The organism is Chryseobacterium oryctis (genome assembly GCF_025971925.1).
Classification (GTDB): Bacteria; Bacteroidota; Bacteroidia; order Flavobacteriales; family Weeksellaceae; genus Chryseobacterium; species Chryseobacterium oryctis.
This window is the reverse complement of sequence record NZ_JAPDHV010000001.1, coordinates 115343-173013: the sequence shown is the minus strand read 5'-3', so window position 1 is coordinate 173013 and position 57671 is coordinate 115343. Positions and strand designations below refer to the sequence as shown.

The 57671-nt window shown below is 32.3% G+C and carries 60 protein-coding genes and 1 riboswitch (2 of these 61 running past the window's edge); of the genes, 35 read left to right on the top strand and 25 right to left on the bottom strand.

Annotated elements, in window-relative coordinates; genetic code table 11:
- On the bottom strand, window positions 1-1113 hold the start of the coding sequence (locus OH806_RS00855) for a GH92 family glycosyl hydrolase (protein WP_264741800.1). It extends 1692 nt beyond the left edge of the window; the window shows 1113 of its 2805 coding nt (coding positions 1-1113); it begins with the start codon at window positions 1111-1113; its stop codon lies off the left edge, out of view.
- 128 nt (window positions 1114-1241) lie between these two features.
- Here OH806_RS00855 and OH806_RS00850 point away from each other — a divergent pair, with 128 nt between their 5' ends.
- Together OH806_RS00850 and OH806_RS00845 are read left to right on the top strand one after the other, a co-directional pair.
- Entirely contained in the window at window positions 1242-2348 is a 1107-nt protein-coding gene (locus tag OH806_RS00850; protein ID WP_264741799.1) for an Mrp/NBP35 family ATP-binding protein, read from the top strand.
- A gap of 41 nt (window positions 2349-2389) precedes the next feature.
- Complete coding sequence (locus tag OH806_RS00845; protein WP_264741798.1) at window positions 2390-2638, top strand: NifU family protein; 249 nt, start codon at window positions 2390-2392, stop codon at window positions 2636-2638.
- Window positions 2639-3168: 530 nt separating this feature from the next.
- Here the strand turns inward: OH806_RS00845 and OH806_RS00840 are convergent.
- Window positions 3169-4041 carry a Ppx/GppA phosphatase family protein gene (locus OH806_RS00840; RefSeq protein ID WP_264741797.1) on the bottom strand — a complete coding sequence of 291 codons (873 nt, stop codon included), beginning with the start codon at window positions 4039-4041 and terminating at the stop codon, window positions 3169-3171.
- Window positions 4038-6110: a polyphosphate kinase 1 gene (ppk1, locus tag OH806_RS00835; protein WP_264741796.1), complete on the bottom strand. Its 2073-nt coding sequence runs from the start codon at window positions 6108-6110 to the stop codon at window positions 4038-4040. Before ppk1 ends, OH806_RS00840 begins: the two co-directional genes overlap by 4 nt.
- Window positions 6111-6535: 425 nt before the next feature.
- Here ppk1 and dnaK point away from each other — a divergent pair, with 425 nt between their 5' ends.
- The 3 genes from dnaK (at window position 6536) to OH806_RS00820 (ending at window position 11480) form a co-directional block, all read left to right on the top strand.
- Entirely contained in the window at window positions 6536-8428 is a 1893-nt protein-coding gene (gene dnaK, locus OH806_RS00830; RefSeq protein ID WP_264741795.1) for a molecular chaperone DnaK, read from the top strand.
- 265 nt (window positions 8429-8693) lie between these two features.
- The gene (locus tag OH806_RS00825; RefSeq protein WP_264741794.1) at window positions 8694-9872 is read left to right on the top strand and encodes an OprO/OprP family phosphate-selective porin; all 1179 of its coding nucleotides are present in this window, start codon (window positions 8694-8696) and stop codon (window positions 9870-9872) included.
- Window positions 9873-9896: 24 nt separating this feature from the next.
- A complete protein-coding gene (locus OH806_RS00820; RefSeq protein ID WP_264741793.1) occupies window positions 9897-11480 on the top strand; it encodes an anaerobic C4-dicarboxylate transporter in 1584 nt (527 codons plus the stop codon).
- Between the two features lie 91 nt (window positions 11481-11571).
- On the opposite strand, the gene OH806_RS00815 is transcribed toward OH806_RS00820, so the two are convergent.
- Together OH806_RS00815 and OH806_RS00810 are read right to left on the bottom strand one after the other, a co-directional pair.
- Window positions 11572-11967 carry a DUF7674 family protein gene (locus tag OH806_RS00815; RefSeq protein WP_264741792.1) on the bottom strand — a complete coding sequence of 132 codons (396 nt, stop codon included), beginning with the start codon at window positions 11965-11967 and terminating at the stop codon, window positions 11572-11574.
- A 317-nt stretch (window positions 11968-12284) separates the two neighbouring features.
- Window positions 12285-12461, bottom strand: a complete 177-nt coding sequence (locus tag OH806_RS00810) for a bacteriocin-like protein (RefSeq protein ID WP_264741791.1) — start codon at window positions 12459-12461, stop codon at window positions 12285-12287.
- Window positions 12462-12541: 80 nt separating this feature from the next.
- Between OH806_RS00810 and OH806_RS00805 the strand changes: the two genes are divergently transcribed.
- The 3 genes from OH806_RS00805 to OH806_RS00795 all read left to right on the top strand — a co-directional run bounded on the left by OH806_RS00805 (window position 12542) and on the right by OH806_RS00795 (window position 15723).
- Window positions 12542-13555 (top strand): nucleoid-associated protein, encoded by a 1014-nt coding sequence (locus OH806_RS00805; RefSeq protein ID WP_264741790.1) that lies wholly within the window; start codon window positions 12542-12544, stop codon window positions 13553-13555.
- 275 nt (window positions 13556-13830) lie between these two features.
- Window positions 13831-14577 carry a hypothetical protein gene (locus OH806_RS00800; RefSeq protein ID WP_264741789.1) on the top strand — a complete coding sequence of 249 codons (747 nt, stop codon included), beginning with the start codon at window positions 13831-13833 and terminating at the stop codon, window positions 14575-14577.
- A gap of 219 nt (window positions 14578-14796) precedes the next feature.
- Window positions 14797-15723, top strand: coding sequence for a malate dehydrogenase (locus OH806_RS00795; protein WP_264741788.1), 927 nt, complete (start codon window positions 14797-14799; stop codon window positions 15721-15723).
- A gap of 71 nt (window positions 15724-15794) precedes the next feature.
- Here the strand turns inward: OH806_RS00795 and OH806_RS00790 are convergent, their stop codons facing one another.
- Complete coding sequence (locus OH806_RS00790; protein WP_264741787.1) at window positions 15795-16037, bottom strand: bacteriocin-like protein; 243 nt, start codon at window positions 16035-16037, stop codon at window positions 15795-15797.
- A 251-nt stretch (window positions 16038-16288) separates the two neighbouring features.
- Here OH806_RS00790 and pafA point away from each other — a divergent pair, with 251 nt between their 5' ends.
- Window positions 16289-17935 (top strand): alkaline phosphatase PafA, encoded by a 1647-nt coding sequence (pafA, locus tag OH806_RS00785; RefSeq protein WP_264741786.1) that lies wholly within the window; start codon window positions 16289-16291, stop codon window positions 17933-17935.
- A 121-nt stretch (window positions 17936-18056) separates the two neighbouring features.
- On the opposite strand, the gene OH806_RS00780 is transcribed toward pafA, so the two are convergent.
- Together OH806_RS00780 and OH806_RS00775 are read right to left on the bottom strand one after the other, a co-directional pair.
- A complete protein-coding gene (locus OH806_RS00780) occupies window positions 18057-19187 on the bottom strand; it encodes a tetratricopeptide repeat protein (protein ID WP_264741785.1) in 1131 nt (376 codons plus the stop codon).
- Complete coding sequence (locus tag OH806_RS00775) at window positions 19184-20788, bottom strand: helix-turn-helix domain-containing protein (RefSeq protein WP_264741784.1); 1605 nt, start codon at window positions 20786-20788, stop codon at window positions 19184-19186. Before OH806_RS00775 ends, OH806_RS00780 begins: the two co-directional genes overlap by 4 nt.
- 231 nt (window positions 20789-21019) lie before the next feature.
- On the opposite strand from OH806_RS00775, the gene OH806_RS00770 reads away from it, so the two are divergent.
- Together OH806_RS00770 and OH806_RS00765 are read left to right on the top strand one after the other, a co-directional pair.
- Complete coding sequence (locus tag OH806_RS00770) at window positions 21020-22123, top strand: T9SS type A sorting domain-containing protein (RefSeq protein WP_264741783.1); 1104 nt, start codon at window positions 21020-21022, stop codon at window positions 22121-22123.
- A gap of 194 nt (window positions 22124-22317) precedes the next feature.
- Complete coding sequence (locus OH806_RS00765; RefSeq protein ID WP_264741782.1) at window positions 22318-23631, top strand: T9SS type A sorting domain-containing protein; 1314 nt, start codon at window positions 22318-22320, stop codon at window positions 23629-23631.
- Window positions 23632-23717: 86 nt separating this feature from the next.
- On the opposite strand, the gene OH806_RS00760 is transcribed toward OH806_RS00765, so the two are convergent.
- Genes OH806_RS00760 through OH806_RS00730 form a run of 7 tightly spaced genes read right to left on the bottom strand, consistent with a single transcriptional unit; the run spans window position 23718 to window position 27648 of the window.
- Complete coding sequence (locus OH806_RS00760; protein ID WP_264741781.1) at window positions 23718-24011, bottom strand: barstar family protein; 294 nt, start codon at window positions 24009-24011, stop codon at window positions 23718-23720.
- Complete coding sequence (locus OH806_RS00755) at window positions 24008-24634, bottom strand: matrixin family metalloprotease (protein WP_264741780.1); 627 nt, start codon at window positions 24632-24634, stop codon at window positions 24008-24010. The genes OH806_RS00760 and OH806_RS00755 overlap by 4 nt, the downstream gene beginning before the upstream one ends.
- 6 nt (window positions 24635-24640) lie before the next feature.
- Complete coding sequence (locus tag OH806_RS00750) at window positions 24641-25156, bottom strand: ribonuclease domain-containing protein (RefSeq protein WP_264741779.1); 516 nt, start codon at window positions 25154-25156, stop codon at window positions 24641-24643.
- Window positions 25157-25184: 28 nt separating this feature from the next.
- Entirely contained in the window at window positions 25185-25979 is a 795-nt protein-coding gene (gene nadE / locus OH806_RS00745; protein WP_264741778.1) for an NAD(+) synthase, read from the bottom strand.
- A gap of 26 nt (window positions 25980-26005) precedes the next feature.
- Complete coding sequence (locus tag OH806_RS00740) at window positions 26006-26554, bottom strand: GNAT family N-acetyltransferase (RefSeq protein ID WP_264741777.1); 549 nt, start codon at window positions 26552-26554, stop codon at window positions 26006-26008.
- Window positions 26551-27084 (bottom strand): GNAT family N-acetyltransferase, encoded by a 534-nt coding sequence (locus tag OH806_RS00735; RefSeq protein ID WP_264741776.1) that lies wholly within the window; start codon window positions 27082-27084, stop codon window positions 26551-26553. Before OH806_RS00735 ends, OH806_RS00740 begins: the two co-directional genes overlap by 4 nt.
- A 15-nt stretch (window positions 27085-27099) precedes the next feature.
- Window positions 27100-27648 (bottom strand): leucine-rich repeat domain-containing protein, encoded by a 549-nt coding sequence (locus tag OH806_RS00730; RefSeq protein ID WP_264741775.1) that lies wholly within the window; start codon window positions 27646-27648, stop codon window positions 27100-27102.
- Window positions 27649-27791: 143 nt separating this feature from the next.
- Between OH806_RS00730 and gldB the strand changes: the two genes are divergently transcribed.
- The 8 genes from gldB (at window position 27792) to OH806_RS00690 (ending at window position 34161) form a co-directional block, all read left to right on the top strand.
- Window positions 27792-28778 carry a gliding motility lipoprotein GldB gene (gene gldB, locus OH806_RS00725; protein WP_264741774.1) on the top strand — a complete coding sequence of 329 codons (987 nt, stop codon included), beginning with the start codon at window positions 27792-27794 and terminating at the stop codon, window positions 28776-28778.
- Window positions 28779-28816: 38 nt separating this feature from the next.
- Window positions 28817-29143 carry a gliding motility protein GldC gene (gene gldC, locus OH806_RS00720; protein WP_264741773.1) on the top strand — a complete coding sequence of 109 codons (327 nt, stop codon included), beginning with the start codon at window positions 28817-28819 and terminating at the stop codon, window positions 29141-29143.
- A 179-nt stretch (window positions 29144-29322) separates the two neighbouring features.
- Window positions 29323-29847 (top strand): hypothetical protein, encoded by a 525-nt coding sequence (locus OH806_RS00715; RefSeq protein ID WP_264741772.1) that lies wholly within the window; start codon window positions 29323-29325, stop codon window positions 29845-29847.
- A gap of 24 nt (window positions 29848-29871) precedes the next feature.
- Window positions 29872-31011, top strand: a complete 1140-nt coding sequence (locus OH806_RS00710; protein WP_264741771.1) for a cystathionine gamma-synthase — start codon at window positions 29872-29874, stop codon at window positions 31009-31011.
- Window positions 31012-31027: 16 nt separating this feature from the next.
- Window positions 31028-31507 (top strand): nuclear transport factor 2 family protein, encoded by a 480-nt coding sequence (locus tag OH806_RS00705; RefSeq protein ID WP_264741770.1) that lies wholly within the window; start codon window positions 31028-31030, stop codon window positions 31505-31507.
- A gap of 18 nt (window positions 31508-31525) precedes the next feature.
- Window positions 31526-32029 carry a DinB family protein gene (locus OH806_RS00700; RefSeq protein WP_264741769.1) on the top strand — a complete coding sequence of 168 codons (504 nt, stop codon included), beginning with the start codon at window positions 31526-31528 and terminating at the stop codon, window positions 32027-32029.
- Window positions 32030-32076: 47 nt separating this feature from the next.
- Complete coding sequence (locus OH806_RS00695) at window positions 32077-32625, top strand: L-threonylcarbamoyladenylate synthase (RefSeq protein WP_264741768.1); 549 nt, start codon at window positions 32077-32079, stop codon at window positions 32623-32625.
- Between the two features lie 114 nt (window positions 32626-32739).
- On the top strand, window positions 32740-34161 hold the full coding sequence (locus OH806_RS00690; protein ID WP_264741767.1) for a CCA tRNA nucleotidyltransferase: 1422 nt from the start codon (window positions 32740-32742) through the stop codon (window positions 34159-34161).
- Window positions 34162-34291: 130 nt separating this feature from the next.
- Here the strand turns inward: OH806_RS00690 and OH806_RS00685 are convergent, their stop codons facing one another.
- Window positions 34292-36208 carry a TonB-dependent receptor plug domain-containing protein gene (locus tag OH806_RS00685; RefSeq protein ID WP_264741766.1) on the bottom strand — a complete coding sequence of 639 codons (1917 nt, stop codon included), beginning with the start codon at window positions 36206-36208 and terminating at the stop codon, window positions 34292-34294.
- 96 nt (window positions 36209-36304) lie between these two features.
- A riboswitch (cobalamin riboswitch) is annotated at window positions 36305-36502 on the bottom strand.
- An 11-nt stretch (window positions 36503-36513) separates the two neighbouring features.
- Window positions 36514-36996 (bottom strand): cytidine deaminase, encoded by a 483-nt coding sequence (locus OH806_RS00680; protein ID WP_264741765.1) that lies wholly within the window; start codon window positions 36994-36996, stop codon window positions 36514-36516.
- A gap of 99 nt (window positions 36997-37095) precedes the next feature.
- Here OH806_RS00680 and namA point away from each other — a divergent pair, with 99 nt between their 5' ends.
- From namA to OH806_RS00665, 3 genes are read left to right on the top strand one after another with little or no spacing between them, the layout of a single operon-like run.
- Window positions 37096-38145 carry an NADPH dehydrogenase NamA gene (gene namA / locus OH806_RS00675; RefSeq protein ID WP_264741764.1) on the top strand — a complete coding sequence of 350 codons (1050 nt, stop codon included), beginning with the start codon at window positions 37096-37098 and terminating at the stop codon, window positions 38143-38145.
- Window positions 38146-38180: 35 nt separating this feature from the next.
- Window positions 38181-38474, top strand: a complete 294-nt coding sequence (locus tag OH806_RS00670) for a DUF2752 domain-containing protein (protein WP_264741763.1) — start codon at window positions 38181-38183, stop codon at window positions 38472-38474.
- 11 nt (window positions 38475-38485) lie between these two features.
- Window positions 38486-38818, top strand: coding sequence for a CCC motif membrane protein (locus OH806_RS00665; protein ID WP_264741762.1), 333 nt, complete (start codon window positions 38486-38488; stop codon window positions 38816-38818).
- A 75-nt stretch (window positions 38819-38893) separates the two neighbouring features.
- Here OH806_RS00665 and OH806_RS00660 read toward each other — a convergent pair whose 3' ends face one another.
- The 3 genes from OH806_RS00660 to OH806_RS00650 form a co-directional block, all read right to left on the bottom strand.
- Window positions 38894-40423, bottom strand: coding sequence for an endonuclease (locus OH806_RS00660; RefSeq protein WP_264741761.1), 1530 nt, complete (start codon window positions 40421-40423; stop codon window positions 38894-38896).
- Between the two features lie 148 nt (window positions 40424-40571).
- Entirely contained in the window at window positions 40572-41102 is a 531-nt protein-coding gene (locus OH806_RS00655) for a DUF4136 domain-containing protein (RefSeq protein WP_264741760.1), read from the bottom strand.
- Window positions 41103-41148: 46 nt separating this feature from the next.
- Window positions 41149-41331, bottom strand: a complete 183-nt coding sequence (locus OH806_RS00650) for a DUF5522 domain-containing protein (protein WP_066441318.1) — start codon at window positions 41329-41331, stop codon at window positions 41149-41151.
- Window positions 41332-41372: 41 nt separating this feature from the next.
- Here OH806_RS00650 and OH806_RS00645 point away from each other — a divergent pair, with 41 nt between their 5' ends.
- Complete coding sequence (locus OH806_RS00645) at window positions 41373-41702, top strand: hypothetical protein (RefSeq protein WP_264741759.1); 330 nt, start codon at window positions 41373-41375, stop codon at window positions 41700-41702.
- Window position 41703: 1 nt separating this feature from the next.
- Here the strand turns inward: OH806_RS00645 and OH806_RS00640 are convergent, their stop codons facing one another.
- On the bottom strand, window positions 41704-42312 hold the full coding sequence (locus OH806_RS00640) for a hypothetical protein (protein WP_264741758.1): 609 nt from the start codon (window positions 42310-42312) through the stop codon (window positions 41704-41706).
- 69 nt (window positions 42313-42381) lie between these two features.
- Here OH806_RS00640 and OH806_RS00635 point away from each other — a divergent pair, with 69 nt between their 5' ends.
- From OH806_RS00635 to hemL, 3 genes are all read left to right on the top strand, one after another.
- Entirely contained in the window at window positions 42382-43284 is a 903-nt protein-coding gene (locus OH806_RS00635; RefSeq protein ID WP_264741757.1) for a 1-aminocyclopropane-1-carboxylate deaminase/D-cysteine desulfhydrase, read from the top strand.
- Window positions 43285-43351: 67 nt separating this feature from the next.
- Window positions 43352-44410: a glucosaminidase domain-containing protein gene (locus OH806_RS00630; RefSeq protein ID WP_264741756.1), complete on the top strand. Its 1059-nt coding sequence runs from the start codon at window positions 43352-43354 to the stop codon at window positions 44408-44410.
- A 59-nt stretch (window positions 44411-44469) separates the two neighbouring features.
- Complete coding sequence (gene hemL / locus OH806_RS00625) at window positions 44470-45753, top strand: glutamate-1-semialdehyde 2,1-aminomutase (protein ID WP_264741755.1); 1284 nt, start codon at window positions 44470-44472, stop codon at window positions 45751-45753.
- Window positions 45754-45844: 91 nt separating this feature from the next.
- On the opposite strand, the gene OH806_RS00620 is transcribed toward hemL, so the two are convergent.
- Together OH806_RS00620 and OH806_RS00615 are read right to left on the bottom strand one after the other, a co-directional pair.
- Complete coding sequence (locus tag OH806_RS00620) at window positions 45845-47062, bottom strand: hypothetical protein (protein WP_264741754.1); 1218 nt, start codon at window positions 47060-47062, stop codon at window positions 45845-45847.
- A 30-nt stretch (window positions 47063-47092) separates the two neighbouring features.
- The gene (locus OH806_RS00615) at window positions 47093-49750 is read right to left on the bottom strand and encodes a TonB-dependent receptor plug domain-containing protein (protein ID WP_264741753.1); all 2658 of its coding nucleotides are present in this window, start codon (window positions 49748-49750) and stop codon (window positions 47093-47095) included.
- Between the two features lie 195 nt (window positions 49751-49945).
- Between OH806_RS00615 and OH806_RS00610 the strand changes: the two genes are divergently transcribed.
- The 5 genes from OH806_RS00610 (at window position 49946) to OH806_RS00590 (ending at window position 54454) form a co-directional block, all read left to right on the top strand.
- Window positions 49946-50623, top strand: a complete 678-nt coding sequence (locus OH806_RS00610) for a response regulator transcription factor (protein ID WP_264741752.1) — start codon at window positions 49946-49948, stop codon at window positions 50621-50623.
- Between the two features lie 46 nt (window positions 50624-50669).
- Entirely contained in the window at window positions 50670-51701 is a 1032-nt protein-coding gene (locus OH806_RS00605) for a sensor histidine kinase (protein WP_264741751.1), read from the top strand.
- Between the two features lie 133 nt (window positions 51702-51834).
- Complete coding sequence (locus OH806_RS00600) at window positions 51835-52425, top strand: plasmid pRiA4b ORF-3 family protein (protein WP_264741750.1); 591 nt, start codon at window positions 51835-51837, stop codon at window positions 52423-52425.
- 136 nt (window positions 52426-52561) lie between these two features.
- Window positions 52562-53908, top strand: coding sequence for an alpha-amylase family glycosyl hydrolase (locus OH806_RS00595; protein ID WP_264741749.1), 1347 nt, complete (start codon window positions 52562-52564; stop codon window positions 53906-53908).
- A 105-nt stretch (window positions 53909-54013) separates the two neighbouring features.
- Window positions 54014-54454 (top strand): GreA/GreB family elongation factor, encoded by a 441-nt coding sequence (locus OH806_RS00590; RefSeq protein ID WP_264741748.1) that lies wholly within the window; start codon window positions 54014-54016, stop codon window positions 54452-54454.
- 76 nt (window positions 54455-54530) lie between these two features.
- Here OH806_RS00590 and OH806_RS00585 read toward each other — a convergent pair whose 3' ends face one another.
- Both OH806_RS00585 and OH806_RS00580 read right to left on the bottom strand, forming a co-directional pair.
- Complete coding sequence (locus tag OH806_RS00585; RefSeq protein ID WP_264741747.1) at window positions 54531-55301, bottom strand: GLPGLI family protein; 771 nt, start codon at window positions 55299-55301, stop codon at window positions 54531-54533.
- Window positions 55302-55421: 120 nt separating this feature from the next.
- Window positions 55422-55688 (bottom strand): hypothetical protein, encoded by a 267-nt coding sequence (locus tag OH806_RS00580; protein ID WP_264741746.1) that lies wholly within the window; start codon window positions 55686-55688, stop codon window positions 55422-55424.
- 156 nt (window positions 55689-55844) lie between these two features.
- Here OH806_RS00580 and OH806_RS00575 point away from each other — a divergent pair, with 156 nt between their 5' ends.
- The 4 genes from OH806_RS00575 to OH806_RS00560 all read left to right on the top strand — a co-directional run.
- A complete protein-coding gene (locus OH806_RS00575; RefSeq protein WP_264741745.1) occupies window positions 55845-56249 on the top strand; it encodes a helix-turn-helix domain-containing protein in 405 nt (134 codons plus the stop codon).
- Between the two features lie 12 nt (window positions 56250-56261).
- Window positions 56262-57056 carry a thymidylate synthase gene (locus OH806_RS00570; protein ID WP_264741744.1) on the top strand — a complete coding sequence of 265 codons (795 nt, stop codon included), beginning with the start codon at window positions 56262-56264 and terminating at the stop codon, window positions 57054-57056.
- 81 nt (window positions 57057-57137) lie between these two features.
- The gene (locus OH806_RS00565; protein ID WP_264741743.1) at window positions 57138-57368 is read left to right on the top strand and encodes a hypothetical protein; all 231 of its coding nucleotides are present in this window, start codon (window positions 57138-57140) and stop codon (window positions 57366-57368) included.
- Between the two features lie 2 nt (window positions 57369-57370).
- A protein-coding gene (locus OH806_RS00560; RefSeq protein ID WP_264741742.1) for a M1 family metallopeptidase crosses the window boundary here: on the top strand, window positions 57371-57671 show its 5' end (the start). It continues 2213 nt past the right edge of the window; 301 of the gene's 2514 nt are visible here — the first part of the coding sequence; its start codon is at window positions 57371-57373; the stop codon falls past the right edge of the window.

Below are 57671 nucleotides of genomic sequence, written 5' to 3'. Positions count from 1 at the left end.
TTGTTTAATGAAAGTATTGATGAAGTCTGCGGTTCTTTTCTTATCAATTAAAGTCATTAAAGGATGAGCTGCTCTGAAAGTATCCCAAAGTGAGAAAACTGTATAATAATCAAAATCTGCAGCTGTATAAATTTTATTATCTCTTCCTCTGTATTTCCTGTCAACATCCATGTAAATGTTAGGTTGGGTAAAGACATGGTATAAAGCCGTATAGAAAATAGTCAGTTTATCTTTATCGTCAGATTTTACTTCAATTTTTGATAGTTCTTTATTCCAATCTGCAACGGCTTGTTTTTGAATTTCGTTAAAATCATTAGATTTTCCTTCGGCTAACATATTTTTTGCTGCTCCTTCATAGCCAGTCGGTGAAATAGCAACTTTTACACTAATTTTTTCACCTTTTTTTACTTGTGTGGAAAAAGCTAAAGCCAATTTTGTGCCTGTAAAAAAATTACTTTCTTGTTTCCCATTTACTTCTTTTTTTGAAATTTTCAAAGGTTTTGAAAACTCAATTCTCGCATAAACGTATTGATTGGTTGCCCAAGCTTCACTTCTTCGAAAAACTTCAATAGTTTTATTATCTATAATTTTTACTTCGCCTTCCAGAAGTTTATCTCTATGATTTAAATCCAAAATAATATTGGCGTTTCCTGCTTTATTGAAAGTGTATTCATGATAACCAACTCTTTTTGTTGTGGTTAATTGAACATCAATATTGTGTTTATCTAGTTTTACTGAATAAAATCCAGCAGATGCTTTTTCGTTTTTATGAGAAAATTTTGATGAATAATCTTTGTTATCCAAATTAGGTTCTCCCATTGTTGGCATCAACATGATGTCTCCATAATCAGAAACTCCTGTTCCGTTGAGGTGGGTGTGAGAAAAACCATAAATTACAGAATCTGAATAATGATAGCCGCTGCAACCATCCCAACTTCCGTCGATTCTTGTATCCGGTGAAAGTTGTACCATTCCGAAAGGTACGGTTGCTCCTGGAAATGTATGTCCGTGTCCTCCTGTCCCGATGAACGGATTCACGTATTGTGAATAATTCTGCGCAAATAAGTTGAGTGAAATAATTCCTAAAAGAATTGTAAATATTTTGTTTTTCATTGATGGTTGGTAAAATTCCACCTAAAATACTACAATATTTTATTTCACAAAAGAAAATATCTATCATTGAGTTTACTTATTCTAAATAGCTAAAAATTGCGTAAATTTGTAAACAATTTATTTAGTTTATGTTGACGAAAGAAAAGGTACAAGGTTTCCTTAAAGAGATAGAAGTTGATGATTTGGTGAATAATCTTCAAATCATGGGTAATGACGTGTATATCGATATGACGGCACATTCACCGGCGATGCACGAGAAAAAAAAGCTGGAAGCTGCTATGAAGCAGGCTTTTATTAGTGAGTTTGGAGAAGAAGTTCATCTAAAATTAAAAATAGTTTCTCCGGAACCTAGTGAAATTCAGCAAAGTCAGATTAAAGGAAAACAAATTCCCGGAATTCAAAATATTATTGCCATTGCTTCCGGAAAGGGAGGTGTTGGTAAATCTACTGTTGCTGCAAATATGGCAGTTACATTGGCAAAAATGGGCTTTAAGGTTGGTTTATTAGACGCAGATATTTATGGCCCGTCCGTTCCTACGATGTTTGATACTGAAGGACAAAAACCAATCTCGGTAGAAGTTGATGGGAAAAATTTGATGAGACCTATTGAGAATTATGGAGTAAAAATGCTTTCAATAGGATATTTCTCAGGAGCCAATCAGGCGGTGGTTTGGAGAGGTCCGATGGCTTCAAAAGCGTTGAATCAAATGATTAGAGATGCAGCTTGGGGAGAATTAGACTTTTTATTAATAGATTTACCTCCGGGAACAGGTGATATTCACTTATCAATTATTCAGGAAGTTCCTGTAACAGGAGCGGTGATTGTAAGTACTCCTCAACATGTTGCTTTGGCAGACGTTAGAAAAGGTATTGCGATGTTCCAGATGGAAAGTATTAATATTCCGGTTCTTGGATTAATCGAAAATATGGCGTATTTTACACCAGAAGAATTACCTGAGAATAAATATTATATCTTTGGAAACCAAGGAGCGCAATATTTGGCAGAAGATTTAGGAATTCCTGTGTTGGGTGAAATTCCTTTAATTCAGAGTATAAGAGAAGCGGGAGATGTTGGAAGACCGGCAGCCTTGCAGGAAAATTCTAAAATAGCTGAAATTTATACTGAAACTGCCCGTAAAATGATAGAAAGTCTTGTGGAAAGAAATAAAAACCTTCCTCCGACTGAAGCGGTGAAAATTACAACAATGGCAGGTTGTTCGCCAAAAGCAAAATAATTTTTTCAAATTTTGAAAAAACCGAATTGAACTGAAAAAATATGGAGACAAATATAACACACGAAGATACAGTAACAAGAGTAATGGAAGCTCTTGAAAGCATCAGGCCGTTTTTGAATAAAGACGGCGGTGATATTGAGCTTATTGATGTGAAGGGTAATGTGGTTTATGTAAAACTTTTAGGAAATTGTTCCGGATGTTCACTAAACTTTTCTACATTGAAATTAGGTGTGGAAAATACCATAAAACAACATGCTCCGGAGATTGAAAAAGTGATAAACGTAGAATAAAAAAAATAACAGCATATATTTTTTAAAGACAGGCTTTAGCTTGTCTTTTTTTTGTAATGTTTTTTTTGTTCAAAGAACTTTTTGAATTACTTTTTAGGCTGCGTGAAGTATATCTGGTTTGATGATTTTTCTAATGGATGTTTTTGCATATAGAAAAATGCTGAGATTACCGTTATGAGCAGTAATACAAAAATGACCAGAACAATTCGTCTTAACATTTCTCTCATGTTGCTAGATTTATAATTATTTTCTCGTTTTCGTAAAGTTAATAATTTTTAGGATTAAAAAATATGAAAATAAGGTATTAAAATAATAAAACACTGATGATTTAATAAAATTATACTGTTTTTATACTTATAATTACATATCAATCATTCTTATTTATTCCTGTAAACTATTGTTTATGACGCTTCAGGTTTTATTTTACTTTAAATTTATGAGTAAAAGAATTTGTTGTTTCCAAATAAAAAACCAGCTAATAAAATATAGCTGGTTTTCTAATTTATTGAATGTGAAAATTATTTTTTATCCTATAGTTTACTGTAAATGTTATGAATAAGACCATCTGCAACAGAAATTTTAGGAACAAAAATTTTGTTGATTTCTCCCCAAGACATTACATTGTTAAATATTTTTAATGCATGAACCAATACATCTGCTCTGTCTTCTCTTAAATTATGTTTCGTCATCCTTTCTTCAACGGTAAGATCGTTCAATTCTTTATGAACTTTTTTAAGATGAGAAAGTGACATTGGTTTTCCGTCTTTGGTTTTGCTCATCGAAAAAACTTTGTTGATGTTTCCTCCAGAACCAATAGCTACAATAGGCTTTTTACTGACAATATTTTTTTTGATTTCATCCTTCATTTCCTGCCAGTTGTCGACAATTACCAAGTTGTTTAGTAAACGAATGGTTCCTATATTGAAAGATTTTTCATATTTCATTTTGCCATTTTCATAGAATGTAAGTTCGGTTGAACCTCCTCCAACATCAACATATAAATAAGCAAATTCTTTATCTAAGCCTTCCGCAATATGATTTTCAAAAACTAAAGCCGCTTCTTCATCTCCGGAAATAATTTCAATATTAATGCCTGAAGTTTCCTTTACATTGGCAATAATACTTTTCCCGTTGGTTGCATCTCGCATTGCACTTGTAGCACAGGCTCTGTAATGTTCTACTTTGTAAATTTTCATTAAGTCACTGAAAATTTTCATAGAATCAATAACCATTTTTTCCCTTTCTTCTCCAATTTTACCTAAGGTAAATACATCCATTCCTAATCTTAGAGGTATTCTTAAAAGATTTAGTTTGATGAATTCGGGTTGTTTGTTATTAATCTTTACTTCATTTATTAAAAGTCTGGCTGCATTACTGCCTATATCTATGGCTGCGATTTTCATTCTTTTTTCGTTTTGGCTTTTAAATATTTATAGGTTTCGATTTGAGAGCGACATGCTTCCTTGTCATTCGTGATATATTCGTTGCTTAATTTTTTGTCTAAGATACGAGCTTTTACATTGTCTCTCAACTGAATGTCTAAAATATCTTTTAGTTCTTTTCTTAAATTTTTGTCTGTGATTTTTACGGCGGCTTCAATTCTATAGTCAAGGTTTCTTGTCATCCAGTCTGCAGAAGAGATATACATATCTTCAGCTCCTTTGTTGTAAAAATACATTACTCTCGCGTGTTCAAGATATTCGTCTACAATACTGATTGTTTTAATCTTTTCTTTAAAATTTTTCTGATTAACAGCGCAGTAAATTCCTCTCACAATCATTTTTATCGTTACTCCAGCTGAAGCGGCATCATATAACTTTAAAATCAAAGCTTTGTCACTTAAAGAATTGGCTTTAATAATCATTTCTGCTTTTCTTCCTGCTTTGGCCTCTTCAATTTCTTTGTCTATATGATGAACAATCTTTTCACGCATGAATTGTGGGCAAACTAATAAATTTTTACAGGTTTTCAATACAGGAAGATAATCATCTTTCGGCTTCTTTAATATATTGAAAACTTTATTAATGTCTGCCATTATGCCACGATCCGAGGTCATTACTAAATGATCACCATAAATTCTTGCTGTTTTTTCATTAAAGTTTCCTGTACTTATAAAACCATATTGAATGGTTTTGTTGTGTGCTCTTTTTTTAATGATACAAAGTTTAGCATGAACTTTTTTATTAGGAATTCCTACCAAAACAGTGATTCCTTCAGGTTCCAGCATTTCTTTCCATTTAAGGTTCGATTCTTCATCAAATCTTGCCTGAAGTTCCAACATTACTGTCACTTCTTTGCCGTTTCTTGCTGCATAAATCAAAGCATTGATGATTTTTGAGTTACTCGCTAAACGATAAGCTGTAATCTGAATAGATTTTACATCCGGATCCAGTGCTGATTCTCGGAGTAGGTCAATTACAGGATTGTATTTATGATAAGGAAAGCTTAGAAGTACATCATGTTTTAAAATAACATCGGTGACTCTTTCCCCGTGTTGAAAAGCTGGGTGAGTGAAAGATGTTCTTTCAATTGGTCGTTCATAGTCTTCAAAAACATCCGGAAAATCCATGAAATGTTTGAAATTATGAATTTTTCCACCAGGAATAATACTATCCTTTTTTGTTAGATTTAATTTTCGGATAAGCAATTCTAATAAGGCCTTGTCCATATCTTTATCAAAAACAAAACGAGTAGGTTTTCCTTTTCTTCGGTTCTTTAATCCTTTTTCAATCTTTTCTGCAAAATTGGTTCGGATGTCGTTGTCTAAATCTAATTCTGCATCTTTTGTCACTTTAAAGGCATGGGCAGAGAACTCATCATATCCGAAATAAGAAAAAATATGAGGTAGGTTGAATGTAATCACATCTTCCAATAGCATAACGTTTTTTTCCTCAGGATTTTCTGTAGGAAGCAAAACAAACCTACCTACAAACCTTGAAGGAATCTCAATAATGGCATAATTACTAGAATATTGCCAGTCTTTTTTTCTCATAGCAACTCCAAGATAAAGACTTTTATCCCTCATATAAGGCATTGGGGTGTTTTCGTGGAGAAGAATGGGAATAACATTAGATTCTACAACTTCATCAAAATATGTTCTGACAAATTCTTTTTGTTTAGAAGTTAAATTTTTTGAAGTTTTAATGAAAACTTTGTGTTCAGCCATCTCTCCCTGAATTTTTTTCCAGGTTTTGTCAAAATTTTGCTGCTGTCGGATAACAACGTCATTAATCCTCTGAAGAATCTTTGAGGGTGGCTGATAAAAAGATTCTGCAATTACTTTTTCTTTAAAATCCATTGCACGTTTTAGACCGGCAACGCGTACTCTGAAAAATTCATCTAAATTGTTTGAAAAGATTCCTAAAAATCTGATTCTTAAATGTAAAGGAACTTTTTCGTCCATGGCCTCTTGTAAAACCCTTTCGTTAAAGGCAAGCCAAGTAATATCTCTCGGATTAAAATGTAATGACATTCGTTAGTTTATATTTTATCAAAAATAATGATTCATTGCGTCTCAGAAGGCTTTTTAACGTTAAGGTTTAGTTAAATAACCTTTATTCTAATGGGATTAATTAGATTAAAGTTATTAAAAAATAACAATAAATATAAATGTATAACGGATAATTTTAAAAGACACAATTTAAAAGTTATTTGAATCTAAAATGACAAAATTGATAATGATTGTTAAATGTTTATGACAAAACAACAATCATTAAATAAATGAGCCTTCTTGTATATTAAATTGAGTTTTTGGGGTGATTAATGATTTTTTTAACCTTAAATTCTTCTATGTTTTTGGCTTGAATATGTCAATTTGTCATAAAAAAATGAATGGTATAAATATTGAGAAATTGAGAATGTAAATTGAATTAAAAATTTAGAAAAAATAAAAATATTATGAGTAAAATAATTGGAATCGACTTAGGAACAACCAATTCTTGTGTTGCTGTAATGGAGGGGAAAGACCCTGTTGTTATTCCTAATGCAGAAGGAAAAAGAACAACTCCTTCTATTGTAGCGTTTACAGAAGATGGTGAAAGAAAAGTAGGGGATCCTGCAAAAAGACAGGCTGTAACGAATCCAACGAAAACTGTTTACTCTATCAAAAGATTTATTGGAACTCACTTTAAAGATGATGCTTCTGAAATATCAAGAGTACCATATAAAGTGGTTTCCGGACCAAACGATACTGTAAAAGTAAAAATCGACGATAGAGAATATACTCCACAGGAAATCTCTGCAATGACGCTTCAAAAAATGAAGAAAACTGCTGAAGATTATCTTGGACAAGAAGTAACAAGAGCGGTAATTACTGTTCCTGCATATTTCAATGATGCACAAAGACAAGCTACTAAAGAAGCTGGTGAAATTGCTGGTCTTAAAGTAGAAAGGATTATCAACGAACCTACAGCAGCTGCTTTAGCTTATGGTCTTGATAAAAGCCACAAAGACCAAAAAATCGCTGTATATGATCTTGGTGGTGGTACTTTCGATATTTCTATCCTTGATTTAGGTGACGGGGTGTTTGAAGTATTGTCTACAAACGGAGATACTCACTTAGGGGGTGATGACTTTGATGATGTTATTATCAATTGGATGGCTGATGAATTCAAGTCTGAAGAAGGTGTAGATTTAAAATCTGATGCAATTGCTCTTCAAAGATTGAAAGAAGCTGCTGAAAAAGCTAAAATCGAATTATCTTCTTCTCCGCAAACTGAAATCAACCTTCCGTATATTACAGCTACAGCTACAGGTCCTAAACACTTAGTGAAAACTTTAACTAAAGCTAAATTTGAGCAATTATCTGCTGATTTGGTAAGAAGATCTATGGAGCCTTGTAAAAAAGCGTTGTCTGATGCTGGTCTTTCAGTTTCTGACATCGATGAGGTTATCTTGGTAGGTGGTTCTACAAGAATCCCAATCATTCAGGAAGAAGTAGAAAAGTTCTTCGGTAAAAAACCATCTAAAGGAGTTAACCCAGATGAGGTTGTAGCTATTGGTGCGGCTATCCAAGGAGGAGTATTAACAGGGGATGTAAAAGATGTATTACTTCTTGATGTTACTCCGCTTTCTTTAGGTATCGAAACGATGGGTTCTGTATTTACTAAATTAATTGAAGCTAATACTACAATCCCAACTAAGAAATCCGAAGTATTCTCTACAGCTTCTGACAATCAGCCGGCTGTAAGTATCAGAGTAGGACAGGGGGAAAGACCAATGTTCAACGACAATAAAGAGATTGGTAGATTCGACCTTACAGATATTCCGCCAGCGCCAAGAGGAGTTCCTCAAATCGAAGTTACTTTCGATATCGATGCAAACGGTATTCTAAGTGTTTCTGCTAAAGATAAAGGAACAGGTAAAGAGCAATCTATTAAAATTCAGGCATCTTCAGGTCTTTCTGATGAAGAAATCGAAAGAATGAAGAAAGAGGCTCAGGAAAATTCTGCAGCAGATGCTAAGAGAAAAGAAGAAGTTGAAATATTCAACAAAGCAGACGGATTAATCTTCCAAACTGAAAAACAATTGAAAGAGTTTGGTGATAAATTATCTGCTGACAAAAAAGCTGCGATTGAAACAGCTCATGGAGAATTGAAAACAGCTTTTGAAGCTAAAAATGCAGATGATGTGAAGGCTAAAACAGAAGCATTAGATGCAGCTTGGATGGCAGCTTCAGAAGAGTTATATGCAGCAGGACAGCAAGCTCAAGGTGCAGAAGCTCAAAATGCTGGAGCAAATAATGCAGGAGGTGAAGATGTGCAAGATGCAGACTTCGAAGAAGTTAAGTAATAATTATATATAAGTAATTATAAAACTGCTGTAAACCATGTGTTTACAGCAGTTTTTTTATATAGATTTTTGCGGAAAAAAATGCTCATTACAAAGTATCTGTATTGAGCAAAACAATGATCAGAAGTTTAATAAAATAATTATTGATATAAAAGTTTTTCACCATGTTATGAATCATATGACGACCTGAAATAAGACATGTTTATCCTCTTTTAAAATGAAATGAAAAATCAGACCTTTATATAGAGAAAAGCATGAAATATTTATGAGAAAGAGAAATTTTCGGAACTTAGTATTTGTTCCGTTATTTGTAGGAGTTATTTTGAGTAATGCACAAACTAAAGATTCCGTACGTGCTCCATTAGCAGATTCATTGTCAGTAAAACCGAAAGCCCCAGAGATTAAGTACCCCCAAATTCAATTTAAAGGACTCTTTCAAAGTCGTTATACATTAGGTATGACCAAAGATGTAGATGTAAATGGTTTGCATCATAGCGACCATAGTGGTACTGATAATGGTTTTCTAATTAAATATATGAGAGCTCAGGCACAAGTCCAGATTAGTAAAAGAACTGAAGTGGTTGTACTAGCTAACCTCGCTGATTTTAAAAATGATCCTAAAGGAGGCGTTCTCGAAAATGCCTATATAAAATATACCTTAAATCCTAAAATAGCTGTTACAGTAGGACAATTTCGCCCATGGTTTGGTATTGAAGAAACGTATCCTATTGATATCATCAGGTCATTAGATTGGTCTAATCAATATTCACAATTTGGCAAATTAGGGTGGACAAGTTTCCAAATAGGAGTTTCAGTTGGAGGACAGGTAAAACTGGGGAAACTTCCTTTGCAATATGCCGTGTCTGTGGTAAATGGAAATGGTAAAAATCAAATCAACGATAATGATAATGGTAAGCAATATTCTACACGTTTGGTATTGGGTTTATCTCCGAAATACAATCTAAACCTAGGATTAAATGGGGGAGTTGGGGAAGTTTTCAGTAAAAAAGTTTATGCAGTTGGAGTAGATGTTACAGGAAACGTGAAACTGAACTCTCTTTTGAGTCTAGATATACAATTGGAGGCTAAGCAGGCAACCAATCACGTATTGTACAATTCTTTGGCTGAAAATGTCAGAACATCTAATCCCGATGATTATCTAGTACGAGGTATTTATTTTTTGCCCAATCTGAGATACGAAGTAAACTATCACAATCTTAATGCTATTGATTTATCGGTTCGTTATGAATATTTGGATAGCAATTTTAGATTAAATTCTAACCCTCGACAGACTATTACACCAATGATAGCACTGGAATTCCTGAAAAATTATGGTGCAAGAATACAGTTGGGACTCCAAATGGATCGCTATAAAAAACAGATGGAAAATACTAATCAATACAACAGCAATCTGTTTATAGTCCAGGTACAAGGGAGATTCTAATACAACTTTTATAAAAAATTAATTATGAAATTTTCAATTTTAAGAAAAGCATTAATGGCTTTAGCTGTGCTATTGTGCACACTACAGTTGAACATGCTAAATGCTGCAGAACCGGTCATACCTTTGGCTACTACGTTAAAAGAAGAAATTAAAATTCCATCTCTTGATATCGAAAAAACTATTGTGGCTTCTGAAAATAAAGGCGATAATAAAGTGATTAGCCTAAATAAAATAAAACATGAAGAAGAAATGGGTGAAAAACCTCAAGATCCTAAGGCTTCGATGTTGTTTTGGACTCAATTGGCATTGCTTTTAGTCATTATTTATTTCGGAATTAAATACGGAGGTGTTGCTTTGGGAATGCTTGGTGGGCTTGGAGTAACATTATTAGTTTTTGTTTTTGGGGCAATTCCTGCTAAACCACCAATAGAAGTTATGCTGATTATTCTTGCTGTAGCAACTACTTCAGCAACTCTTGAGGCTACAGGCGCGTTGGGACTTATTGTAAAGTTTGCAGAAAAAATTCTTCGTAAAAATCCATCATTTGTTGTTTTTCTTGCTCCTATGAGTACTTTTTTTCTTACAATGCTTGTAGGAACAGGGCATGCCGTTTATCCTCTTTTGCCTGTAATTTATGATGTTTCTATCAAAAAGGGAATTCGCCCGGAAAGACCAATGGCTGTTGCCGCGATAGCCAGTCAGCTCGGAATTACGGCAAGTCCTATATCTGCCGCCGCCGCAGCACTGGTCGGTATGTTTGCTACAGCGGGATTGGGTGTCAGTTTAATAGATATTCTTAAAATTACAATTCCTTCTTGTTTTATTGGTCTTCTTCTTGCGTCTATTTGGAGTATTAAAAGAGGGAAAGATTTAGAAAATGATTCTGAATTTCAGGCTAAAATTGCAGATCCTGAACAAAGAAAATACATTTTTGGTGAGATGCAAAGCAATGAACTTGAAACTAACACTAAGTCTGGTAGGGCTTTAACATTTTTCTTATTAGGTATTTTAGCCATCGTTATACTTGCTGTTTTTCCTGAAAAACTTCTTCCTCTTGATGGTGAAGGCAAGCCGTTGAGAATGAGTGTTGTATTGCAGTTTGTGATGTTTGCTGTGGGAGCTATTATCTTATTCGTAACAAATATTTCTGCAAAAAAAATATCTGATACTAAAGTTTTCAACGCAGGAATGGTTGCTGTCATTATGATTTTTGGTATTGCCTGGATGAGCGAAAGTGTGATAGAAAATAATAAACCTTATATTCTGTATCTTATTAGTGATATAGTTCGTGAGCATCCCTGGACGTTTGCCATTGCGATGTTTTGTGTATCAGCATTCCTGAAAAGTCAGGCTGCGGTATTATTGGTGATGATACCGTTGGGAATTTCTCTAGGGATTCCTGTACATACTCTTATTGCTTGTATTCCTGCCTCTTATGCTTATTTCTTTTTTTGCTTTTATCCAAGTGATTTAGCTGCAATTAATTTTGATAGGTCAGGAACTACTCATGCAGGGACATACCTTGTTAATCATAGTATGATGATTCCTGGAATGATAGCCGTTTGGGCTGCTACAGGAATAGGCTTTTTACTGGTAAATTTTCTTTAACTTAAAATTAAATACTAAACTGAGTAGAATTTGTAGTGTAAAAGCAAAAACTCCTCAAGCAAAATGCTTGAGGAGTTTTTTATTTCAAGTTTTATTTACCAAAGAATAATTTATCTTTCTTCTGTTGTTCGTTATAAACGATTTGGAAACTTACAGGCATATATTGGTAAAGAAGTCTCCAATGCTGAATTTTAGCGTGTTTCTTGAAACTTTCAAATGATCTTATAAAAAGATTTTCTATGATACTTCTCACATAGCAATTTCCATTTCTGTAAATACAGTCCATTAGTTTAATATGATGGGCTATAATACTAATCTTAGATTCTTGTAAAAGATTTTTTAAATAGTCTATAATGGTTTGGATTACTCCTGCAAAATTATCCTGAATTGATAATTGTGTAATTTCTTTACGAAGTCGAGGATAGAAAAATTTTAAATACTCAATAGCCGTCTTTTGATTGATCGTTTGCATTTGTACACTCATCATAATTAATATTTTTCAGATACTTTTTTGGTGACTAAAACTATACCAAAAATACTAAATATTTTCATTATTTAGAATCGATATAAATAATATTTTTTCAAAATTTACATGATGTGTTTATAATCAGGAGGTTCAAAGAAATGTTAATTATAAAATATTAACATTTGTGTTGTTTCCTGTCATAGTAATAAAACGGACAAAAATTCTTGATATTATTTTATTCTGACTAAATGTTATATTTTGTAGATAATAACTAAAGGAAAGAGTAGTAAAGAAAATAATAAAACCCCGAGCAAAGACTCAGGGTTTTCTGTTTTATTTTAGTCAGGAATGCAAATGAAAATACTTCCTTGATATCCACATGAGCCTGTGCCATATCCACCAGCACTTACCCAGTCGCAAAAAGCACCTTCTTCTTTACCTGTACATTTGGTAATAAATCCATTGCCTTTAATTTCTTTTAAATCGTTTCTAGAGATTTTTTTGAGATTTTTCATTTTAAAATGTGATTTAATTTATTCCTACTCTTTAAGCTTTTCAGAATCCGCTGTATATTTGTAGCTAAATTTAATAAAAAATGTTTTCAAAAATCATAGTACACAGAGTAGGAAATAAAATAAACGGAGAATCTTTGATACTTTCTCAGGAAGAATTGCAGTTGGAAGAGGGAATGGCAGAGTTACTGGAAGATTATTTTTTAGGTTCATTCAAGTCAGAAGAGACATATCATTTTTATAGTGATACTTATCTGGTCAATAATCCGGTTTATAGTTCTGTGTCTGAAATTTTTGATGACAAAGCCAAATTTATTTGGGAATCCGAAAACATTGCAAAACACCTTTTTGAGGCTGCCGAAAATCCAAGAGTTCAAGGTGGAGAACTGTTTATTGTATATTTTGAAGATGAAAGAGAAAATGGAGAGAAAGTTGATAAAATAGGCATTTTTAAAACAGAAAAAAGAGAATCTTTCCTTAAAATTTTCCCTCAAAATGAAACCTTTGATATAGAAAAAGATCAAGGAATTGGCTTATCTAAAATCGATAAAGCAGCTTTGATTTATAATAACGATAAAGAGACTGGTTATGTCCTTTCTGTTGTAGACAACAACAAAAACGGAGACATGTATTACTGGTTTGAAGATTTTTTAAAGGTAAAACAGCGTGATGATGAATATTTTCATACGCAGGAAGCTTTGATGGTGTATAAAGATTATATCACGAAGCAATTGCCACAAGAATTTGAGGTTTCTAAGGCGGATCAGGCAGATTTTTTAAATAAATCAATTAATTTTTTCAAAGAAAAAGAAGAATTTAAATTAGATGATTTTACGAAAGAAGTTTTGGGAGATGAGCATGTAATTGAAAGTTTTGTAAACTTTAAAACAGATTACGAGCAGGATATGCAAATCAATATTGCAGAAGAGTTTCCTATTAACGAAACTGCTGTTAAAAAGACACAGAGACATTTCAAAAGTATTATCAAACTAGATAAAAACTTCCATATTTATATTCATGGTGACCGCCAAAAACTGGCTCAGGGTGAAGATGAAAACGGAAAATATTATATGTTGTATTTCGATAAAGAAGTTTAGGGAATTACTCATTATTGAAATAATTTTTACCTTTAAGACAATCAAAAATATGAAATATGAAATTTTGGTCTGTCTTTTGGGCACTTTACATGTTATTTTTCTGTATCCCATTTCCGATATTTATTTATCTTAAAACTTCAGGTTTGGGTTCAGAACCTAAAAGCTCAGAATTTCTGAGCTATATTTATTTGGGACTATCACTGCTAATCTGGTTATTTGTAGTTGGGTATTTAATAACGAAACTTATTTTTAAAGATTTTATCACAAAATACCGAATGGAAAAAATTTCAAAAAACGGTATTTTTCGTGATGCTGAAGTGGTTAAATATCAATTGCTTCATTTTAATTCTAAGACAAATTACAATTTTATAAAAATTTTATTGTCTTTCCATAATTATAGAAATGTATTGATTGAACATGAAATGTATTTTATTGATACTAAACCAAATGAAAAAAGATATGACGAAGGAAAGTCTGTTAAAATATTACTCAATCCTGATTTCAATCACCCTCCTTATTTCATATTGAAAGACCAAAAAGTATCATGGAATGTTAAAGCAATAATATTTAAAGTTTTAATGATAATTGCATTAATAGCTTATATATTGGGTCTCTATATATACTTCTATAACAAAGAATCATATGATTTCGGATGGCGTTTTTTAACTTTTATGCATCCTATTGTTTTTAGCGGAATTATGATGTTACTGTATATTCTGTTTGACATGATACTCATGCAAGGGTTACTTTTCAAAGTAAATAAAGATGAGAGAATACTTTTTGCAGGAAGAAATGCAGAAGCTGAGATTTTGAATGTAAGCCAAACCGGATTAACTATAAATGATCAACCACAAGTAATGTTTCAGTTGAAGTATTCAGATTATAGAGGGAAGGAACATATTGCTGTGTATAAAGAAATAATCAGCCTCTTAAATATTGTCTCAATACCCAAAGAAGGAAAAATCAATATTTTGTACGATGAAAAGAACCCGGATAAAATTATTATTCCTAAAATATTTTAGACCTAAACTATAATTAATTGCAAATATTGTCGGATTTTAGGTGTTAGAATTAAGATTTTTGAATGAAAATTCACCAATTAGTTCTTTTAAAAGTTGATAAATTTCATTAATTATAATTAAAATTCCTGAAAGATTGCTCAATTTTTCAGGAATTGTTAAATTTGGGCTGTTACAAATTTAGAATTGAACATAAAACAATAATTTAAAAAATAAATAAAAATGAAAGTAACTGTAGTAGGTGCGGGCGCTGTAGGTGCAAGTTGTGCAGAATACATCGCTATGAAAAACTTCTGTTCAGAAGTAGTTTTAGTAGACATTAAAGAAGGATTTGCTGAAGGTAAAGCAATGGATTTGATGCAAACAGCATCTTTAAACGGATTCGATACAAAAATTACCGGAACAACAGGAGATTATAGCAAAACTGCAGGTTCTCATGTAGCTGTTATTACTTCAGGTATTCCTAGAAAACCAGGGATGACGAGAGAAGAGCTAATCGGTATCAATGCAGGAATTGTAAAAGATGTTACTGAAAACCTGGTAAAACATTCTCCTGATGTAATTATCATCGTTGTTTCTAACCCAATGGATACAATGGCTTATTTAGTACACAAAACTTCAGGTCTTCCGAAAAATAAAATTATCGGAATGGGTGGTGCACTAGATTCAGCAAGATTCAAATACAGATTAGCAGAAGCTTTAGAAGCTCCGATTTCTGATGTTGATGGAATGGTAATCGCAGCTCACAGTGATACAGGTATGCTTCCTTTATTGAGTAAAGCTACAAGAAACGGAGTTCCTGTAACTGAATTCTTAGATGAAGAAAAACAAAAATATGTAATTGAAGAAACTAAAGTAGGGGGAGCTACTCTTACGAAATTATTAGGAACTTCAGCTTGGTATGCTCCGGGGGCAGCAGTTTCTGTAATGGTTCAGGCAATTGCTTGTGATCAGAAAAAAATGATTCCTTGTTCTTTAATGCTTGACGGAGAATACGGAGAAAGCGATATCTGCTTAGGTGTTCCTGCAATAATTGGAGCAAATGGAGTAGAAAAAATCGTAAATGTAACTCTTACTGAAGAAGAAAAAGCAAAATTTGCTGAAGCAGCAAAAGCTGTAAGAGAAGTAAATGGAGATTTGAAATTCTAATTTTAGATTTATATAATCATAAAACCTCGTTCTTTAGAGCGAGGTTTTTGTTTTTGAAAGGAAAAGTTACATTAGTAAACACATCCACAACCTGTTTCCCAAGGTTGGCAAAGTCTTTGCGGTTCATTGCATCCGCCTCCGCCAGAACCACCTCCACTGGTTACTCTATAGCAAATTCCGTTACTACAGTAAGTAGAAGCACTACTTGGAAATGTTGGAGGACACACTCCGCTTTCATCACAAAATGCATACGCTGTATCACCTCCACTAATGTTCACAAGCTCTTTTCTTGTAAGTTTTTTTAGATTTTTCATTTGATTAATATTTTGATTTGCATCAACCAATTTAGAAAAAATATTCTAATTTAAATTTAGATACTTTAAATCTTTTTGTTATTGTTTGAGATTAGTTGATGCTTTTAGGTATTTGTTTGTTAATGGATGAAGCTAGTCAATAAAAATATTTGAAATAATTATAATAGCTGAAAGTGCATCAAATTTGAATAAAACTTCATATTCCAAAACCTTCAAAAAGTGTAAATTTGCATCAAATAAAAATTTACTGGATGCTTAGGAAAATTTCGATTGCGGCAGCTACTTTTCTTTCCGTAATTACAATCAATGCTCAGAAAAACAAGAACTCTCAGGTGGAAAGACCAAAACTGGTTGTGGGTTTGGTGGTAGACCAGATGAGATGGGATTATTTGTATCGTTTTTATAATAAATATGGAAATGATGGTTTCAAAAGATTGTTGAATACAGGATATTCTCTGAATAATGTTCATATTAATTATGTTCCTACCGTGACAGCAATAGGTCATACTTCTATTTATACCGGCTCGGTTCCGGCGATTCACGGAATTGCAGGGAATGATTGGACAGATAAGGTAACAGGTAAAAATGTATACTGCACAACTGATGAAAGCGTTCAGCCTGTCGGAACAACAAACGTTAAAACAGGAAGCCATTCTCCAAAAAATCTTTGGTCAACAACAGTAACTGATGAGTTGAGATTAGCAACAAATTTTCAGGGAAAAGTAATTGGAGTTTCTTTAAAAGACAGAGCATCTATTCTTCCTGCAGGTCATACTCCAACTGGAGCTTTCTGGTTTGATGATTCTTCAGGAAACTTTATTACAAGTACTTGGTATATGAATGATTTACCTCAATGGGTAAAATCTTTTAATTCTCAGAATTTGCCTGATAAATTGGTTGCTAACGGATGGAATACACTTCTTCCAATTAATCAATATACAGAAAGTTCACCAGATAATTCGCCTTGGGAAGGCCTCTTAGGAAGTGCAAAAACACCTACTTTTCCATATAATAATTTAGCTAAGGATTATCAGGAAAAAAAGGATAACATTCGTTATACTCCTTTTGGAAATACATTGACTTTGAAAATGGCTGAAGCTTCTGTAGAAGGAGAAAAGTTAGGAAGTGATGATATTACAGACTTTTTAGCAGTTAATTTGGCTTCTACAGATTATGCTGGGCACAAATTTGGTCCAAATTCTATTGAAGTAGAAGATGTTTATTTAAGATTAGACCAGGATTTAGCTCAATTTTTCAATTATTTAGATTCAAAAATCGGAAAAGGGCAGTATACTGTTTTTCTTTCTGCGGATCATGGAGGAGCACATTCTGTAGGTTTTTTACAGGAACATAAAATTACAACAGGATTCTTCGGAGAAGGGATGGAACAAAATATCAATCAAAAATTAAAAGAAAAGTTTGGGGTTGATAAACTGATTAATGCAATTGACAATTATCAGATTTATTTTGATAGAAAATTGATGAAGGAAAATAAACTTGAATTGGATGATGTAAGAGAATTTGCTATTCATGAGGTGGAAAATGATCCTACGGTTTTATATGCTGTTTCTACAGATAAAGTTCAGGAATCAACAATTCCTGAACCAATTAAACAAAGAATTATCAACGGAATCAATAGACAGAGAAGTGGTGATATTCAATTGATTTCTCACGACTCAATGCTTCCTCCTTATGCAAAGAAAGGAACGACACACAGTGTTTGGAATTCTTATGACTCACATATTCCGTTATTATTTATGGGTTGGGGAATACAACATGGGGAAAGTAATAAACCTTATAATATGACAGACATTGCACCAACTGTGTCTGCATTACTGAAAATCCAGTTTCCAAGTGGAAATGTCGGAAACCCGATTACTGAAGTAATAGGTAAATAATTTTAAAATTACCCGATATAAAGAATCCCTGATACAAAATCAGGGATTTTTATTTTATAATATTTTTTAATGATTTCAGATTTATAAATCTAAAATTGATAAAAAATAAATTTAAAATACATTAAGAACGAAGCATTTGCTGAATTTCTTTTTGATATTTATTATTTTGTTTCTTGGTTTTTAATATAAAATATAAAAGAAAGATGATAATGATAGAACCCAAACAAATGACAAAAAACTTGAGCCAATAATAATGGGTTTTAATCTTTTCACTTTTCTTCAAAGTTTCACTATTGTGGTTGTTAATGTCATGATTGATGGATTTTAGCTCATTTTGACCTCTTTTGAAGCGCATTTCAAAAAACTTTCTATTGTATTTTTGATATAAATCTTGTTTGCCCATTGCCAAATAATTGTCAGCCATTTCTTTATAAATACCTTCATTTAAAATAAGGTCTTTAGTCTCTCTACATAGATTTTCCGCTTTTATTAAAAGGTTTAAAGCAGCTTGGTTTTCTCGATTTTGCTTATAAAGTTCAGACATCCCTTTTAGAGCAAATGCTTCTAAACTTTTTGCATTATTCTTTTTGGCATAGTCTATAGATTGTACAAAAGCTTCGTGGGCTTTATCAGTTTGGTTGAGGTAAAGATAGCAATAGCCAATATTATAATATACGACACTTATATTGGCATAAGTATCTTTTTTAGAACCTGCTTTTTCAAAGCTTTCAATAGATTTTAAAAACTTTTTAAGAGCAATTTCAGAATTAGACTGGCTTTTATATATCATTCCACGAATGGCATAGCCTCGTGCTGTTTCAATGTGTTTTTCAGGAATACTATCCGGAAGTTTGGCTAAATATATATCAGCTTCTTCTAATGTCTCAAAACTTTTACTAAAAAGTTCCATTTGTTGATATTGAATTGCAACGGTAGTTAGAACCCTTACTTGGGTTTTGGGATTATTAGATTTTTGAGCTAATTCTTTTGCTTTCAAAATATATTGTAATGATTCATCAAAATTTCTTTTCGCAATGTTTGCAGTTGAAAGAAGCATATATATTTGAATTGTCTGATCAACATTTTTATTTTTTTTCAATAAATTATTGGCAATTGCAATTGAATTGTCCGGATTATTATAGATTTCTGAACGGGCTTTTTTTAATATTGTATCAAACGGGATTTCTTGTGCAGTAACAGTCATTCCATATATTAAAAAAGCAAATACTAAGGCTTTAAAAATTATTCTCATGATACTCTGTTTTTACTGATTTCTTGAATATAAGCATTAGGAGACATGCCTGTAATAGATTTGAAGATAGTTGTGAATGCACTGTGAGAAGAAAATCCTGAAAATTCAGCTAAATAGCTCACTTTGTAATTCAAAAAGGTAGGGTTTGTTTTTAATAAATGAGCAATATGATTAATTCTCAGTTCATTAATATATCCGTTGAAATTTTTTCCTTTATTAGAATTAATTACCTCAGAAAGATATTTTGTATTAACCCCCATGTGTACAGAAAGCGTGGAAAGCGACATACTTTTACTTAAATAAGCATGAGAGAGTTCCCATTCTTCAAGCTTTTGAAGAATTTCATCTTCTTTTTCTTTTGAAATTTTATTTGTATCTCTCTCAGTAAGAATTACTTCTTGGTGTTCTAATTCTTTTTGAGTACTTTCCAGATGGGTGCTTTCCCATTTTTTTTGCTTTACAAAGAACTCTGACTGCTTTTTCAAATCCCTACTTTTGCTATTAAGTGACAAAAAATAAATCAATAGAATAATAGCAGCTAGAGAAAAAAATGTAGTTATAATCCAAAAATTCTTTAATTCATTTTGTTGTTGAAATTCAAGACTTTTGTTGTGGTAGTTTTCAACTAGCTTTACGATGTATCGAATACCTTCTTTAGTGTTTGTGTCTATTTTTACATTGGTTTCAGTGTAAAGTTTGTTGTATTCATGATATTTTTCATCATTATGTAATGCAAAATAATTTTTTGCTAATAACTCATATATTCTGGCTTTTAATGTGTTATAAGGTAGATTTTGAAGATTTGAAAGAGCAGTATCTGAATTTTTGATAGACAGAGTGTAGTTCCCTTGCAGAAAATAGTATCGTGCTAAATTTTCGTAAACAAAAGATTTGAGATAATAATAATGTTTCCCGTTTTGCTCTATAAGTAATAAGGTACCCTCAAGAAGATTTTTTGCTTCTTCCATCTTGTTTTGACGCATAAGATAAACAGAACTGAAAATCCTGTTCTCAATTTTAAGAATAAAATTCTCTTCATTATTATAGTTAAGATAAGAATCACTTTTATTTAGATTTTCTAGGGCTAAATTATATTTTTTGATTCCTAGGTTTAAGGCTTGTAATTGATACAGCTTTCCAACTGTGGCTTTTATTTTTAAATCGTCGCTATTTAATAATTTTTTGTCTGTAAGAAGGGTTGAGATGATTTTTTGAGACTGGTTATAAAGATCTAAATTCTGATATTGATCTGCAAGACTGTAGTTTGCAAATACTTGCATGAAGTAAGATAGCTTTTCTTTTTCAGAAGATTCATCATTCTGGCTAGAGATATTTACAGCCTGTACATAATCTCCTTTCATGGCATAAGCCTGAGAAATAATGTTTCGTAATACAATCCGATGCTCAATGTTTTGGTCACTGATCAGAATGCTTAACGAGTAATTGATACAATCATCAGGATTTTGATATAATTTCTGAAAAGCTTTATCAGCTAAAATATTAAAATCGGGGCTTGATTGTCCATTAACAAATATTGAGAAAAGTAAAAAAATATAAATTTTTATACTTTTTTTCAATATTTCAGTGAAATCTTTATCCAATGTAATTTTTTTTTATGTAATTGATTTTTAGTTGTTTTTAAACTTTAAACTTTAAAATTTCATGAATTATGAAAGCTTAATTCTTTTCAATGGGTAAATATAATATTAATATTGTAATCATTAATTCAAAATGTTAATGATATAGTAATTTTTGAATTTACTTTTTTAGAATAATTTTATAAAATGTCTTTTTTAAAGTTATCTGGAAAATAACAATTAATGTTATTATTTATGAAGAAGAACTACTTTCGTTTTTTTAAGCTTTTAGCTTTTTTTCCTATATTAATTGGTGCACAGGTCAACTTTCCTTACACTGAAAATTTTGGAGGAAGTACAACTCAGAGTCAATGGGACTATTCCAATCCTTCAACTATTGTTGTTGAGAATACCTCAGTAAACTCGCCCAATGGAGGTACTGGCGGAAGTTTAATGTATAATTTTTATAACAGTGCAGGTTTGTCTACCTATAATGTTAAATCCCCAGTTTTTAATAACTCTACTAATGGGCAGGTTGGTGTTTCGTTTCAATTCGCAGCGGCTAACCGATATACAATGCCTGTTGCACTTCAGACTGTTTTTGCAGATGATCATATTTTATTAGAATATTCAACTGATGGAGGTCAAACGTATACATTAGCTCATGATTATGAAATCGGAAAATCGGGAGAGTTAAATACAGGGGGTATAACTTCATCAATTTTTACTCCAAATGCGACTCAGTGGGTTACGAAAAATATACTGCTTCCCGCAGGAACGAATAGAGTAAATTTTAAAGGAATAAAAAACAATGTGAATCAAGCAGGGAATTTTGCTTATTTAGATCATGTAATTTTTGAAATATGTGACGGAAGCACACCTGCTCCTACAGGGAACTCTTCTCAGGTTTTTTGTTCATCACAAACTCTGACCGATTTAATTGTCTCGGGATCTAATATAAAATGGTATACAGATGCAACGGGGGGAACTTTACTTCCTGCTAACACTGTGTTGGTTAGTGGTACTACCTATTATGCCTCTCAAGTGGTTGGAGCGTGTGAAAGTACTACTCGTCTGGCTGTTACAGTAAATTCTTCAGGATGTTTAGCTGTAAACGAAGTAGGAAACAGCAAAGATTTTAGTTTTTATCCAAATCCTGTAGAAGATGTATTGCATATTAATTCTAAAATTAATGTAGTAAAACTAAATGTATATGCTGTTGATGGTAAATTAGTACTTTCTGAGCAAGGTAAAGGAATAAGTTCAATGAGAATGAATAAGTTGATCCGTGGAAATTATTTTGTAGAATTTACTTTTGAAAACGGAAAGACATATCAAACAAAAATTATTAAAAAATAAATTTTAAATATCTCGTATTTGGCTAAATAAAGTAAGTGAGAGAAGGTTTCATGAATTTTATAAAGCATTGTAAATTAATGTTTTGTTTATATATGTTTTATAGAATTCATGAATTATGAAAGTTGATTTCTTTTCAATGAGTAGATGTAATATTAATATTGCTCCCATAATCAGGAAACATTAAATCTAAACATATGAGAAATATTTACAAACTATCAATTAAAATTGCTACAGCTCTTTTCTTGTTTAATTTTTTACAAATTGAAGCTCAATTAACAGTAATGGCAGTTGGTGCCTATACACCAGGAGGTGTTTCTAATAATGGAATTGTAAGTCTTAGTACAAGTGGAGGGGTATTTAAATGGGATGCTGTAAATGGTTTAGTACAGATTGGTACGGTTGCAAATGGCTATCCATTGGCTGGAAATGCTCCTATTTCTGTTGATGGGACTAAAATTGCATCTACAATAACTAATACAGCAACAGGTTTTAACGAAATTTCTACTTATGATATTGCAACTTCAACCTGGACGAATAGAGGAGGGCTTGTTCCTACAGGTTGGGATGGAAGTGTAAGCTCTACTTGGGGAATGACTCCCGATGGAAATACAATTGTTGGTTTGGGATGGCTTACAGGAGCTATGGCACACGCTGTAAAATGGGATGCAACCAATGGAGTAGTAGATTTGGGTAGTATTGTGCCTGAAAGAAGTTCAAGAGCAAATGCGGTAAATGATGACGGAACAGTAGTTGTAGGGTGGCAAGATCAAGCAGATGGAGCGCGAAGAGGTGCAAAATGGGTAAATGGTGTAGAAAGTTTCATTACAGATAATAGTGGTAATAATGTTGGTGAAGCAGGAGGTGTTTCATCAGATGGAAATACAATAATTGGTTCCGCAATTCCGAACCCTTATGTTTGGAATAATACAACGGGACTTATATACATAACACATCCAAATTCCTCAGCCTTCTTCAGAGGTGCAGCAACAGCAATTTCCGCTGATGGTGGAACCGTATTAGGTTATTTCAGGTCTTTTCCTGGACCAGCGGCGGCTGGAGAAGGTTTTATATGGACTGCAGCAGGTGGAAGAGTTAATTTAAATGATTATGCTACAAGCTTAGGGATTAATACTCAGGGTATCATAATGGCTCTTCCGTTAGCAATATCTAAAGATGGTAAAAAAATTGTAGGTGTTGGAAGGGATTCATCTTTTCAGGTAGTAGCTTTTTATCTTGATATTACTTCTTATCTATCTACAAATGAGGGAGTAAAACATAATGAAGATAAAATATCTATTTATCCGAATCCTGCAAAAGATGTTATTAATATAAAAGGAGCAAATAAAATTGATAAAGCACAGCTATACAATATGGTCGGTCAAAAAGTAAGAACCTATGATTCTGTTGGGAACCAGATTGATGTTTCTTCATTATCAAAAGGAACTTACGTATTGGAGTTTTTCGTGAAAGGGGAAGTTTCACAAAGTTTAAAATTCATAAAACAGTAAAAATTTAAAAACAAACAAAAATTAGTAGACAGACCAAAAGACTCGCAGAATTTCTGCGAGTCTTTGTTTTTATTATTTTATTGAAACTATTCATTTTCATCATCTTCATACTGTTCAAGATAATAGGTAAAAGAGAAATCTTCCACTTCATCTTCGGCATCTTCCAGAGTAGTTAGTAAATCCTCAAAAATTTCTAACTGGTCTACACTCATGTTTACAAATTCAATGTGCAAAGGCATTTCCAATTCACCGCTGATAACATCAGACAGTGCATCCAAATTATCCCCGAAATAATCGGGAAGTGTGATTTTTTCCTTTAGCTGAGCATAGAAATCTTCGTAATCTCCAATCTCAGTAAAATCTATATATATTGTTTTCATATTGAACTAAATTTCCAATTTTTAGTTATTAAAATCGATTTACATTTTTTGCAGAAATCTTTTTCTTCATCTGTTGGGTTTTTTCCTTCCGCATCTCTCATGAAACACATTTTTTCAGGACAATGTTTCAAGCCTTGTGTGTGACCCAGCTCATGAATGGCAACTTTGAAAAACTGTTCGTTAGTTTTTTGCTTATTCAATCTGAAAGCTGAAGCTACACATGCTTTTCCTGGTCTGTATCCTAATCCCATTACTCCAAAATCACTTATATTTCCTTTAGAAACACTTATATCTTTTGAAGTCAATCCTATCGTTACAAAACCATTTTGAGTTTTTTCACTTAAAAATTTAATAATTGAATCCGCTCTGTATCTGTTTCTGGGTTTGTAATAAGCATTTTCAGGAAAATCTATTGGGTTGAGGATTTTGACGTGAGGATAAACCTTTTTTATTTCTTTTGTTACAAAATTAACTCTTTCTGAATTCAAATCCTTAAAAGGCTGAACTAATATTGTAATAGCTTTTCCTTCCTCGGTTTTCTGTTGCTTTTCGGAACAGAAAAAGAGAACGAATAATAGAATAATATATAAATAATTAATTTTAAACATTTTAGTCATTGCCATGACAATTTATTGTTTATCAAAACTTCTGTAATGATTTTTAGTAAGATAAACATCTCCGTTTTTTGTAAAAACAATTCTGTCTGCGTTTCTGTTTCCACAATTATAATTTACATCAGCTTCAAAGTATTTTTCGTCTTTAGGCAGTTTTCCTTCTCTGTTACTGAATTTATCACCACCAATTGCGCGACCGGGCAAAACTTCGCATAAGTTTCCTTTTGAAGGATTCCAGCCTTGCCTTTTAGCTTCATTTTTTGTGATATAATAATCAGGTAGTTTATGATTTTGTTTTACGAAATCAATAACTCGTTTTTCTTCGGTTAGATCGTCAATTGATTGGTTTGATGAATAATTTTGTGATGCAGATTTATCATTTCTGCTTTCATTCGATGAATTGTATTCTGCTTTTGAAGATTTTGTATTGTTTTTTCTCTCAATTGTAAAATTATTATAAACATACATCACAGACATCCCGAAAAGAAGGCCTAAACATGCAAAAAATAAGGGTCTCAATTTACTGTTCATAATTTTGAAAATGTTATTTCCGCTGAAACTATCCTTCTCTCCATTCTTCTGGAATATCACAAACCGGGATTGGGTTTATTTTATGTTGAGCCGCTTTATTCATTCTTTCGAAGATAAGGAAAACTTCTTTGTCTCTTCCTTGATAGTCGTCAACAGTTTTTGTACCATATTCTTTCTGAATTTTTTCCAGTTCAGGGTAAGTTGCACCAATTTGGTCTTCATCGGTTCTTTCTGCATCCCAAAGTCCATCTGTAGGAATAGCATTTTGAATACTTTCAATAAGATTCAGGGCTTTTGCTAATTTATAAACTTCAGTTTTGTAAAGATCTGCAATTGGAGATACATCTACACCTCCATCACCATATTTTGTATAAAAACCGATTCCAAAATCTTCTACTTTATTTCCTGTTCCACAGACCAAAAGACCATTAAGCTGACCAAAGTAATATAACGTCAACATTCTGAAACGGGATCTGGTATTGGCAAGAGCTAGATTATTGCTCCATCTTCCTTCAACGTGATCTTCCACGGTATCTTCAAAACTCTCAAAAACCGGAGTTAAATTTATTGTTTTTGCTTGTACATTCGGAAATCTTCTTTTTAAATCTGCAATATGTTCTTGGGCGCGGTTTACCTGATCTTCTTTTTGGCGAATTGGCATTTCTAATAATAAAAGATCAAGTCCGGTCATAGCGCAAAGTGTAGAAACCACTCCTGAGTCTACACCTCCTGAAACCCCAATTACATATCCTTTTACATTAGCTTTTATTGCATAATCTTTTAGCCAGTTTACAATATGGTCTATTACTTTTTGTGTTTGCATTATTTATTTGTGGTATTTTTTATTTTTTACTCTATTTCAAACTCTTTAGGATATTTTACGACTCCTTTCACACTTGTTAGTCCATTTTCTTTTAATTCAAGAGCCATTCCATTCTCTTCGGGAACTTCAAATGGAAAGCTGATTCCAAAATTACTTGCTTTTTTGTAGCCAAATTTCGGGTAATATTTTTCATGACCGATTAAAACAACAGATTGATAACCCATTTCCTCTGCAATGACATGACCGAAAGCGATAAGATGTCCGCCAATTCCTTGATTTTGATATTCTGGTTTTACCGAAACAGGAGCTAAAGCCAATGATACAAAAGATTCTGAGTTATTTTCTATAGTAATCTCTGTAAATAAAATATGTCCCACAAGTTCTGTTTTACTTGTATCATCATCAGTATAGTCTGCAACAATTGATAATTCAGGAATAAAGGAAGATGATTTTCTTAATCTTTCAACTAAAAAATGTTCCTGATGGTCACTTTCCTTTACTGTTTTAAAGGCTTCTTCGATAATTTTAATAACCTTTTCTTGGTCTTTTTCTTCTTCCTGTCTTAGTGTTATCATTTTTTAGAAAAGTATTTTTCACGTTTTAGTTCATACCAGAAGCAAACTCCATCGGGTTCTATAAATTCACTTGTTTTCTCAAAGCCAAGTTTGGTTAAAATATGATTAGAAGCTATATTTTCAGAATGTGCATGAGCATAAATTATTTCGGTTTTCAAATCATTAAAAGCATAATGTAAAGAAGCTTTTGCAGATTCAGAAGCATAACCTTTTCCCCATGTTTCAGGTAAAAAGCGGTAACCTAAATCATAAACATTCTTGTACCCATTGATTTCTTGGGTTAAGAATTTCAAACCACTCCATCCGACTAATAAACCGGTAGACTTTTCAATTACAGCAAGTCTTCCCACCCCGTTTGCTTCATATTGATCCTGAATCATTTTAATAACATTTTTAGATTCATCAATGTCAGTTAACGGAGGCATCCCGATATATTTCATGACTTCAGGGTTAGAATCTAGCAAGAACATGCGCTCTGCATCATCTTCCTGAAGTTTTCGAAGAATAAGTCGTTCGGTTTCTATTTGCATTTTTTCTAGGTTAAATTATTGTTCAGTTCCAAAAATAGTAGGATTGCTTTTTGTTCCTTTTTTTATGTCGGTTTCTTTCATTTTATTTCCTCCTACATTCAAGGTTTGCAAGTCCGGATTTCCTGTAATGTCTAATTTTTGAAGCTGGTTATGCTCAACGTTCAGTTTTCTCAAATTTTTAAGTGAGCTTACGTCAATTGTTTTTAATTTATTTAAAGATATGGTTAATTGGTCAATTCTTGGAGTTAGTTTTACCGAAAAGTTTTCAATACTATTATTATCAAGATATAGAGAAGCTAGACTTTTGAGGTTTTCTGCCTTGAAAGTTGAAATTTTACATCCTGTACAAGAAAATAAAGCAAGATTTTTCAAATCTTTTACTGTTGCAAGGGGAATTGTATTGTCATCCAGAACAATCATTTTTGCGTTTGTGAAAAGATTCAGATCGTCTGTAGAAGTGATGTTCTTTTGAACTAAAAAAAGGTTTGAAATCATTTCGGCTTCAAACTTTTCAAGAGAACCGTTTTTGTTCAAATCAAAATTTTCTAAGACTGCTTTTTCCATGTTTTTGTCCTTGAATTCCAGTTTCTGAGCATGGTAAAAAGTATATGTTAAGAAGATAAACAATACAGTAAATATTTTTTTATTCATCATGATGTTTGTATTTATAATCCGTATTTTTGTGATTCAAAATTTTTGTAAAAATAATGAAGATTTTCAGAACAATTGCACTTTCTCTTGTTTTCATATTGGGTTTGAATTCTTGTAAAAAAGAAAGTCAGAATCAATGGAAGGTAGAGGTGAAGAATCCGGCAGAAAAAGTTGAAATTACTGATATTTCAAAAGAATTTTATGATTCAAATGTTTCTTTGGAGCAATTCAAAGCAAAATTTCCTTGGTTCCAGGGTACTGTTTCTGATGAAGATTTCGGAAGAAGAAGGATAGATGAAGGTGAGGTAAAGCTTTACAAAGAAGCTATTGCTAAAATCGACCTGCAAAAATTGCAAAAAGAGCTTCAGGAATTATTTTCGCATATAAAATATTATTTTCCGCAATTCAAAAGCCCGAAAGTTTATTTGTTTTCTTCGTATTTGCAGATGGTTCAGGATCCAATACTCTATGATCCGAATGAAAACGTTTTATTCATAGATGTTTCAGGGTTTATGGGGGAAAATAATACAAACTATAAAGGTCTGGAAATGTATTTTCAAAAATCAATGAATCCACAGAATATAGTACCTAAAGTTTCGCAGATTTTTGCAGAAAATGCAGTTCCCGATTCACCGGATCATCAAAAATTTATAGATCAGTTGATTCTTAATGGTAAAATAATGATACTTCAGGATGCATTTTTGCCCAATTTCCCGGATTATTTGAAAATAAATTATACCCAAAAACAATATGACTGGGCTGTTGCGAACGAAGCTAATATCTGGAATTATTTTGTAGAAAATAATTTGATTTTTGGTGATGATCACAGATTAGTAGACCGTTTTATTTCTCCTGGTCCTTTTTCAAAGTTTTATACAGAAATTGATAATGAATCTTCTCCTCAAATTGGAATTTTTACAGGGTGGCAGATTTGCAGAAAATATTTTGTGGAAAAATCTGATACTAAATTGGTTGATTTCCTGAAAATGGATGCTACTACGATTTTTAATCAATCAGCTTACAAACCAAAATTAGAAAACTAAAGACTAAATTTTAAAATTATTAGAAATAGATAGAAAGTATGAGAAAAACTCAGATAACGATAGATGTAGAGCTTGATGAAAACCATATTCCTGAAACCCTAACTTGGAATGCTCAGGATGGTGGAGTTGAAAAAGAAGACACAAAAGCAGTAATGATTTCGGTTTGGGATGAAAAAGCAATGGAAGCTTTAAGAATTGATCTTTGGACAAAAGAAATGCCTGTTGATCAAATGAAAATGTTTATTCACCAAATAATAATATCTCTTGGAAATACTTATCAAAGAGCAACAGGAGAGGAAGACGTAGCGCAATGGATGGAGCAGATGGCGGAAGAATTTGCTATTAAATCTGCTATAAAAATGTAAAAATGTTTTCTATTGATGATTTTGAAAAATTAGAGAAAAAGAAAAGTAGGATTAATCTTTTTACTTTCATTATTTCATTTTTCATCAGTGTAATATTATTTGTATTATTAAATCTAGTACGGTACAAAATTTTAATTTTTGTTTTCTTAATTTTAATATATTTATTTCTTAGTTATCTGGTGACGAGAAACTTAAATCGGAGATTTGAAAAAAAGCATTCGGATATTGTTAGTTATATTTTCTATAGAGAATTTTACAAACAAAAGAAATATGATATTAAAAGGAACTTTACACCTTCTGAAATTGTAAATTTTATACAAAACTTAGATTGTAAAAGCTATGCAGAAGCAAATAATATTTCTACAGAATATTATTATGTTCAAAATAATGAGTATCCGATTTTAAAATTTGAAGAAAATTATTTTCAACATTACACCCGAAAAATTTCGTGGAAAGATTTATTTTGGAAATATTCTTTTATAATGAATGATGAGGTTTATGAATTTCTTACTACTAATTATACAAATAATAATAAAGAAATTGAAGAAGAAATCATAACTGATAAAATATCAGCAAAGTCATTTCATATATTTCTTTTATTCATTTTGTATGATTTGAAGTATGGGCAGAAACTTTCACTTTCAAGAGGATATTATACAAAAAAGAAATGTTTTAAATTTTTAGGAATTAAAATTTGGGATTGATTCCCTTAATAAATTATACAAGTTATGAATTTCAATACAAAAGTTATTCACGGAGGACAACACCACGAATCTTCAACTGGTTCTGTAAACGTTCCCGTATTTTTAACATCTACATTCGCACAAAAAAGCCCGGGAGTACATTCCGGTTATGAATACTCAAGAGCTGCAAACCCAACAAGACAGGCTTTGGAAGACTCTTTGGCTAGTATAGAAAACGGGGCAAGAGGTCTCGCATTTGGTTCTGGTTTAGCTGCAATTGATTGTGTTTTGAAGTTATTAAATCCTGGTGATGAGGTAATTGCTGTTGACGATTTGTATGGAGGAACTTACAGAATGTTCACAAGACTTTTTGAAAAATATCAGCTAAAATTTACGTTCGTGAATTTTGATGATGCTTCTAAAATTACAGATGTAATTACTGATAAAACTAAATTAATCTGGGTAGAGACACCTACAAATCCTTTGATGAAATTGGTAGACATTAAAGCAGTTGTAGAAGTAGCTAAAGGAAAAGATATTTTGGTTGCAGTAGATAATACTTTTGCAACTCCGTATCTTCAAAGACCAATTGATTTGGGAGCTGATATCGTGATGCATTCAGCTACGAAATATTTAGGAGGTCACTCAGATGTTATAGCAGGTGCTTTAATTGCAAAAGATGCGGAATTGGGAGAAAAACTTCATTTCATTCAGTTTGCAAGTGGCGGAATTTTAGGACCTCACGATTCTTATTTGGTATTAAGAGGAATTAAAACGTTAGCTTTAAGAGTTCAAAGACATTCTGAAAACGGAATGGCAGTTGCAAAATATTTAGAGTCTCACCCTGCAGTAGATAAAGTTATTTATCCGGGATTAGAATCTCATCCTCAACATGAATTGGCTAAATCTCAAATGAAAGATTTCGGTGGTATGGTTTCTTTTACTTTCAAATCGGGTAAAAAAGAAGATGCTATTAAATTCTTAGAAAAAGTAAGAGTTTTCACATTGGCAGAATCTTTGGGTGGAGTAGAATCTTTGGCAAATCATCCGGCTTTAATGACTCACGCGTCTATTCCTGCTGAAAAACGTGCAGAATTAGGAATTACTGATGATTTAGTTCGCTTAAGTGTTGGAATTGAAGATGCAGAAGATCTTATTGCAGATTTAGAGAAAGCTTTTTCTTAGTTTAATATAAAACATAATGAGAAAGATTCAGCTTTTTTTGACTCTGATATTAAGTCAATTTGCATATTCTCAGGTGAAGATTACCGACGAATTATACAAAACTGCGAAAAAATTAGACAGTTTGATATTCGATATCGGATTTAATAATTGTAATCTTTCTCATTATGATTCTATAGTGAGCGATGATCTTGAATTTTATCACGATAAAGGAGGAATTACTTTAGGAAAAGAAGCTTTTAAAGCTTCCATTGCAAACAATATTTGTGGAAATACAAATAAAGTAAAACGAGAACTTGTATCTGGCAGTATGAAAGTATACCCTTTGTACAATAATAATGTGCTTTATGCTTTTATTCAGGAAGGAGAACATGATTTTGCAGAGCTTTCTAACGGAAAATGGATTAAAGGTAGCAGAGCCAAATTTACCATTCTTTGGATTTTGGATGGAGGCGTTTGGAAAATGAAGCGTGTTCTGAGCTACGATCATCATTTATAAATTCATAATTTTTTTATTATGTCAGATTTTCAAAAATACGTTCAGAGGTATTTAGATAAAATTCCATCAGAAAATTGGTTGGAAGAATTAAATAAGGTAGGAGAAAAGACCATTCAAATTTATTCAAACCTTACAGAAGAGCAATCTTACTTTGCTTATGATGAAGGAAAATGGAGCTTAAAAGAATTGCTTTTGCATTTATCAGATACGGAAAGGGTTTTTCAGTACAGAATTTTGGCTTTCGCAAGAGGTGACAAAAATGAATTACCAGGTTTTGATGAAGAGAATTATGCTAAAAATTCTTTTGCCAATGAAAGAAGTTTAATTTCTTTAATTGATGAATTTAAGTTGGTAAGAAAATCGTCAGAAATTTTGGTAGAAACACTTCATCCGTTAGTTTTAAATAATATAGGAATTGCCAACGGAAATCAAATTTCAGCAGAAACAATTGCCAAATTAATTGTAGGACACAATTATCATCATTTGAATATTATTAAAGAAAGATACTTGTCAAGGTTATAAAATCTTTATTATCATATAGAAATTGGCGTTAATCTGCCTTTAGTTAAATGGAAAATATCGTAGAAATACTAAAATCTGGCGGAACAATTCTTTATCCTACAGATACAATTTGGGGAATTGGTTGTGATGCCACCAATGTAGAAGCTATCAATAAGATTTTCGACATTAAAAAGCGTGAAAAAAACAAATCAATGATTATTCTTGTAGAATCTGAAAAGAGATTACAGGATTTGGTAGATGTTCCGGAAATGGCTTGGGAAATTATTGATTTGAGTGAAAAGCCCGTAACTATCGTTTACGAAAATCCGAGAGGTTTACCTAAAGAATTGTTAGCCGAAGACGGAAGTATCGGAATTCGATTGGTGAAAAACGATTTTTGTAAAAAACTAATTTCAAAATTAAATAAACCTTTAGTTTCAACTTCGGCAAACTTTAGTGGAGATAAAAGTCCATTAAAATTTTCGGATATTTCTCCTGAAATTATTGATTTGGTAGATTATGCTGTAGAGGAAGACAGAGAGAAAGTTTCAAAATATTCCGGTTCTTCAGTGATAAAGATCTGGAGTGATAATAGAATAAAGGTTCTACGAGAATAAAAGAAAAGATTTTAATTATCTTTGCAAAATCATTTTAACCATTAAGACATTAAGAAAAATCAATCTAAAATTTGTTGAACTTAATCTCTTAGTGGTTTTAAATTACATATAATCATGTTCATTAATCTTAATCAAAATAAAAATCTGAAACTTTTCAAAATAATTTCTGATGTAGCAGCAGAAAATAATCAGTCTGTATATATTGTTGGCGGTTATGTTCGGGATTTGTTAATGAAAAGAAAGGCTTCTACGGATATTGATTTCGTGACTGAGCAAAGTGGAATCGAATTAGCACAAAATGTAGCTAAGACTATCGATCCGAAGATGAAAGTTTCTGTTTTTAAGACCTACGGAACGGCGATGATCAAGTATAAAGATCTTGAGCTTGAGTTTGTGGGAGCAAGAAAGGAGAGCTATACAGAAAACAGCAGAAAACCTGATGTAGAAGGCGGAACCATTGAAGATGATCAAAAAAGAAGAGATTTTACCATCAATGCAATGGCAATTTCTTTGAATAAAGATAATTTCGGAGAGTTAATTGATCCTTTTAACGGAATTGATGATTTAGAAAAAGAAATTCTGAGAACACCTTTAGAACCAGCTCAAACGTATTCTGATGATCCGTTGAGAATGATGAGAGCAATTCGTTTTGCATCTACGTTACAATTTCAGATTGAAGAAAATTCTTTGAAAGCAATACAACAGGAAGCTGAGAGAATTAAAATTGTTTCTATGGAAAGAATCATGGTTGAGTTTAACAAAATCATGCTTTCAGAAAAACCTTCTGTTGGGCTGAAATTAATGGAACAAACAGGGCTTTTAAAATTGATAATTCCTGAATTAATTGATTTGAAAGGAGTAGAAGAGGTGGAAGGTCAAACGCATAAAGACAATTTTTATCATACCCTTGAAGTGGTGGATAATATTTCTGTGAATACGGATAATCTTTGGCTTCGTTGGTCGGCTCTGCTGCATGATATAGGTAAAGCTCCGACAAAAAAATTCGTAGAAGGTACAGGATGGACTTTTCATGGGCATGAATTTTTGGGTTCAAAAATGGTGAAAACTCTTTTCCAAAGGCTGAAATTACCTTTAGGACCAGACATGAAGTATGTGCAAAAAATGGTAAAACTGTCGTCTCGTCCTATTGCTTTGATTACGGATGATGCTTCAGATTCTGCTTTAAGAAGGTTGCTTTTTGATGCAGGAGAAAATTTGGAAGACCTGTTTACACTTTGTAAAGCAGATATCACGACAAAAAATTCTAAAAAACAGGAGAAATTCAAGAAAAATTTTGAATATGTCGCGGTAAAAATTAAAGAAGTTGAAGAAAAAGATCAGGTAAGAAATTTTCAGCCTCCAATTTCAGGAGAGGAAATTATGACAATGTTTAATCTGAAACCTGGTCGTGAAATAGGTATTCTGAAAGAAAAAGTAAAAGAAGCAATACTTGAAGGTGAAATAGGAAATGATAGTGAAGAAGCTAGAAAGTTTGTAATTGCAGAAGCAGAAAAAATAGGATTATCATTAGTATAGTTCAAATTTAAAATAAATTTTAAAGCAACAGATTAATCGAAATTTGTTGCTTTTTTATTTTTTCAAATAAAAATCCGGTCGATTTCAAAGAAACCGACCGGAAAAAAAACACAAATGATGAAAAAAAATATTAGAATTTATAACTTACACCTAACGTGTAGTTTCTAGGTTTTGTAGTGTATCCTATTACATCTATATAACTTCTGTTGAATAGATTTCCGATGTTTAGATAGGTGTCTATTTTATGAGTTATTTTCTGATTGATATTCAGATTAAAAATATGGAAGTTTTCAACTTCTACATTTTTGGTAGCAAAGATACTTGAGTCATAGTAAGCATCAGTTCTTTTCCCTACAAATTGATGAGAGAAACTGATTCTCGTAGATTTACAAGGTAGAATTTCCAAATAAGAATTGATTCTTTGCTTAGGCTGACGAAGCATTGTTGCTTCTTTATCTTTTTCTACATAACTGAAATTTCCTCCTATTTTTGCATATCTATTGAAAGTATAATCAAATCCTACTTCAAATCCTTTTACTTTATTTTGGTCTACATTCTGAAACTGACTTACATAATTTACAGGGTCTACAAGCATATAAGCAAAAACATCTTTTTCTTTTCTAAAGAAGAAACTTGCATTAATATTTAGGCTTCTGTCTTTTTTACCGAAACTTAAATCAATTTCGTGAGATCGGTTGGTTTCAGGTTTTAAATCAAAATTAGGTGCTGTCCAAGGCAGAGAACCAAAATTTTGATATAAAGTAGGTGCAATAAACGCAGTAGCATAAGAATATCCAGCTTTCAGGTATAAATCACTGAACTCTTGTAAATAGTAAGGATTGATACTGTATACCCAATTATTCCCAAATTTAGAATGATTCGTAATCCTAGTTCCTGTATCTAAATGAAAAACATTGTATTTGAAATTAGCATTTACATAAGCATCAAAAAGGGTGATGTTGGTTTGGTCAAAATTAAAAACTTCTTCCATGTTTTCACCTCCCCAAGGTTTTTCAAGATATGCCATGGACTGTTTTTCATATTGTAAACCAGCCGTTACATCAATAAATTTATTGATAGTATAGACATTGTAAAGTTCAGCAAAAAAATTGTCTCCTTTATATTGATACTGGTCTTGATAAGATTGGTTGACAATATCTTGTGCAAGTCTGTTGGTATTGGTATATCTTAAATTAAAAACTAAATTTCCTTTGTTGTATTTGAAATTGGCATTTCCTCCTACATAATATTGTTTGTCGTTTCCTCTGTTATTACTGTCGGTGAATGCTCCTCCGTCATATTTATGAAGGTTATGATTCCAGCCTCCGTTTATATTTACATTAAATTTTTCGGTAGAATACCCCAGTTTTGCCGATACATTTTGTTTTTCCCAACCATCTTTGTCAAATGTATCATTGCCTTCTGCAGAAGAAATACCTTCTGACTTTTCGTTGAAACCTGAAATCTGATAATTGAAATTTTTAAATTTTCCTAATATGGAAGCATCCTGAGCAAATGTTGAAAAAGACCCTCCTCTTGCTGAAAGAATTCCTTCAACAACTTTATTGGTATTTTTTTTAGTTTTAATATTGATAACGGAAACCGTAGCATTTGAACCATAAAGAACAGAAGATGCACCGTTTAAAACCTCAATGCTTTCAATGTTTTCAAGTGCAATAAGCCTTAAATCTGAAACATTGTAATCGTTTCCTGTAACGTCTTTTAGCGGAATGCCATCCAATAAAATCATAACGTTTGAGCTTTTTCCTCCTCTGATTTTTATTGATTTTGGTTCCGTAGAGCTATTGAAATTTCCTGTAATTTGAAAACCTGCAACTTGGTCTAAAACATCCGTAAGATTTTGACCTTGGTATTTTTCAAGATCTTTTTCAGATAACAATTTTACGTTTTTTCCGGTTTTGTAGAGCTGTTGAGGTGATTTTGAAGCAATAGTAACTTCTTCAATTGGAGTTTCCTTTTCTTGTTGGGCGAAAATTTTTGTTCCTACGACAAGCATCGCTCCAACTAAAATTAGTTTTCTTTTCATAACATAATTAAAGTTTAGAGGGCTTATCGGAAAATAAAAGGCTAATTTATGAATCTGCAAAAACTCATTAGATCAGGCTTTTCCTCCGAAAGCTTTATATTAATAAACTTTTAGTAAGGTCTCCTGACTTTCACATTTTTGCACCTTCTCGTTTTTAGAACAATGGTTTGTTGCAAAAAATAATATTTTCTAAATGAAAATGTGTGATCTACAGTTGCGGGGACAGTTCAGGATTTTCACCTGATTCCCTTTTCCAAAAGTTGTGCAAAGATAGACAAAATTAAGAAAATTGCCTTTTTTTAATTTTATAAAAATGTAGAATCAAAATAAAATGGTAGTAAATCTTTTATAGCATGTACTTTTACAACCTCTTCATTCATACTTGAAAAATAAAGATCTATATTCTCGTTTTGCTTGGTTTCGTATTCTATTAAGCTTTGTCTGCATGCTCCACATGGTGGAATTGGCGGATTTTTCTCATTAAATTCTTTAGGACCTCCCACTACAAAAATCTTCTTTACTTTCACGTTGGGAAAATTGGCTGAAACCCAAAATAAAGTTGTTCTTTCTGCGCAAAGACCTGAAGGAAATGCAGCATTTTCCTGATTGTTACCCGAATAGATTTCTCCGTTTTCAAGTAATACTGCGCACCCAACCAAAAAGTTTGAATATGGGGCATAAGCATTTTCGCGAGCTTGTTTTGCTCTTTCAAATAATGCATTTTCTATATCGTTCAGTTCGCAGCTATTTTTAAAATATTCGTAACTGATTTGAGTTTCTTTTTTCATATATTGTTGATTGAAAAAGGGGGATAAAAATAATTCTTTTTAGTCAGGTAGGCAATATTTTTATTCCTGATGTTTTAATCGAAAAAATTCTAATCAAAAATGTTGTATAATTCAATAAATTTCAGAAATGTTGAGCTGAAAAACCATTGGGTAATGTCTCCAATGTGTATGTATTCTTGTGAAAATGGTTTGGCAAATGATTTTCATTTGGTACATTATGGAAGTAGAGCTCAAGGCGGAGTTGGTCTAATTATGATGGAAGCAACAGGTGTTGAACCCCGTGGAAGAATTACCAATCGTTGTATGGGAATTTGGAACGATCAACAAGCTGAACAATTACAGAAAATAGTAGATTTTGTACACAAAAACTCTGAAACCAAAATGGGAATTCAATTGGCTCATGCGGGAAGAAAAGGTTCTACTTGGAATAATACCCAGATTCCGATAGAAGAAGGTTGGGAAACAATTGCTCCAAGTGCCATTCCTTATCATCCGTCAGAAAGAATACCTCATGTTTTGTCAGTTGGAGAGATTAAAGAATTGGTTTTAAATTTTAAAAATTCGGCAAGAAGAGCTGTAAAAGCAGGTTTTGATGTAGTTGAAATTCATGCAGCTCATGGGTATTTAATTCATCAGTTTTTGTCACCACTTTCTAATGTAAGAACCGATGAATATGGAGGAAGTTTTGAAAACAGGATCAGGTTTTTAATTGAAATTGTTGATGCTGTAAATGAAGAACTAAATGAAAATGTGGCTTTATTTGTAAGGGTTTCGGGAACTGAATATGCCGAAAACGGATGGGATATTGAGAGTAGTGTAGAATTGGCAAAAGTTTTAAAAAATCATGGTGTTGATTTAGTAGATGTTTCAAGTGGAGGAAATATTCATGGTGCAAAAATTTCTGTTTTTGATGGGTATCAAGTGCCTTTTTCTGCTCAAATAAAAAAAGAGGCTGAGGTGAAAACAGGTGCAGTAGGATTAATTACAACTACTGAACAAGCAGAAAATATTCTTCAGAACAACGAAGCTGATTTGATTTTTGTAGCAAGAGAGATTTTGAGAAACCCATACATTGCAGTTCAGGGGTCGTTTGAAATGAAGCAAGATTGCTTTTTCCCTCGTCAATATACAAGGGCAAAAATTTCTTAATATTTTATTATATTTGGTTATTCAAATCAGAAAAAATGAAAATAGAAGACTTCATGTTGTCATGCCCAAGCAAAAAATTCCTTGGAATAGAATGTTTTGGTTGTGGAACTCAGAGAGCTATTGTCATGGTTTTTGAAGGCAGATTTGCAGAGGCTTTTCATATGTTTCCTGCAGTATATACTCTTTTGCTTTTTTTTGGAACAATCATCTTAAATATTATAGATAAAAAAAGAAACTATGGAAATTTATTAGTTTTTCTGGCTATTATTAATTCGGTGATAATGGTCGTTTCTTATTTTTATAAACACTTTTACTTAAATACACATTAAAAATATAAACTATGAATCAACAAAAATTACCAAACGCAACGGCAGTCTTAGTTTTAGGAATTGTATCTATCGTAGGATGTTGTTGCTACGGACTTCCGGGAATTATCGCAGGAATAATCGCTCTTGTTCTTTATAAAAAGGATAATGAATTGTATAAACTAAATCCTACAGAGTACTCTAATTATAGTAATTTGAGTACAGGTAGAATTTTAGCAATTATCGGAATTATATTAAGTATACTGTATGTTATTTACGTGATTGTAATGATTTCTATGCTTGGATGGGACGCAATGAAAGACCCTCAATTAATGCAAGAGAGAATCAAAGAACTGATGGGACAATAATTAAACAAAGAGAATATAGATAAATACAAAAGACCACAAATTTGTGGTCTTTTTGTATTATTTAAAGTTAGGTTATTACTTTACTATAAATTTAAGGCTGGTTTTATCGAGTTTTAAAATATAAGTTCCTTGCGGAAGATTGTTTACCTTAATAGAATTTCTACTGTTTTTAAAAGGTGTGTGAATACTTTGTACCACTTTTCCCTGAAGATTATAGATTTCAGCTTTTTGAATGTTTTCAGTATTTCCTTTTACAAAAATTTCCTGATTATAAATTGGGTTAGGATATATCTGTAAGTCTTTATTTTCAACAGCCAAATCTGATGAAATAGTATTGCTGATTTTTCCTGAGGCAGAATAGCAAGTCCAGCTTAAATTATCAATGGCAACTCTGTTGCTTGTTGAGGTGTTTTCTAATGTCACAACTACATTTCCTGATATATTAATATTGTTGATAGTGGTAGTTGTAACATTTGTATTATAAGGAATTGTACCTACAGTTGTTCCGTTTACTTTTACATTGAAAGTTCCGTTGCTTCCGGTGAATTTCAACTGAGTGGTTACTGTTAATGAACCAATTCCGTTGGCTACACTTCCTGATGTAAGAGAACCGCTTCTTACTGTAATTGCTTTTGTTGAAATTGTTTGGTCTGTTCTGGCATCAGTTGCAGTCCATGAAACTCCGCTGTTTGTCCATGTTCTTGTAGAGTAGGTAGCAGTATTATCTGTTGGTATATTTTCAAATGTTTCGTTTACACAATTAGTTCCGGAAGGAGTTGTTGTACCCCCATCTGTAGAACCGCTTCCCCAAATCTGGTTTACATAATTAGGATTATCAATAAAAGGATTTCTATTTCCTTGGAAAGTATAAGAGGCATTGTTTCTGTTGATTTCAGCTTGAGAAACAGGGTCTTGATTGTGCCAAGCTAATAGTACATTAAGTTGCCAGGTTTGTAATCCTGGGAAAGTAGAGTTTCCTAACATATTTCCTGAACTGAAACTGGAAAGTTTACTTTGATATCGGGTTACGAAATAAAATATCATTCTTGCCACATCACCTTTGAACTCATCAATCGGTTCAAAAACCGTTCCTGAATAGCCCGAAGAAACCGAATTTCCAAGTTTTGAACCATTTTTGGAAGTGAAAGTTGCGGTACCTACTTTTCCGAAAGGATAATTGGAACGCATTCCGTTTACCTTTCCGTCGGTTGCTCTGATAAAATGAATATCAGAAACCATTGGTGCAGCTTCACTAAATAAACTTTGAGGAATGATATGTTCTCTGTTGTAGCAATTTCCTTCTACAGAATATGTGCCACATTGGTTGGTTACGGGAGTGTATTTGTAAGGATCTGTGCCGGTCGGTTTTTCAGAATAGATATCCAGAATTGAACCGTCGTTTTCATAGTTTTTATCAATGTCGGTTGTCTTGTAGCCGGTCCAAAGTCCACTATATCCTTTGTCTTGGTGTCCGTTGGTAATAATTGTACTTAAAGCTGTTTTTAAAGCTGCCCCCGATAATCCGTTGGCAGAATTGTAGTAACCTGTAGGAGCCTGAGCATGCATTAATCCTGCAAAAGTTACAAATAAGAGTATTTTTTTCATATTGATTTTATTTCACAGTAAGATTACTACATTTTCATGAATTAAAAATTATTTTGTTATTAATTTTTAAAGATTTGCATTCAAAAACATAAAAAAGTCAACACATTTTTATGCATTGACTTTTGTATATACTTGATTAATTTGAAATCTATTTTCTCTGTGGAGGATAATTTTTCATAATCTCCACCATAATTTCAGGAATTTGTCTTTGTTTTGATTTTGGAGAATCTACAGAAATCCCACTTCCTATACCTTGCCAAACCAATTTTTGAGATTTAGCGTCTACTAGATCTACAATAATTGCTCCTTCATTATAATTGCTTGTCCATGTTCTGCTCATTCCGATACCCCATCCGAAAGGGGCACCCCAACCATACATTCCGTAAGGAGAATTATTGGTAATATCAGTGATTTTTTTATGATTTGCTTTTACATTTACGATTAAATCAGGATTTTCTCCCGACTGAAGACCTTTGCTTTGAAGCTGTTTAGACAACTCATTCAAAACTCTGTCTTTATCAATGTCATTCAGTTTTAAATCATCAATTCTTAATTTGTATGTTTTATAAGAAGTGAAGTTTGCTGTTTCAGCATAGTCGGAACGTACCTGAAAAGGACTACAAGACGTCAAACCCAATGTAGCTGAAGCTAATAGAATAAAAATATATTTTTTGCTCATAGCTTTTAAATTTATTTTATGGTAATCGCGAATCAGTGATTTCATTTTACTTATTTTTTTTATCGTTTTTAATGAATGTATCGGTCTTTTTATCATATCCATAAGGACAATGTCTACAGCCACTTTTACAGCAATATCCTCTTTTTAAATGAAATTTTTCTGTAAAAACCTTATACCCCTGTTCATTGTAGTAAAAGTCTTCACCCTCTTTGATGTCAAAAAGTGCCATAGGTTAAATCTCTAAAATTAAAAAATTTTATATTTGTTACCATGATAATTGTATGCCAAAAGCCATTAAAAAAGTTAAAAATTAACGGCATTGCTCTTTTTCCCTTTATCTTCATTAGGAAACCCGAAGATAAGCAAAATAAAGTACTTATCAATCACGAAAAAATTCACCTCAGACAACAATTAGAATTGCTTATCGTTTTTTTCTATATTTTCTACGTTATAGAATATTATTATTGGTTTTTTAAACTGAAAGATAGCTTTCTTGCCTATCGTTATATATCTTTTGAAAGAGAGGCTTATGCAAAAGAAAGGGATTTGCAGTATCTCAAAAAAAGAAAACTTTGGAGTTTCTGGAAATATTTAGGATGATTTATTTTTGATTTTCCCATTCTTTATCAAAATCTTTCTGAGTTTTTTCCGGAGCGAAATAATTGTCTTGATTTTTACTCATGTCATAAGAAATTGCTGATTTTATAAGTGTATTCAGGTCATTAATTATCCAATCCGGAGAGCCTTTTTTCTCTTGCCCGTTGGTGAATACATGTATAGCTTTGCCATTTTCCATTTCCACTTTTAGCAATAAACAAGGAGACATATAGCCTGAACAAGGATGTCCTGTATAGACTTTTTCTGCAACAGTTCCGTCATTAAAAGTTATTTTTAATTCAAGGTAATTTCTGGGTTGTGTAGATTCTACACCATGACGAGCGTAGCTTTCAATAGTTTTAATGGTTTTTAAATAATCAATTGTGTTTTGTCTGCTTTCAGGGATATATCCAGGATGCATAATGTTTTGAGTATGATTTTCGATTTGTCTTTCAATCTGCTCATTCACCATATTGACTACTTTATCGTTAGGTTTATCTATAACATCAAATTCAGAGTGAGAAGGAAGTGCATTTTTGAAAAGTATATAACCAATAACTATTGCAGTGACGAAAACTACCAGTATTACTATCAATGAATTTGACTTTTTCATAATTATTTTAAGTTTTGTTTAACGAATTTAAGAATTATCATTTAAAATAAATTCAGGAAATTTGCAATAATGAATGTTCCTGAAATACATATTCCAATTGTTGAAATTCCTATTGAGAAAAATGTGAAACTCTTTATAAAAAGAGAAGACCTTATTCATCCTCAAATATCCGGAAACAAATATTGGAAGCTATTTTATAATGTCAATTATTATTTAGATAAAAAGCCAGAAAAGCCCTATGTCATTACATTCGGAGGTGCTTTTTCAAATCATATTTCTGCGGTATCGGCACTTGGAAGTTTAACAGGAATTCCAACTTTAGGTATTATACGAGGGGAGGAACTGAAAGATAAATGGCGAGATAATTCTACATTGCTTTTCGCTAAAAGAAACGGAATGAATCTGCGATTTGTAACCCGCGAAGAATACCGTCATAAAGAAAAATTGACGGAGTTTTTACAAAAAGAATTCCCGGAAGCATTAATTGTTCCTGAGGGGGGAACGAACGAAGACGCTGTAGAAGGCGTGAAAATGATGCTAAATAATGAAACAAAAGATTTTGACTATCTTTGCACCGCAGTTGGAACGGGTGGAACGATTGCCGGAATTTCAAAATTTTGTGAAGATAATCAGAAAGTTATAGGAATTAAGGCTGTGGAAGATGATTCGCTTGAAAATAGAATTCTAGAATTAACTTCCAAAAAGAATTTTACTCTAATAGATTCCGGGTTGGGTGGTTATGGTAAAATAAAAGATGAAAATGTTTGTTTCATCAACGATTTTAAAGAAAAGTATGAAGTTCCTTTGGACCCGATTTATACAGGAAAAATGATGCAGAGAGTTTTTAAACTTATTGATGAAGATTATTTTCCTGAAAATTCTAAGATTTTGTGCTTTCATACAGGTGGTTTACAGGGAATTGAGGGAGCCAATTTGCTTTTAGAAAAACAGAATAGAAGTTTAATTATATAAGTAAAAATTGAAAAACATGAAACACTTAGTGTTCCATCTTTCATTTTAAAACAATAAAAATTATAAGATGAAAAGACTTTTCTCAATAATAAGCCTTTTAGTTTTATCAAAATTCTCAGCTCAAGCCTGGGCAACTGAAGACCAATACATCCAAAAATTTGCAAAATATGCTGTAGAAGAAATGGAAAAGTACAAGATTCCGGCTTCTATTACTCTTGCGCAGGGACTTTTGGAAACAGGTGGAGGACAAAGCCGATTAGCAAAAGAGGGTAAAAATCATTTCGGAATAAAATGTAAAGAAGGTTGGAATGGAAAAACGATGAAACATACCGATGATGCTCCGAATGAATGTTTCCGCGTGTATGATGATCCGAAACAATCTTACGAAGATCATTCGATATTTTTGGCTACAAGAAAATATTATACAGGGCTTTTCAAGCTAGATATGAAAGATTATAAAGCTTGGGCTCATGGGTTGAAAAAAGCAGGATATGCTACAAATCCTCGTTATGCACACATACTTATCAGTAAAATTGAAAAGTATAAGTTGTACGAGTTTGATGATACCAATTCTAAAGAAGTTCTGTATGCCGTATTAAAAAAATATCCGGATCTTAAAGATGACAGAACTTTCATGGCTCAGTTAGAACCTGAAAAGTCTGCAAAAAAAGCTAAAGAACCTGTTACGGTAGAAGTTCCTTATAAGCAGACTTCTTATGCTCAACAACAAAAAAGAGTAGAAAGAATTAAGACTAAAGCAGAAATTCTTAATTCTATTCTTATAAAAAGCCATCCGAATGAGGGTTTAAAATATATCATCATTCCTGAAGATACCAACGTTCAGTTTATTGCAAATAAATTTAAAATAAGCGAGAGCAGATTGAAAAAATGGAATGAGCTTGAAAGTGATGTACTAAAGAAAAATGATATTGTTTTTCTTGAATCAAAAAATTCTACAGGAAATGTAGCAACATATAAAGCCGAATCTGGTGAAGATATGTATGCTATTGCTCAGAAATTCGGAATTAAATTAAATAAATTATATGCTAAAAACAGAATGGATGAGGGACAAAAACCTTCTGCCGGACAATTAATTTATTTAATCGATAAAAAACCTAGAAATTAAAAACTAAAATAATAACATAAAATAAAAGTGCGCCGAAAAGGCGCATTTGTTTAAGTGATATGAAATACCAAAGAAGTTCGGCTTTATTCGATGAGGCTTACCAATACATTCCTGGAGGGGTAAATTCTCCGGTTCGTGCATTCAAATCAGTGGGAGGTGTTCCTGTTTTTATGAAATCTGCAAAAGGAGCTTACCTTACAGATGCAGATGACAATACTTATGTCGATTATATTAATTCTTGGGGACCTGCTATTTTAGGGCATACCCATCCTGAAGTTTTGGAAGAATTAAAAATTCAGGCAGAAAAAGGTTTTTCTTTTGGTGCACCAACGGAATTGGAGACTGAAATAGCAAAATTCATCATAGAAAATGTTCCGAATATTGACCAAATCAGAATGGTTTCTTCAGGAACGGAGGCATGTATGAGTGCTATAAGATTGGCAAGAGGTTTTACGGGAAGAGATAAGATAATTAAGTTTGAAGGCTGTTATCACGGTCATTCAGATTCATTTTTGATTAAAGCGGGAAGTGGGGCTGCAACTTTTGGAAACCCGAATTCTCCTGGAGTAACTCAAGGAACGGCAAAAGACACTCTTTTGGCAAGATATAATGATGTTGAGCAGGTACAAGATTTGTTCAGACATAATCAGGGTGAAATTGCAGCGATAATTGTTGAACCTGTTGCAGGAAATATGGGTTGTGTACTCCCTGAAAATAATTATCTTCAAAATTTAAGAAAAATCTGTGACGAAAATGGTGCTTTATTGATTTTTGATGAGGTAATGACAGGCTTCAGACTAGCTTTTGGAGGTGCACAGGAACTTTTCAATGTAAAAGCAGACTTGGTAACTTACGGAAAGGTAATCGGAGGAGGGCTTCCGGTAGGTGCATTTGCTGGTAGAAACGAGATTATGGATCATCTTGCTCCAAAAGGCGGAGTTTATCAGGCGGGTACATTAAGCGGAAATCCTTTGGCGATGAGAGCGGGATTGAAAACTCTTCAAATCATTAAAAATGATTCTGAATTTTTTAACAGACTGAATAAAACTACAGAAACTTTAGATTTTGAAATCGGAAAAATTTTAAATGAAAAAGGAATTGCTCATAAAATTAACAGAAAGGGCTCTATGATGTCTGTTTTCTTCCATATCAACAGGGTTTCTGATTTTGATGAAGCCCAAAATGCGAATCATTCTTTGTTTAATAATTTCTTCCATCAAATGCTTCAAAACGGAATTTATCTTCCGCCAAGCGGATATGAAACCTACTTCATAAGTGATGCAATTAAGGAGAAGGAAATTGATATGACACTGGAAGCAGTAAGAAAATTTGAGTATTCTTAAAACTATTCTTATTTATAAAAGTCAAAATCCCTCAGAAGAATATTCTCCTGAGGGATTTTTTTAATCTGATATGAAGAAAACTAATTACTTCTTATTGTAAAGCTGCTAAAAGATTTACTCCATCTACTGTAGCCCAAGCTCCCGGAGTTAAAGATACTTTTGTAACTGTAGTCGTATTGGTGAATGTTTTACCTCCGTTTGTTTGTGCATAGCCCCAAACTCCAGGTTGATCAGAATTTACATAATTTATAGGTTCTACTTTTATTTTTCCAGTTAAAACCTGATTTGTATTTGTAGCATCATCCTGAATAAGAACTGAATATGCTTTCTGAGAACCAATGTTTTTGTATCCACTGATGTAAACATTAGAGAAAATACCAGTTCCGTGCTTTTTAAACTGAATTGCTGAAATTTCTGATGATCCTGCACTTTCAGGATTGGTACCTGCATTTCTGATAAGAGTTATGTTGGAAATTTTTGGAGCAACATTATCTGCATTTCCTGAAGCTTCAATCTCCATTCCGAAGTTTCCTGTTCCTGTTTGGAAGGCATACCAATTAGAGTTGTTTTGTCCGCTCCAAGCATCTTGCCAGTCGAAAGAATCATCATAGTTTCCGTAAGAAACAATATTGGTAGCACTTACAGTTCCTCCAAAAAATTCGTATCCATCATCTGTACCTTTGTAAGTTACAAGGTTTTCCAGCACGGTTCCGGCTCCTACAGAGTAGAAAGTCATCGAGTTGGTTTCTGATGTTCCGTCACCGATTTTTTTACCCGCATATTCTACTCTTACGAATTTCATAATTCCAGAGTTGTCATTAGGATCTGTGCCACCGTAGTTTACATTATTTCCGTCTTCAGACAAAGCTGTAGTATTTCCGTTTACTGCTTTTATCGGTGCTTTTCCGTATAGTGTAATTCCTCCCCAATCACCCGGAGTTTTTGTTGAAGTTGTAAATACAATTGGTTCAGATGCTGTTCCTTGAGCATTGATTTTAGCACCTTGTAAAATTACTAATGAACTTGTTTTTGAAGTTACTACATTGAATGTAGCACCTGGTTCAATAGTTAATGTAACACCAGCTACAACTTTTACAATACCATCAAGTGTATAATTTCCTTTTTTTATTAAAAGATCTTTTGTAATCGTTCCAGATAATGTTCCACTTCCGCTTAATACACTTTCAGTGGTTCCAGGTGTATTGGTAGTACCTTCTCCTAAACCATCATTTACTTCTATTGTGCATGATGTTAATGTTAAGCTTGCTACTAATACTATTGAACAAAGTGATAATACTCTTCTTTTCATTATATTTAGATTTATTTATTTGTTAAAAGATTAAAATGTATACCCTAACGTAAGGTTGAAAGTAACACCCTTGTAATAGTTTGTCATTACATTATTGTTTTCTTCAAGGCGTAATGGTGCGTAGTTTTTATCACCTAAAAGAATTTTATATTTACTGTTAAGTATATTTTGTACTGCGAATTTTACATTCCAGTTTTTATCGATCTGGTTTTGGTGTACAAAGTCTAGTTGATGGAATGGTTTTTCAAAATAATTATCTGTTCCTGCTCCTCCGGTTGCGTAAATTTTACTTCCGGAAACATTATATATTAATGAGAAAGTTTTTGTGAAGTTTTTGTCATTTTTATACTCATATTTCAAATCTGCATTAATGGTATATGGTGCGGCACCTTGTAATCCTCTTTTTCGAAGTGTCTCTCCGGTAGTTTTGAACCAGCTTGGCTCTTCCATTTCCAATTGTCTCTCACTTCTTTCAATATTGGTATGCATTATCGTTGCATTAGCTCCTAAAGTGAAACGATTTAAAGATTCAGAGATTCTTCCTAAACTTAAAATTCCTTCCAGTTCTATTCCGTATAAATCTGCCTTTTTTGCATTGAAGAATGTTATCGTAGATCCTGTAGCATCTGCTGAAGGTGTTAAAGAACGTTCAATAGCATTGTTAATTCTTTTTGCAAATACATTTACAGCAAACATTTCTTTTCCTGTCGGAAAATATTCCCACTTCAAATCAAAATTATAATTATCACTGGCTTGTATTTCCTGATTACCTACAATATTTACATTATCTGGGCTGATGTATTTTATAGGCATTGTTTCAATTAAGATGGGTCTTGTAACTGTTTTGCTGAATGAAAATCTTAAATTATTTCTATTGTTAAGCGCTTTTTTAATGGATAAAGATGGTAAAAAGTAGTCTTTATTTTTTTCGATATTGGTTTTGTTTGAAGCACTTAGTTCAGAATATCTAATAAGTGTCATGTCATTTTCATATCTTGCTCCTAACAAAATATCCCAAGAATCATTTGGCTTAAAGTTGATATTGGCATATCCTCCATTTACAAACTGATAGAAGCTATTAAAGAATTGTGAAGGGTCTGAACCTTCTTCGTAATATAGATATCCATCAGAAATCGCTTGGTTGAATACAGCTTGTGGTTGGTCTACATTGACTATAAAAGAACTTGGGTCGTTATGCTTTCTCCCAAAAATAAAACGATAAGATGTCTTTCTTAAATCTGCAAAACCATTATATCCTAATGCGATTTGTAACGGAAAGTCTTTTCTGTCCCCCTTTTCTCCTAAATTCAGCTGATATTCAGCAAATGCAGAACCATAGAATCTAGAATTTACATCCAGATACTGACGGATAAGATTATTACCTCCATAGCTCATTGATACATTATTTCCCGGAAGATAGTTTCCTAGATTATTAGGATCTTCTCTATGCCCTTCAAGGATTTTTCGGTCTGGTTGGCTGTAATTGTTGATTACATAACTTGCTCCTGCCTTGATTTGATGTCTTTCATTTATTTTTTGAGAAGCAGTAAGTTGTAAATCCAAAAATCTGGAGATATCTAGCTGATTGGTTCTAAAGAAACCGTATTTTTTATTTTGTATTTGTCCGTCTTTATACCCGAAATTATCTTCTATGATATTGTCTGCACTTTGTAAATAAATTGCATTAAGATTTACATTTGTCCCTTTGTTTTTATATCCTAAACCTAATAAAATAGAAGACTCTGTTTCTAAAGTGTATTGTTTTCTGTTTAGAAAGTTCATATTATCAATATAGCTTGATGCTCCGTTAGTTCCTTGTAAGGATCTGAATTGATTATTGTCGCCTTCCTTATATTCGTATTTGGTTGATTGGTTTAAAGAGAACAAAACACCTAAAGTTCCACTTTCTCCGGTTTTTATTTTTTGTGCAGTAGTAAAGCCTAAACTTGTGTTAGGTAAAGATTTTACGTTATCAACATTCCAAGAATCTTTGAAAGAATTTAAAGATTCATTGGCGTTAAATCGATACGTACTCGGTCTAGAATGTCTTACTTCTTCTGGTAAACGTCTGTCTTGGGAATTCAATCCTAAATAACCTTTCATTCCTTCAGCTCCTTCAGATACCTTAAAATTATCTCTGAAAGTGCTTAATGTATTCATTCCAACACTGAATTCTATTTTAGAAAACGGTTTGTCAATCGTTAAAGTTTCAATATCGAAAGTAGCACCTGCAAAATCTCCGTAAAGATTTGAGTTGAATGTTTTATAAATATTAAGTTTACCTACAACATCTGTCGGAAACTGTTTTAGGGCGATAATTTTTTGGAAGGGGTTATTAGAAGGAGAACCAAGACCATTAATTAATAAATAATTATATCTTTCCTCCAAACCTCTTACGAAAAGACCTCTTCCTTCAACAGTCGTGATTCCAGTTACTTTTGTCAGTCCCTGCTCAACATTTGAGATTCCTTTTCTTGAAATTTCTTCAGCACTCACAGCTTGTTTCTGAATGATAGCCTTTTTTTGTTCTCCTAAAACGGCAGTTTCTGTTTTCTTGTTACTGCTTCCTTGGATAACTACGCCTTCAATCTTTTTTTCTTTTTTTATAGTATCTTGTTTTGTGTCTTGAGCATAAAACACCGACCCTGATAAAAATAAAACTGCAATGCTCAGTTTATTTATTTTCATTATTTACTTACTTTTTACTAGATTCTTTCGGTGCAAAGGAATAAAAGTTTGATGGGGTAATTGGTTTAGTAAAATTTAATTTTTTCTTAACTAAATATTAATAAATGGATATTATTATTAACTTTATATGAACGATTGGTGTTTTGTTAATCTGTCATTCAAAAATTATTAACTTTGAATCAGTAAAAATTAAAAATGAATCAAAAGAAAATTCTTTTAATAGACGATGAACTGGATATTTTAGAGATTCTGTCTTACAATTTAGAAAAAGAAGGTTACGAAATTTACACAGCCACAAACGGGAATGAAGGTATTGAGAAGGCAAAAGAAATTATTCCGGATCTGATATTGTTAGATGTCATGATGCCAGAAAAAGATGGAATTGAAACTTGTCAGGAACTGCGTAAAATCAAAGAGCTACAGAAGACACTTATCGTTTTTCTTTCTGCAAGAAGCGAAGAATTTTCACAATTGGCAGGGTTTCAGGCTGGGGCAAACGATTACGTTGTGAAACTTATTAAACCTAAAATTCTTATTTCTAAGGTTAATGCGTTGTTACAATTGACTTCACAAGTGTCTGATAATACTAAACTTATTGAAATTGGAGATTTAGTGATTGATAAAGATAATTTCAGAGTTTCAAAGAGCGGGCAGGTGTTCTTATTGCCTAAAAAAGAGTTTGATTTGCTCTATCTTTTAGCATCAAACACAGAAAAAGTATTCAAAAGAGAAGAAATTCTCGAAAAAGTTTGGGGAAATGATGTAATTGTAGGAGAGAGAACTATTGATGTTCATATCCGAAGATTAAGAGAAAAACTAGGAATAAATACAATCCAAACATTAAAAGGAATTGGGTATAAACTTATTGTTTAATACTCAATTTTCCTAAATTTATATAAATCATTTAAAATTTGTAAAATTGAAATTTTACAGGCTTACATTTATCGCCTCATGTCTTCTTACATTGGTGATGTTCCTTTTAGTTATCACTTTTGATTGGCTAAAAGATATCTATGACAATACACCTTTCTTCAATTTTGGGTTGTTTGTATGCATTATTCTTATTTTTATCATTAATTATACTGTTCTAGAATTGCTTTTCAACTATTATGGGAAAAAGCAGGTTCGTGGTCTTTCTCAGATTTTGCCTCAGGAAATAGTATATTCTGATGATGAAAATATGACAATTAAAGAATTGGGCGAACGATTTTCAGACCTCAATCAGCAGCAGGTTACAGAAATTGACATGATGAAAGAAATGGAAAGCTACCGAAAAGAATACATCGGAAATGTTTCTCACGAGCTTAAAACACCATTGTTTTCCATTCAGGGATATGTTGAAACATTGAGAGATGGTGGAGTAGATAACCTCACAATTCGTGACAAATATTTAGAAAGAATTGATAAATCTGTTGAAAGATTAATTGCAATTGTAACAGATTTGGATATGATTAACAGGTTTGAAGCCGGTGAAATTAATCTCAGAGTTTCAAGGTTTGATGTGAACCTTTTAATTAAAGAAATTTTTGATTTACTCGACCTTGAAGCAGAAAAACATAATACAACTTTACTGCTTCAGACCCTTAATCCTCAGATTTTTGTAGATGCGGATAAACAAAAAATTTCTCAGGTTTTTATTAATTTAATTTCCAATGCTATTCATTATGCAAACAGGCAGGAAGCTAAAGTAATTGTAAAAACCAGTGTTCTTAAAAATAAAGTTTTAATTGAGGTTATAGATAACGGAATGGGAATAAAACCAGAAATTTTACCAAGAATTTTTGAAAGATTTTATCGTGTCGAAACCAGCAGAAGTAGAAGAGAAGGTGGTTCGGGATTGGGACTTGCCATTGTGAAACATATTCTAGAAGCTCATAATGAAAATATTACGGTAGAGAGTGTCTATCTCGAAGGGACTAAATTCAGTTTTATGCTTGAAAAAAGTAAATAGTTTTTGCAAAATGTAAGAAAAAAAAATATTTTAAAAAATAATGAAATATTTTTTTGTCACATGTCATTTATTTTATATTTGCAACAGAGATTTATCATAATAAGAAAGGCAAAAAAGTAATTTAAAAACTGATATGGTTTACAAAATCCGCGTAATATTAGATGCGAAAGAAGATATCTTCCGTGATATCGAAGTTAAAGGGAAACAAACGCTATGGAACTTACATTTAGGAATTAAAAGTGCATTCAGTCTGCAAGGCGATGAGTTGTCTACTTTTAATTTACTGGAAGAAGATGGAACAATAGTAAAAAGCGTTCCGTTGGAAGATATGAGTGATGATGGTGATGGAGAAATTATGTCGGATGTGTACATCGATGAAGCTTTTGAGAATGCAGGTGATAAAGCACAGTTTCAATATGGTCTTCTTGATCTTTGGGAGTTTTTCTGCGAACTTGTTGAGGTGATTGACGAGACGAAAGGAGTTAATTACCCAATCACGGTTTACAGATTCGGAAATGTACCTTTGAAGGCTCCAAGCAAAAGCAGTACAGGATCTAAAAAGAAATCGGTAATGCCTTTATTGGATGACGATTTTAATTTTGATGATGATTTTGGCGGAAGCAACAACTTCGCAGATGAAGATGATGATAATTTTGATGATGAAGACGATGATTACAATGATGATGTTTTCGATGATGAGGATGATAACGATGACGAAAGATAATACTATCTGAAAAATATCAGCCCCGAATTTTATTCAGGGCTTTTTTTATGTTTAAAAGTGATTCTGCAAGACAAAAATTCAATTTTAAGATTCTTTATTTTAGGGACAATTCGTTACATTTGTGAAAAATCGCTTAATGAAAAAAATAATTTTGTTAGCTGCTATTGGTCTGGGAATTGTTTCCTGTACCACTCAAAATACAAATAAGATGACGGATTTGCCTAAAGACTGGAAACATACAACAAATATATACGAAGTTAACGTAAGACAATATACTAAGGAAGGAACATTCAAAGCTTTTGAGAAAGAGATGCCCAGACTGAAATCAATGGGCGTAAAAACACTTTGGTTCATGCCAATTACTCCAATTGCTCAGCAGAACAAAAAAGGAAGTATGGGAAGTCCTTATGCTGCCGCAGATTATACCTCTATCAATCCTGAGTTTGGAACATTAGATGATTTCAAACATATGGTGAATGAAGCGCATAGATTAGGATTTAAAGTAATTATTGATTGGGTTGCCAATCATACAGGTTGGGATCATGTATGGACGAAAACTCACCCTGAATTTTATCTGAAAGATCCGGACGGAAAGTTTCATATAGCTTCAGGAATGGATGATATCATCGAATTGGATTATAAAAATCAGGAAATGCGTCTTGCAATGATTGATGCCATGAAGTTTTGGGTGAAAGAAACTGATATTGATGGTTTTAGATGTGATTTAGCTTCTTGGGTTGAGGTAGATTTTTGGGAACAAGCTCGTCCTGAAGTAGAAAAAGTAAAACCTCTTTTTTGGTTAGGCGAATTTGATGAATTAGAAAGTTCGGAATACGGAAAAGTGTTTGATGCAAGTTATTCATGGAAATGGATGCACAAATCTGCGGATTATTATAAAAAAAATGAATCATTGCAAGGCTTGAAAGATTTGTTAGTTCAATATTCCAATATTGGAGACAATTCAATGAGAGCTTGGTTTACAACCAATCATGACGAAAATTCTTGGAACGGAACCGAATACGAAAAATATGGAGTAATCACAAAACCAATGGCTGTATTTTCTGCAACCTGGAACGGTGTACCATTATTATATTCAGGGCAGGAACTTCCTAATATGAAGCGTCTTGAGTTTTTTGAAAAAGATGTCATCAAATGGACAAATACTTATCAGAATGCCGATTTTTATAAAATATTATTAAACTTAAAAGCCAGAAATCCTGCATTGAAAGGAGGTGATGCAAATGTGCGTACCTACTTGCTGAATACGACGGCTAATGATAAAATTTTAGCGTATGTAAGAAAAAATGGTAAAGATGAGGTTTTGGTAGTTCTGAATATGTCGAAAGAAGCTGTGGATTTCAGTATTGAAGATGAAAATTTATCGGGAAGTTTCAAAAACGTATTTGAAGGCACTAAAAGAGACTTTACGAATGATAAAAATTTCAAATTCAAAGTTTCTGACTTTGCAGTTTTTGAAAAATGAACTTCTTTGAAAACTATGAAATATTGGTTGAAGAATTAGAATAAAAGAACTTAAGATAAATTTGTTTAGCGGGCATTAGTCCGCTTTTTAATTAAGAAAAGAGGGATGAATAAAGAAGAGATATTGAGTATTTTAAAGGCTAAAATAAATGAAAAGGTCCAAAATTTTGAAAATCTGATTTCTGAAACAAGAGCTTCAAACAATGATACCAAAAGTTCAATGGGAGACAAGTATGAAACAGGACGAGAAATGCTTCAACAGGAGATTAATAATCTTCAAAGACAGCTTAATGAAGCCTTACATCAACAAAATATAATTCATAAACTTTCGGTAGAAGTTTCAGAGCGAGTTAAAAACGGAGCTTTGGTGAAAACCGATAAAGGTTTATTTTATATTTCGGCTTCTTTGGGTGAAATAAAATGTAATGATAAAAAAATAATGTCAATTTCTGAAGAATCTCCTTTGGCAAAAGCAATGTTTGGAAAAAAAGCCGGAGAATCATTTACGATTAATACTATTCAGCAATTGATTGAGGTGATTTGGTAAGTTATATCCTCCGATAAAAGAACGATTGAAAATCCCTAAAGTTAAAACTAAAAATTTTTAATCGTTTTCAAAAGAATTATTCTAATGAATTGTTATATTTTTTTTTATTTTCCTCTGTTTTTTTTCTATATTCTTGGGTGCTAATTCTTCCTTGTGAAGGATCATTCATATATTCTTCTCTTTTTTTCAAAAATTGTTCTTTAGATACCATAATTCCTTTCTTAAATTCAATTGGTTGACTGCTCTTGCTAATGGAAATTGCGTCAAAATTAAAATAGCCATGTTTTTCATTTAATTTTAGGATTAATCCAGGCAGACCCTTGAATTTATATGGTCCGTCGTTTATCGGGATGTCATATGTAAACCAAGCTATCCATACCTGTGCATTTAATTTTAGAGTAGCTTTTACACATTTGTATCCTAAAATTTCTTTTTTCTCATTATTATCAATTGTCCAAGAAAGAACATCTGTATTTTTGAAAGTATAAGTATCTCTTGCCATACGATAGGAGATAAAAGTTTCATTGTTTTCTGTATAGACATTATGTCTAACTCTATTACGCGGAGCATTTTCAAAATTAATTGTACGAATTTCTCCCTTATTAATAGGTGCATCTAATTGCTTTTTTAGGTATTCTAGGTTCTTCACATAGTTTTCGCTAAAATAAGTGGATTGTTTTCCATTGGTTAATAATATCATAGGCTCCCCAACAAGTGAATTTTTATTTAGGGTATCTTCTACATATGTGAAATTATATTTTACTTCTAGTTCTGAAAGAGTTTTGTTTTCCTGACTTTTGATAAATGTAAATATAAAGATTAAAAAAAAATTTAATATGTATTTCATACAATACAATGTTTATTTTGTAATATTGATAAATATATAAGAATCTAAATTTATAATTCCGTAAGAGTTTATTTTGTTATTAAATCGATCCTACGGAATTATAATTAGTTTGTACAATAGTTATACCATTGGATTTTCTGAGCAAAGTTCAGCATTCATATCTAGCCATTCTTGGTATAAAACTTCTTGTGAACCATTAACTGTCCAATAAGATTTACCACAAAAAGTTGTCATACGGATTGGCTCTGCAATAATTGCTTTGCTTGTGGTAGATACATTTACTTTTGCTTCATGTACAGGTAATTCTTTCACATTTTTTACTTCAGTACTTTTAGCACTCATTAGTCCTACAATACTAATTGCTGATAATAATAATACTTTTTTCATGCTGTATATTTTTTAGTTATTTGTATGACAAATATATATATTAATAAATCAGTATATCTATCAAAGGTGAATAAATATTATTCAGATCTGAATAAATTTTAAAACAATATAATAAATTTTAAAACAATATAAAGAGTTATATTTGTAATAAAAAAAATGAAACTTTCGGATAAACTATTTACCACTCGGACTGCTAAAAAACTTTCTAAGCAAGAAGTAGCAGATTTATTAGGAATGGATGTGACTACATATGGAAGAGTAGAAGCTGGAAAAAGAAATCTTGAAATAGATAAATTGAAGCTTTTACCAAATGCTTTGGGAATAAAAACAGAAGAAATACTAGATTTGTTAGAAATTGATAAAGGACATATTTTCAATATTAATAATACAAATGAAGAGTATGCTTCTGGCAATGGATATGTTGAAAACTTTTATACCGAAAATAGAGAAAATCTTATCGAAATAAAAAATCTTTATACAGAGCTTTTGAAACAAAAAGATAATATGATAGAGTATCTGAAAAAAGAAAATGAAGAATTAAAAAGGGTTTTAAAAAAATAACTGTGCCAAATTATGCAAAATTATTTAGACCTCTTACAACATATTTTAGATAACGGAACAGACAAGACAGATAGAACAGGGACGGGAACGAGAAGTGTTTTCGGATATCAGTTGAGATATGATTTGTCTAAGGGCTTTCCTTTGGTTACGACTAAAAAAGTGCATTTGAAATCGATTATTTACGAATTACTTTGGTTCTTAAAAGGAGATACTAATATTAAATACTTAAAAGATAACGGAGTTTCAATTTGGGATGAATGGGCAAATGAAAATGGTGATTTAGGTCCTGTTTATGGTGCACAATGGAGAAGTTGGAGTGGAGCTGGTGGGAAAATTGTTGATCAGATTACGGAAGTGATTGATCAAATTAAAAAAAATCCGGATTCCAGAAGACTTATTGTGTCAGCTTGGAATGTGGCAGAAATTCCCAATATGGCTTTAGCTCCTTGTCATGCAATGTTTCAGTTTTATGTAGCAGACGGAAAACTGTCATTACAATTGTATCAGAGAAGTGCAGATGTATTCTTGGGAGTACCTTTTAATATTGCGAGTTATGCATTGTTATTGATGATGGTTGCACAGGTTTGCGACTTGGAAGTAGGAGATTATGTACATAGTTTTGGCGATGTTCATATTTATAATAACCATTTTGAGCAGGTGAAAAAACAACTTTCTAGAGATGTAAGACCGCTTCCTACAATGAAATTGAATCCTGAAATTAAAAATATTTTTGATTTTGATTTTGAAGATTTCACTCTGGAAAACTATGATCCACATCCGGGAATAAAAGCTCCTGTCGCGGTTTAAAATAATAATCGAAATATAAAAGTGAAGCGTAAAACTTCACTTTTTTTGTAACTTTAGGGTTAATTTTTCTACCCATTAAACATGAAATCACTTAAAATCAATATAGAAGAGAATACTGATGCTGAAAAACTGAAGGAATTATTGCTTCAGGTAAAGGGGGTGACTTCTATAGAAATCATAGATGAGGATAATCCTGAAAGTGAGCTCAAAAAAGCTTTTGCTAAAACAAAAGAACAGCTTAAGAAGGGGGATTATGAAACATTGGTCAATGATATTTTTGATATATTAACTAAAAATAATTCTAAAAAATAATAATGAAAAAGATCATTTTGTCAATTGCTTTATTGAGCGGAATATTCTTTTCTTCAAACGTTTTTGCTCAGACAGAAACTTCGGGAAGAGAAAAGGTATACAGAGCTACTCATGCAAAGGTAACGGAGCTGAAACATACAAAACTTAAAGTAAATTTCGATTATCAGAAGGAACAAATGAATGGGGAAGAATGGCTTACTGCTTCACCTTATTTTTATCCAACCAACGAATTGACTCTTGATGCAAAAGCAATGTTGATTCATGAGGTTGCGTTAGATGTAAATGGTAAAAAATCTCCGTTAA

Bases quoted from the DNA above. Each gene is read 5' to 3' on its own strand.
- OH806_RS00810 (WP_264741791.1), bottom strand. From the start codon at position 12,461: ATGAAAAATCTCAAAAAAATCTCTAGAAACGATTTAAAAGAAATTAAA.
- OH806_RS00635 (WP_264741757.1), top strand. From the start codon at position 42,382: ATGAATGTTCCTGAAATACATATTCCAATTGTTGAAATTCCTATTGAG.
- OH806_RS00825 (WP_264741794.1), top strand. From the start codon at position 8,694: ATGAGAAAGAGAAATTTTCGGAACTTAGTATTTGTTCCGTTATTTGTA.
- gldC (WP_264741773.1), top strand. From the start codon at position 28,817: ATGAGAAAAACTCAGATAACGATAGATGTAGAGCTTGATGAAAACCAT.
- OH806_RS00585 (WP_264741747.1), bottom strand. From the start codon at position 55,301: ATGAAATACATATTAAATTTTTTTTTAATCTTTATATTTACATTTATC.
- OH806_RS00780 (WP_264741785.1), bottom strand. From the start codon at position 19,187: ATGAGAATAATTTTTAAAGCCTTAGTATTTGCTTTTTTAATATATGGA.
- OH806_RS00695 (WP_264741768.1), top strand. From the start codon at position 32,077: ATGGAAAATATCGTAGAAATACTAAAATCTGGCGGAACAATTCTTTAT.
- OH806_RS00615 (WP_264741753.1), bottom strand. From the start codon at position 49,750: ATGAAAATAAATAAACTGAGCATTGCAGTTTTATTTTTATCAGGGTCG.
- OH806_RS00700 (WP_264741769.1), top strand. From the start codon at position 31,526: ATGTCAGATTTTCAAAAATACGTTCAGAGGTATTTAGATAAAATTCCA.
- OH806_RS00665 (WP_264741762.1), top strand. From the start codon at position 38,486: ATGAATCAACAAAAATTACCAAACGCAACGGCAGTCTTAGTTTTAGGA.
- OH806_RS00570 (WP_264741744.1), top strand. From the start codon at position 56,262: ATGCAAAATTATTTAGACCTCTTACAACATATTTTAGATAACGGAACA.
- OH806_RS00770 (WP_264741783.1), top strand. From the start codon at position 21,020: ATGAAGAAGAACTACTTTCGTTTTTTTAAGCTTTTAGCTTTTTTTCCT.
- OH806_RS00660 (WP_264741761.1), bottom strand. From the start codon at position 40,423: ATGAAAAAAATACTCTTATTTGTAACTTTTGCAGGATTAATGCATGCT.
- OH806_RS00840 (WP_264741797.1), bottom strand. From the start codon at position 4,041: ATGAAAATCGCAGCCATAGATATAGGCAGTAATGCAGCCAGACTTTTA.
- OH806_RS00565 (WP_264741743.1), top strand. From the start codon at position 57,138: ATGAAATCACTTAAAATCAATATAGAAGAGAATACTGATGCTGAAAAA.
- OH806_RS00595 (WP_264741749.1), top strand. From the start codon at position 52,562: ATGAAAAAAATAATTTTGTTAGCTGCTATTGGTCTGGGAATTGTTTCC.
- OH806_RS00620 (WP_264741754.1), bottom strand. From the start codon at position 47,062: ATGAAAAGAAGAGTATTATCACTTTGTTCAATAGTATTAGTAGCAAGC.
- OH806_RS00740 (WP_264741777.1), bottom strand. From the start codon at position 26,554: ATGATAACACTAAGACAGGAAGAAGAAAAAGACCAAGAAAAGGTTATT.
- OH806_RS00670 (WP_264741763.1), top strand. From the start codon at position 38,181: ATGAAAATAGAAGACTTCATGTTGTCATGCCCAAGCAAAAAATTCCTT.
- OH806_RS00600 (WP_264741750.1), top strand. From the start codon at position 51,835: ATGGTTTACAAAATCCGCGTAATATTAGATGCGAAAGAAGATATCTTC.
- OH806_RS00800 (WP_264741789.1), top strand. From the start codon at position 13,831: ATGGAAAAAATTTCAAAAAACGGTATTTTTCGTGATGCTGAAGTGGTT.
- OH806_RS00755 (WP_264741780.1), bottom strand. From the start codon at position 24,634: ATGGCAATGACTAAAATGTTTAAAATTAATTATTTATATATTATTCTA.
- OH806_RS00650 (WP_066441318.1), bottom strand. From the start codon at position 41,331: ATGGCACTTTTTGACATCAAAGAGGGTGAAGACTTTTACTACAATGAA.
- OH806_RS00805 (WP_264741790.1), top strand. From the start codon at position 12,542: ATGTTTTCAAAAATCATAGTACACAGAGTAGGAAATAAAATAAACGGA.
- pafA (WP_264741786.1), top strand. From the start codon at position 16,289: ATGCTTAGGAAAATTTCGATTGCGGCAGCTACTTTTCTTTCCGTAATT.
- OH806_RS00765 (WP_264741782.1), top strand. From the start codon at position 22,318: ATGAGAAATATTTACAAACTATCAATTAAAATTGCTACAGCTCTTTTC.
- gldB (WP_264741774.1), top strand. From the start codon at position 27,792: ATGAAGATTTTCAGAACAATTGCACTTTCTCTTGTTTTCATATTGGGT.
- OH806_RS00610 (WP_264741752.1), top strand. From the start codon at position 49,946: ATGAATCAAAAGAAAATTCTTTTAATAGACGATGAACTGGATATTTTA.
- OH806_RS00710 (WP_264741771.1), top strand. From the start codon at position 29,872: ATGAATTTCAATACAAAAGTTATTCACGGAGGACAACACCACGAATCT.
- OH806_RS00630 (WP_264741756.1), top strand. From the start codon at position 43,352: ATGAAAAGACTTTTCTCAATAATAAGCCTTTTAGTTTTATCAAAATTC.
- OH806_RS00845 (WP_264741798.1), top strand. From the start codon at position 2,390: ATGGAGACAAATATAACACACGAAGATACAGTAACAAGAGTAATGGAA.
- nadE (WP_264741778.1), bottom strand. From the start codon at position 25,979: ATGCAAACACAAAAAGTAATAGACCATATTGTAAACTGGCTAAAAGAT.
- hemL (WP_264741755.1), top strand. From the start codon at position 44,470: ATGAAATACCAAAGAAGTTCGGCTTTATTCGATGAGGCTTACCAATAC.
- OH806_RS00685 (WP_264741766.1), bottom strand. From the start codon at position 36,208: ATGAAAAGAAAACTAATTTTAGTTGGAGCGATGCTTGTCGTAGGAACA.
- OH806_RS00680 (WP_264741765.1), bottom strand. From the start codon at position 36,996: ATGAAAAAAGAAACTCAAATCAGTTACGAATATTTTAAAAATAGCTGC.
- OH806_RS00735 (WP_264741776.1), bottom strand. From the start codon at position 27,084: ATGCAAATAGAAACCGAACGACTTATTCTTCGAAAACTTCAGGAAGAT.
- OH806_RS00790 (WP_264741787.1), bottom strand. From the start codon at position 16,037: ATGAAAAATCTAAAAAAACTTACAAGAAAAGAGCTTGTGAACATTAGT.
- dnaK (WP_264741795.1), top strand. From the start codon at position 6,536: ATGAGTAAAATAATTGGAATCGACTTAGGAACAACCAATTCTTGTGTT.
- OH806_RS00580 (WP_264741746.1), bottom strand. From the start codon at position 55,688: ATGAAAAAAGTATTATTATTATCAGCAATTAGTATTGTAGGACTAATG.
- ppk1 (WP_264741796.1), bottom strand. From the start codon at position 6,110: ATGTCATTACATTTTAATCCGAGAGATATTACTTGGCTTGCCTTTAAC.
- OH806_RS00815 (WP_264741792.1), bottom strand. From the start codon at position 11,967: ATGATGAGTGTACAAATGCAAACGATCAATCAAAAGACGGCTATTGAG.
- OH806_RS00590 (WP_264741748.1), top strand. From the start codon at position 54,014: ATGAATAAAGAAGAGATATTGAGTATTTTAAAGGCTAAAATAAATGAA.
- OH806_RS00730 (WP_264741775.1), bottom strand. From the start codon at position 27,648: ATGGAAAAAGCAGTCTTAGAAAATTTTGATTTGAACAAAAACGGTTCT.
- OH806_RS00850 (WP_264741799.1), top strand. From the start codon at position 1,242: ATGTTGACGAAAGAAAAGGTACAAGGTTTCCTTAAAGAGATAGAAGTT.
- OH806_RS00575 (WP_264741745.1), top strand. From the start codon at position 55,845: ATGAAACTTTCGGATAAACTATTTACCACTCGGACTGCTAAAAAACTT.
- OH806_RS00705 (WP_264741770.1), top strand. From the start codon at position 31,028: ATGAGAAAGATTCAGCTTTTTTTGACTCTGATATTAAGTCAATTTGCA.
- OH806_RS00795 (WP_264741788.1), top strand. From the start codon at position 14,797: ATGAAAGTAACTGTAGTAGGTGCGGGCGCTGTAGGTGCAAGTTGTGCA.
- OH806_RS00645 (WP_264741759.1), top strand. From the start codon at position 41,373: ATGATAATTGTATGCCAAAAGCCATTAAAAAAGTTAAAAATTAACGGC.
- OH806_RS00690 (WP_264741767.1), top strand. From the start codon at position 32,740: ATGTTCATTAATCTTAATCAAAATAAAAATCTGAAACTTTTCAAAATA.
- OH806_RS00760 (WP_264741781.1), bottom strand. From the start codon at position 24,011: ATGAAAACAATATATATAGATTTTACTGAGATTGGAGATTACGAAGAT.
- OH806_RS00640 (WP_264741758.1), bottom strand. From the start codon at position 42,312: ATGAAAAAGTCAAATTCATTGATAGTAATACTGGTAGTTTTCGTCACT.
- OH806_RS00750 (WP_264741779.1), bottom strand. From the start codon at position 25,156: ATGAACAGTAAATTGAGACCCTTATTTTTTGCATGTTTAGGCCTTCTT.
- namA (WP_264741764.1), top strand. From the start codon at position 37,096: ATGTTGTATAATTCAATAAATTTCAGAAATGTTGAGCTGAAAAACCAT.
- OH806_RS00655 (WP_264741760.1), bottom strand. From the start codon at position 41,102: ATGAGCAAAAAATATATTTTTATTCTATTAGCTTCAGCTACATTGGGT.
- OH806_RS00820 (WP_264741793.1), top strand. From the start codon at position 9,897: ATGAAATTTTCAATTTTAAGAAAAGCATTAATGGCTTTAGCTGTGCTA.